Annotated in this window: 54 protein-coding genes and 1 pseudogene (1 of these 55 running past the window's edge); 23 read left to right on the top strand and 32 right to left on the bottom strand. The window is 66.3% G+C overall.

Annotated elements, in window-relative coordinates; translation table 11 throughout:
- Together A5663_RS16345 and A5663_RS16340 are read left to right on the top strand one after the other, a co-directional pair.
- Positions 1-146, top strand: partial view of a PaaI family thioesterase gene (locus A5663_RS16345; RefSeq protein ID WP_064403593.1) — the 3' portion only. It extends 307 nt beyond the left edge of the window; 146 of the gene's 453 nt are visible here — the last part of the coding sequence; its start codon lies off the left edge, out of view; it ends in the stop codon at positions 144-146.
- A gap of 58 nt (positions 147-204) precedes the next feature.
- Positions 205-1,095 carry an alpha/beta fold hydrolase gene (locus tag A5663_RS16340; RefSeq protein ID WP_064403592.1) on the top strand — a complete coding sequence of 297 codons (891 nt, stop codon included), beginning with the start codon at positions 205-207 and terminating at the stop codon, positions 1,093-1,095.
- Positions 1,096-1,225: 130 nt separating this feature from the next.
- Here A5663_RS16340 and A5663_RS16335 read toward each other — a convergent pair whose 3' ends face one another.
- On the bottom strand, positions 1,226-2,095 hold the full coding sequence (locus tag A5663_RS16335) for a metal-dependent hydrolase (protein ID WP_064403591.1): 870 nt from the start codon (positions 2,093-2,095) through the stop codon (positions 1,226-1,228).
- Positions 2,096-2,199: 104 nt separating this feature from the next.
- Here A5663_RS16335 and A5663_RS16330 point away from each other — a divergent pair, with 104 nt between their 5' ends.
- The 5 genes from A5663_RS16330 to tcmP all read left to right on the top strand — a co-directional run bounded on the left by A5663_RS16330 (position 2,200) and on the right by tcmP (position 13,972).
- Positions 2,200-2,835 (top strand): TetR/AcrR family transcriptional regulator, encoded by a 636-nt coding sequence (locus A5663_RS16330; protein WP_064403590.1) that lies wholly within the window; start codon positions 2,200-2,202, stop codon positions 2,833-2,835.
- A 328-nt stretch (positions 2,836-3,163) separates the two neighbouring features.
- On the top strand, positions 3,164-6,286 hold the full coding sequence (locus tag A5663_RS16325) for an RND family transporter (RefSeq protein WP_013470990.1): 3,123 nt from the start codon (positions 3,164-3,166) through the stop codon (positions 6,284-6,286).
- Between the two features lie 399 nt (positions 6,287-6,685).
- Complete coding sequence (locus A5663_RS16320; protein ID WP_068151167.1) at positions 6,686-9,946, top strand: helicase-related protein; 3,261 nt, start codon at positions 6,686-6,688, stop codon at positions 9,944-9,946.
- The gene (locus tag A5663_RS16315; protein ID WP_050597091.1) at positions 9,943-12,753 is read left to right on the top strand and encodes a DNA methyltransferase; all 2,811 of its coding nucleotides are present in this window, start codon (positions 9,943-9,945) and stop codon (positions 12,751-12,753) included. The genes A5663_RS16320 and A5663_RS16315 overlap by 4 nt, the downstream gene beginning before the upstream one ends.
- A 100-nt stretch (positions 12,754-12,853) precedes the next feature.
- Positions 12,854-13,972, top strand: a complete 1,119-nt coding sequence (tcmP, locus tag A5663_RS16310; RefSeq protein ID WP_165614105.1) for a three-Cys-motif partner protein TcmP — start codon at positions 12,854-12,856, stop codon at positions 13,970-13,972.
- Here the strand turns inward: tcmP and A5663_RS16305 are convergent.
- The 7 genes from A5663_RS16305 to A5663_RS16275 form a co-directional block, all read right to left on the bottom strand.
- Positions 13,969-14,715 carry a DUF5131 family protein gene (locus tag A5663_RS16305; protein WP_068151161.1) on the bottom strand — a complete coding sequence of 249 codons (747 nt, stop codon included), beginning with the start codon at positions 14,713-14,715 and terminating at the stop codon, positions 13,969-13,971. The genes tcmP and A5663_RS16305 overlap by 4 nt on opposite strands.
- A 176-nt stretch (positions 14,716-14,891) precedes the next feature.
- Positions 14,892-15,191, bottom strand: a complete 300-nt coding sequence (locus A5663_RS16300; protein WP_079634664.1) for a hypothetical protein — start codon at positions 15,189-15,191, stop codon at positions 14,892-14,894.
- A gap of 435 nt (positions 15,192-15,626) precedes the next feature.
- Complete coding sequence (locus A5663_RS16295; protein ID WP_032668584.1) at positions 15,627-16,715, bottom strand: protein kinase; 1,089 nt, start codon at positions 16,713-16,715, stop codon at positions 15,627-15,629.
- A gap of 14 nt (positions 16,716-16,729) precedes the next feature.
- The gene (locus tag A5663_RS16290) at positions 16,730-17,206 is read right to left on the bottom strand and encodes a hypothetical protein (protein WP_231976806.1); all 477 of its coding nucleotides are present in this window, start codon (positions 17,204-17,206) and stop codon (positions 16,730-16,732) included.
- Positions 17,207-17,344: 138 nt separating this feature from the next.
- The gene (locus tag A5663_RS22710) at positions 17,345-18,349 is read right to left on the bottom strand and encodes a DUF3039 domain-containing protein (protein ID WP_156744508.1); all 1,005 of its coding nucleotides are present in this window, start codon (positions 18,347-18,349) and stop codon (positions 17,345-17,347) included.
- A gap of 32 nt (positions 18,350-18,381) precedes the next feature.
- The gene (locus A5663_RS16280) at positions 18,382-18,777 is read right to left on the bottom strand and encodes an excisionase family DNA-binding protein (RefSeq protein WP_032668582.1); all 396 of its coding nucleotides are present in this window, start codon (positions 18,775-18,777) and stop codon (positions 18,382-18,384) included.
- Positions 18,778-19,093: 316 nt separating this feature from the next.
- Positions 19,094-19,315 (bottom strand): hypothetical protein, encoded by a 222-nt coding sequence (locus tag A5663_RS16275; protein WP_068151157.1) that lies wholly within the window; start codon positions 19,313-19,315, stop codon positions 19,094-19,096.
- Between the two features lie 140 nt (positions 19,316-19,455).
- Here A5663_RS16275 and A5663_RS16270 point away from each other — a divergent pair, with 140 nt between their 5' ends.
- Complete coding sequence (locus A5663_RS16270; protein ID WP_068151155.1) at positions 19,456-20,475, top strand: iron-containing redox enzyme family protein; 1,020 nt, start codon at positions 19,456-19,458, stop codon at positions 20,473-20,475.
- On the opposite strand, the gene A5663_RS16265 is transcribed toward A5663_RS16270, so the two are convergent.
- Both A5663_RS16265 and A5663_RS16260 read right to left on the bottom strand, forming a co-directional pair.
- Positions 20,455-20,673 (bottom strand): CDGSH iron-sulfur domain-containing protein, encoded by a 219-nt coding sequence (locus A5663_RS16265; protein WP_197503430.1) that lies wholly within the window; start codon positions 20,671-20,673, stop codon positions 20,455-20,457. The genes A5663_RS16270 and A5663_RS16265 overlap by 21 nt on opposite strands.
- On the bottom strand, positions 20,670-21,365 hold the full coding sequence (locus tag A5663_RS16260; RefSeq protein WP_068151153.1) for a HemK2/MTQ2 family protein methyltransferase: 696 nt from the start codon (positions 21,363-21,365) through the stop codon (positions 20,670-20,672). The genes A5663_RS16265 and A5663_RS16260 overlap by 4 nt, the downstream gene beginning before the upstream one ends.
- 123 nt (positions 21,366-21,488) lie before the next feature.
- On the opposite strand from A5663_RS16260, the gene A5663_RS16255 reads away from it, so the two are divergent.
- The gene (locus tag A5663_RS16255) at positions 21,489-22,160 is read left to right on the top strand and encodes a phosphodiesterase (protein ID WP_068151150.1); all 672 of its coding nucleotides are present in this window, start codon (positions 21,489-21,491) and stop codon (positions 22,158-22,160) included.
- Here the strand turns inward: A5663_RS16255 and A5663_RS23375 are convergent, their stop codons facing one another.
- Positions 22,161-22,322, bottom strand: coding sequence for a hypothetical protein (locus tag A5663_RS23375; protein WP_197503429.1), 162 nt, complete (start codon positions 22,320-22,322; stop codon positions 22,161-22,163).
- 121 nt (positions 22,323-22,443) lie between these two features.
- Between A5663_RS23375 and A5663_RS16250 the strand changes: the two genes are divergently transcribed.
- The gene (locus A5663_RS16250; RefSeq protein ID WP_068151147.1) at positions 22,444-23,022 is read left to right on the top strand and encodes a hemerythrin domain-containing protein; all 579 of its coding nucleotides are present in this window, start codon (positions 22,444-22,446) and stop codon (positions 23,020-23,022) included.
- A 28-nt stretch (positions 23,023-23,050) separates the two neighbouring features.
- Here A5663_RS16250 and A5663_RS16245 read toward each other — a convergent pair whose 3' ends face one another.
- From A5663_RS16245 to A5663_RS16235, 3 genes are all read right to left on the bottom strand, one after another.
- Positions 23,051-23,944 carry a manganese catalase family protein gene (locus A5663_RS16245; protein WP_068151144.1) on the bottom strand — a complete coding sequence of 298 codons (894 nt, stop codon included), beginning with the start codon at positions 23,942-23,944 and terminating at the stop codon, positions 23,051-23,053.
- Positions 23,945-24,016: 72 nt separating this feature from the next.
- A complete protein-coding gene (locus A5663_RS16240; protein ID WP_068151141.1) occupies positions 24,017-25,003 on the bottom strand; it encodes an LLM class F420-dependent oxidoreductase in 987 nt (328 codons plus the stop codon).
- Positions 25,004-25,040: 37 nt separating this feature from the next.
- Complete coding sequence (locus A5663_RS16235) at positions 25,041-25,505, bottom strand: GatB/YqeY domain-containing protein (protein WP_068151138.1); 465 nt, start codon at positions 25,503-25,505, stop codon at positions 25,041-25,043.
- Positions 25,506-25,586: 81 nt separating this feature from the next.
- Here A5663_RS16235 and A5663_RS16230 point away from each other — a divergent pair, with 81 nt between their 5' ends.
- From A5663_RS16230 to A5663_RS16210, 5 genes are read left to right on the top strand one after another with little or no spacing between them, the layout of a single operon-like run.
- Complete coding sequence (locus tag A5663_RS16230) at positions 25,587-26,729, top strand: hypothetical protein (RefSeq protein ID WP_369816645.1); 1,143 nt, start codon at positions 25,587-25,589, stop codon at positions 26,727-26,729.
- 1 nt (position 26,730) lies between these two features.
- On the top strand, positions 26,731-27,384 hold the full coding sequence (locus A5663_RS16225; RefSeq protein WP_068151132.1) for a DUF4129 domain-containing protein: 654 nt from the start codon (positions 26,731-26,733) through the stop codon (positions 27,382-27,384).
- Positions 27,381-28,520: a DUF4350 domain-containing protein gene (locus A5663_RS16220; protein ID WP_068151334.1), complete on the top strand. Its 1,140-nt coding sequence runs from the start codon at positions 27,381-27,383 to the stop codon at positions 28,518-28,520. Before A5663_RS16225 ends, A5663_RS16220 begins: the two co-directional genes overlap by 4 nt.
- Complete coding sequence (locus tag A5663_RS16215) at positions 28,517-29,482, top strand: MoxR family ATPase (RefSeq protein WP_068151129.1); 966 nt, start codon at positions 28,517-28,519, stop codon at positions 29,480-29,482. Before A5663_RS16220 ends, A5663_RS16215 begins: the two co-directional genes overlap by 4 nt.
- Entirely contained in the window at positions 29,479-30,801 is a 1,323-nt protein-coding gene (locus A5663_RS16210) for a DUF58 domain-containing protein (protein WP_068151124.1), read from the top strand. The genes A5663_RS16215 and A5663_RS16210 overlap by 4 nt, the downstream gene beginning before the upstream one ends.
- Here the strand turns inward: A5663_RS16210 and A5663_RS16205 are convergent.
- Positions 30,798-31,790 carry a stage II sporulation protein M gene (locus A5663_RS16205; RefSeq protein WP_068151121.1) on the bottom strand — a complete coding sequence of 331 codons (993 nt, stop codon included), beginning with the start codon at positions 31,788-31,790 and terminating at the stop codon, positions 30,798-30,800. The genes A5663_RS16210 and A5663_RS16205 overlap by 4 nt on opposite strands.
- Before the next feature lie 28 nt (positions 31,791-31,818).
- On the opposite strand from A5663_RS16205, the gene A5663_RS16200 reads away from it, so the two are divergent.
- Positions 31,819-32,658, top strand: coding sequence for an RDD family protein (locus A5663_RS16200; RefSeq protein WP_068151117.1), 840 nt, complete (start codon positions 31,819-31,821; stop codon positions 32,656-32,658).
- Here the strand turns inward: A5663_RS16200 and A5663_RS16195 are convergent.
- Positions 32,655-33,989 (bottom strand): carotenoid oxygenase family protein, encoded by a 1,335-nt coding sequence (locus tag A5663_RS16195; protein ID WP_068151115.1) that lies wholly within the window; start codon positions 33,987-33,989, stop codon positions 32,655-32,657. The genes A5663_RS16200 and A5663_RS16195 overlap by 4 nt on opposite strands.
- A 141-nt stretch (positions 33,990-34,130) precedes the next feature.
- On the opposite strand from A5663_RS16195, the gene A5663_RS16190 reads away from it, so the two are divergent.
- Together A5663_RS16190 and A5663_RS16185 are read left to right on the top strand one after the other, a co-directional pair.
- Positions 34,131-34,871, top strand: a complete 741-nt coding sequence (locus A5663_RS16190; protein WP_068151112.1) for a PadR family transcriptional regulator — start codon at positions 34,131-34,133, stop codon at positions 34,869-34,871.
- A 60-nt stretch (positions 34,872-34,931) separates the two neighbouring features.
- Positions 34,932-35,792: an oxidoreductase gene (locus A5663_RS16185; RefSeq protein WP_068151331.1), complete on the top strand. Its 861-nt coding sequence runs from the start codon at positions 34,932-34,934 to the stop codon at positions 35,790-35,792.
- On the opposite strand, the gene glpK is transcribed toward A5663_RS16185, so the two are convergent.
- Positions 35,789-37,255 carry a glycerol kinase GlpK gene (gene glpK, locus A5663_RS16180; protein WP_231976810.1) on the bottom strand — a complete coding sequence of 489 codons (1,467 nt, stop codon included), beginning with the start codon at positions 37,253-37,255 and terminating at the stop codon, positions 35,789-35,791. The two genes, A5663_RS16185 and glpK, sit on opposite strands and share 4 nt — an antisense overlap.
- A gap of 89 nt (positions 37,256-37,344) precedes the next feature.
- Here glpK and A5663_RS16175 point away from each other — a divergent pair, with 89 nt between their 5' ends.
- A complete protein-coding gene (locus A5663_RS16175) occupies positions 37,345-38,112 on the top strand; it encodes a class I SAM-dependent methyltransferase (RefSeq protein WP_068151105.1) in 768 nt (255 codons plus the stop codon).
- An 18-nt stretch (positions 38,113-38,130) separates the two neighbouring features.
- On the opposite strand, the gene A5663_RS16170 is transcribed toward A5663_RS16175, so the two are convergent.
- The gene (locus tag A5663_RS16170) at positions 38,131-38,931 is read right to left on the bottom strand and encodes an MBL fold metallo-hydrolase (protein WP_068151103.1); all 801 of its coding nucleotides are present in this window, start codon (positions 38,929-38,931) and stop codon (positions 38,131-38,133) included.
- A 30-nt stretch (positions 38,932-38,961) separates the two neighbouring features.
- Between A5663_RS16170 and A5663_RS16165 the strand changes: the two genes are divergently transcribed.
- A complete protein-coding gene (locus A5663_RS16165; protein ID WP_369816644.1) occupies positions 38,962-40,464 on the top strand; it encodes a glutamate--cysteine ligase in 1,503 nt (500 codons plus the stop codon).
- Here the strand turns inward: A5663_RS16165 and egtE are convergent.
- The 8 genes from egtE to A5663_RS22700 form a co-directional block, all read right to left on the bottom strand.
- Positions 40,461-41,585 (bottom strand): ergothioneine biosynthesis PLP-dependent enzyme EgtE, encoded by a 1,125-nt coding sequence (egtE, locus tag A5663_RS16160; protein WP_068151100.1) that lies wholly within the window; start codon positions 41,583-41,585, stop codon positions 40,461-40,463. The genes A5663_RS16165 and egtE overlap by 4 nt on opposite strands.
- On the bottom strand, positions 41,582-42,547 hold the full coding sequence (gene egtD / locus A5663_RS16155; RefSeq protein ID WP_068151097.1) for an L-histidine N(alpha)-methyltransferase: 966 nt from the start codon (positions 42,545-42,547) through the stop codon (positions 41,582-41,584). The genes egtE and egtD overlap by 4 nt, the downstream gene beginning before the upstream one ends.
- On the bottom strand, positions 42,547-43,239 hold the full coding sequence (gene egtC, locus A5663_RS16150; protein WP_068151092.1) for an ergothioneine biosynthesis protein EgtC: 693 nt from the start codon (positions 43,237-43,239) through the stop codon (positions 42,547-42,549). The genes egtD and egtC overlap by 1 nt, the downstream gene beginning before the upstream one ends.
- Positions 43,239-44,531, bottom strand: a complete 1,293-nt coding sequence (egtB, locus tag A5663_RS16145; protein WP_068151090.1) for an ergothioneine biosynthesis protein EgtB — start codon at positions 44,529-44,531, stop codon at positions 43,239-43,241. The genes egtC and egtB overlap by 1 nt, the downstream gene beginning before the upstream one ends.
- Positions 44,528-45,820, bottom strand: a complete 1,293-nt coding sequence (egtA, locus tag A5663_RS16140; RefSeq protein ID WP_068151087.1) for an ergothioneine biosynthesis glutamate--cysteine ligase EgtA — start codon at positions 45,818-45,820, stop codon at positions 44,528-44,530. Before egtA ends, egtB begins: the two co-directional genes overlap by 4 nt.
- A 124-nt stretch (positions 45,821-45,944) precedes the next feature.
- Positions 45,945-46,373, bottom strand: a complete 429-nt coding sequence (locus A5663_RS16135; protein ID WP_197503427.1) for an organic hydroperoxide resistance protein — start codon at positions 46,371-46,373, stop codon at positions 45,945-45,947.
- A 63-nt stretch (positions 46,374-46,436) separates the two neighbouring features.
- The gene (locus A5663_RS23105; RefSeq protein ID WP_068151080.1) at positions 46,437-47,021 is read right to left on the bottom strand and encodes a hypothetical protein; all 585 of its coding nucleotides are present in this window, start codon (positions 47,019-47,021) and stop codon (positions 46,437-46,439) included.
- A gap of 257 nt (positions 47,022-47,278) precedes the next feature.
- Positions 47,279-47,692 carry a hypothetical protein gene (locus A5663_RS22700; protein WP_082974188.1) on the bottom strand — a complete coding sequence of 138 codons (414 nt, stop codon included), beginning with the start codon at positions 47,690-47,692 and terminating at the stop codon, positions 47,279-47,281.
- Between the two features lie 144 nt (positions 47,693-47,836).
- Between A5663_RS22700 and A5663_RS16120 the strand changes: the two genes are divergently transcribed.
- A complete protein-coding gene (locus A5663_RS16120; protein WP_068151073.1) occupies positions 47,837-49,057 on the top strand; it encodes an oxygenase MpaB family protein in 1,221 nt (406 codons plus the stop codon).
- Positions 49,058-49,089: 32 nt separating this feature from the next.
- On the opposite strand, the pseudogene A5663_RS16115 reads toward A5663_RS16120, so the two are convergent.
- The 5 genes and pseudogenes from A5663_RS16115 to A5663_RS16095 all read right to left on the bottom strand — a co-directional run bounded on the left by A5663_RS16115 (position 49,090) and on the right by A5663_RS16095 (position 54,366).
- Positions 49,090-50,248, bottom strand: a pseudogene (locus A5663_RS16115) (IS30 family transposase).
- Between the two features lie 291 nt (positions 50,249-50,539).
- On the bottom strand, positions 50,540-51,574 hold the full coding sequence (locus A5663_RS16110; protein ID WP_068151070.1) for an aspartate-semialdehyde dehydrogenase: 1,035 nt from the start codon (positions 51,572-51,574) through the stop codon (positions 50,540-50,542).
- Entirely contained in the window at positions 51,575-52,840 is a 1,266-nt protein-coding gene (locus tag A5663_RS16105; protein WP_068151067.1) for an aspartate kinase, read from the bottom strand.
- A gap of 73 nt (positions 52,841-52,913) precedes the next feature.
- The gene (locus tag A5663_RS16100; protein WP_068151064.1) at positions 52,914-53,894 is read right to left on the bottom strand and encodes a linear amide C-N hydrolase; all 981 of its coding nucleotides are present in this window, start codon (positions 53,892-53,894) and stop codon (positions 52,914-52,916) included.
- 22 nt (positions 53,895-53,916) lie between these two features.
- Complete coding sequence (locus tag A5663_RS16095) at positions 53,917-54,366, bottom strand: hypothetical protein (RefSeq protein WP_068151062.1); 450 nt, start codon at positions 54,364-54,366, stop codon at positions 53,917-53,919.
- 215 nt (positions 54,367-54,581) lie between these two features.
- Here A5663_RS16095 and leuA point away from each other — a divergent pair, with 215 nt between their 5' ends.
- Together leuA and A5663_RS16085 are read left to right on the top strand one after the other, a co-directional pair.
- A complete protein-coding gene (leuA, locus tag A5663_RS16090) occupies positions 54,582-56,411 on the top strand; it encodes a 2-isopropylmalate synthase (RefSeq protein WP_068151059.1) in 1,830 nt (609 codons plus the stop codon).
- A gap of 73 nt (positions 56,412-56,484) precedes the next feature.
- Positions 56,485-57,285, top strand: a complete 801-nt coding sequence (locus A5663_RS16085; RefSeq protein ID WP_068151053.1) for a family 16 glycosylhydrolase — start codon at positions 56,485-56,487, stop codon at positions 57,283-57,285.
- Between the two features lie 10 nt (positions 57,286-57,295).
- On the opposite strand, the gene A5663_RS16080 is transcribed toward A5663_RS16085, so the two are convergent.
- Positions 57,296-57,671 (bottom strand): BRCT domain-containing protein (locus A5663_RS16080; RefSeq protein ID WP_304443155.1); only part of this gene is annotated, 376 nt, incomplete at its 5' end.

Here is a 57,671-nt window from a genome sequence, read left to right as displayed (position 1 = left end):
CCGGTGTGTGTGTCGCCGTCACCGACATCGTGTCGCTGGGCAATCGCAGTGGAGTAGCGCGCATCGACATTAGCAACGGCGACAAAGCCGTCTGCGTAGCCCAGGGCACGGTCACGATCGTGAACGCCGCGGGCAACGCACAATGAAGGCGCTTGTAGCCGGTCGCACGCTTCGGGCGGACTCCGATCTCGCCAGGAAGGTGTCATGACCTCCGCCGTGCAGCATCGGGTCCGAACCCAGGACGGGATCACCCTGGCCGCCGACTGCTACGACCACGATGACGCCCGTCCCGTCGTGCTGCTCCTGCACGGCGGCGGCCAGAACCGGCACGCGTGGAGCACTTCAGCGCGTCGTCTCCACGCATGCGGATACACAGTCGTCGCCTACGACACCCGCGGTCACGGCGACAGCGACTGGGACCCAGCCGGCAGGTACGACATCGAGCGACTCGCGACCGATCTCCTCGCCGTGCGTGAGCACTTCAGCGCCGATACCGCCCCTGCCGTCGTAGGTGCATCCCTTGGGGGCATGACCGTGCTCGGCACGCATCTGTTGACATCCGGGGCGTCGTGGACGGCGGTCGTCCTGGTCGACGTCACCCCGCGGCTTGAATTCCAGGGCGCTCGTCGCGTGGTGACGTTCATGGCCGCACATCCCGATGGCTTTGGCACCCTCTCCGACGCCGCCGAGGTGATCGCCGCGTACAACCCCCATCGCTCGCGCCCGGCCAACGTCGACGGCCTGCGCAAGGTGCTACGGCAGCGTCACGACGGCCGCTGGATCTGGCGGTGGGACCCGGCATTCATTCACTCCAACTTCGACTTCCTCCGCGACGAATCGACCACGGGAACGGAGCAATTCGACGCAATCAGCCGCCTGCTGATCGACGGAGCCCGACGGGTCAGCGCCCCAACACTTCTCGTAAGGGGTCTGTTGTCCGACGTGGTCTCCCAAGCCACCGTCGACGAGTTCAAGCAACTGGTTCCCCACGCCGAGACCGTCGACGTATCCGGCACCGGACACATGATCGCCGGCGACGACAACGACGCCTTCGGCTCCGCCGTCACCGAGTTCCTCGGCCGGAGCTTCCTGTAGGTCGCGACGTGATCGAGCACCATCGAGCGGCCAGTAGAAAGGACTGGGCTTGACTTCACTGCGCGCGGAGCGAAGCCCATGAATTGTTCTTCGCTTAGGCCGACTTTGACCGCGACGGGCTCTGGTCGAGCTAGACGTTACTACGCATTTGTTGGCCACCATCGGCGTCGAAGAGTTCCTTGGTCCAGCGTTCGAGGATTTCTGCGCTGTCCCAGTCGTCGGGATGAAATCCGGCGCGGGTGTAGGAACGAAAGCGCTCAATTGCTGCTGGGCTGAATAGCGGGTTATGACGGAAACCTCGAAGGCTGCGCAGCAACCGCACCGGGTTGTAGGCGGCACGGTCACCGGCCAGAGAGCGGGTGGTCTGGATGACCAACTCGCTGAACAAGAGGAGGCTGGCGATCCGCATCCCCCAGACCCTGGTGCGTTCGCTTCCACCGACCGTCTCGTAGACATCGAAAGCGACGGCCTTGTGCTCGCATTCTTCCAGTGCGTGCCAGAGCAGAATAGGCCGCACTTCGGTGTCGCCGATCAATTCTTGAGCTTCGTCGCTGGTGAGAATGATCTCGGCGAATGTCGCTGTGTAGTGCTCGAGGGCGGCCGTCACAGCCAGGCGCATCTTGGGAGAAAAACGCTTCTCAAGTCGGCCAACCAACTTCTTGATATGGCGATCGATCCCCTCGGTGGGATAGCCCATCGCTTGGAGCCGATCGTTGAGCAGCCGATGCTGGTGTCGGTGCGTGGCCTCTTGTGCAATGAATCCCTTGACCGCCTCCTTGAGGTCAGCGTCGCTGATGTGGTCCCGATACTCGCGGACTGACCGGATGAAGAAGTCTTCGCCTTCGGGGAACGTGGCCGACAAGGTGGACACAAAGTGGCTCATCACCAAGTCGCCATCGACGAAGTGCTGCCGACTGGTCCCAGCAGGCATGTCGAATCGAACACGGCGGGGCTTCGGGACGACCCTCGTGGTGGGCCGAGTGAACGAATCGTCGCTCATGTTGTTCTCCCGTTCGTCAAGGGCACGCTGGCAATCTGACTCTAAGCCTTGTCAGAATTAGATGGCAAGCTATCCACGTGGTTTCGGCGCGGGTGTATAGCGGGATGTCCGCCGAGGAGCGTCACCGGAACCGGCGCACCCGTCTCATCGAGGCCGCAACCGAGTTGATCGGCACGCGCGGTGTTGCCGCCGCCACTGTGACTGCCGTCTGCGCTGAATCAGGTGTCACGTCACGCTACTTCTACCAGCACTTCTCCGGCCGAGACGCCCTCCTGCGGGCTGTCTACCAGCAGCTCTATGCCACCTTCCAGGAGGTGATAGTCGACGCGATCCCCGATGCCGGCGAGCCACCGGAGGTGCTGGCGTACGCGCCGATCCACAGGCTGGTCAGCATGATCGACGACGACCCTCGGCTGGGTCGGATCCTGTTCGTGGAATCTGCAACCGAGCCGCTGCTCCGAGAGCTACGCAGCGAACTGATGGCCGGTTTCACCGACCTCGTATTGCGCGAGGCCAGACTCCACCTCGACATCCCCGACTCCGCCGTGGGGGTTGCCCATTTGGCTTCGACCTTGGGCGTGGGAGGGCTATTCGAAGTCTTGCGCCGCCGACTCGACGGAGAACTGGAGTTCACCACCGATGAACTCGTTCAGCACTGCGCAGGTTTCCTGGGCAGCCTAGGCAATTACGTGCTGCTGCAGAACACGGGCCAGTCGGCCACAACCGAAGCGCAAACCTAGAGCTAGCGGCCCCGCTACGCGATGTGGCCGTCCGTGCGCTCGATGTCAACGTCCGAGACCAGCAACAGCAAGACCTGAACAACATCCAAGGCCAATGCCGTCGACTGAACAACGTCGGCCTGGCTTCAGAAGCCAACTGAGTGTTCGACCATTCCCTGCCGGCTGTGACCGGCGGCCGGCGCTGGACTCGATAGCGGCCGCCTGTCCTTCCCCAGTCGCGCATTGCGCGGCCTGGCGTCCTACGACGCCGTCACCACTTGCACTACATGCGGTAGCGTAGCGATACCGACAGTATCGATCGCTACCATTCGCTATCAGTGGAGGTCCAGTGACCGACGGCACTGCAGATTCCCCAAGCCAGGCCACGCGTTCTGGTCGGCGCGCCAACGGATCCCCCGACCCGGCCGACACTCGCGAGTACAGCGAACGGTTGGCAGCGCTAGCCCGATTCACCCTCCGGCACAAAGCGCTGGTCATCGGGGTATGGCTGGGCGCCGCGGTGGTTCTCGCGCTGCTGTTTCCCCAGCTGGAAACCGTGGTGCGCCAACAGTCGGTGGACCTCATTCCTCGCGATGCGCCGTCCTTGCAGACGGTTGACCGCATGAGCGCCGCGTTCGGCGAAGAAGGCTCGAAAACCATGGTGTTTGTCGCCATGGAAGACCCCAATGGCTTGACTCCGACTGCACGGCAGCGCTACGGCGAACTCGTGAGCCGGTTGCAGACCGAAGGCGACCACGTCCTGCTGGTGCAGGACCTACTGGCCGATCCGATTACCGAAGCCCAGGCGGTCAGCGTCGACCGCAAAGCCTGGTACCTGCCCGTCGGCGTCGCCGGCACCCTCGGAGACCCCACGGCCGCAGAATCCGTCAACGCGGTGCGCGACATCGCCGCGGAGGTGTTCACCGGCTCGACCACGACCGTGCAAGTGACGGGACCACCGGCGACCTTCAGCGACATGATCGCCTCGGCCGAGCACGACCTGCTGCTGATCTCAATCGCTACCGCGGGCGTGATCGCCCTGATCCTGCTGATCGTCTACCGGTCGGTGTTCACCGCGCTGTTACCGCTGCTGGTAATCGGGTTGAGCCTGGCGGTCGGGCGCGGCGTGCTGTCCGCCCTCGGCGAGATGGGCATGCCGGTCTCCCAGTTCACCGTCGCCTTCATGACGGCGATCCTGCTCGGCGCCGGAACCGACTACACCGTGTTCCTGATCAGCCGATACCACGAGCAGCGCCGCGCCCAAGTACCCGCCGATCAGGCCATCATCCACGCCACCGCCAGCATCGGGCGTGTCATCCTCGCCTCCGCCGCCACCGTCGCACTCGCGTTCCTGGCCATGGTCTTCGCGCGGCTCAGCGTCTTCGCCGCCCTAGGCCCCGCGTGCGCCATCGCCGTGCTGTTCGGATTTCTGGCCACCGTCACCCTGCTGCCACCCGTGCTGTCGCTAGCCGCCAAACGCGGCATCGGTGAACCCAAACCCGACCGCACCCGCCGCTACTGGAACAGCGTCGCCGTCGCCGTGGTCCGCCGTCCCGTGCCACTACTGATCGTCAGCCTGGTCATCCTGCTCGCCCTATCAGCAGCCGCTGCAACCATCAAAATCAGCTACGACGACCGCAAGGGACAACCAGACACCACGGCCAGCAACCAGGGCTACCACCTGCTGGACCGCCACTTCCGCAAAGACGTCGTCATCAGCGAATTCCTCGTCGTGGAAAACCCGACCGACATGCGGACCGGGAAAGGACTGGCCGACCTCGACGAGATGGCCTCCCGCGTCTCCCAGATCCCCGGCGTCACCAAAGTTTCCGGAGTCACCCGCCCCACCGGAGAGCGCCTCGACCAAGCAGAACTGGCCTGGCAGAACGGCCAGATCGGCGACAAAATGGCCGGCGCGGTCGCCGAGGGCAACTCACGCAAAGACGACCTCGCCAAACTCACCGGCGGCGCCGACCAGCTCGCCGACGGCCTCGCCCAACTCGACAGCACCGTGCGCACCGCCCTCACACCACTGGCCGGAATCCTCACCCAAGCCCAATCCGCAGGAACTCAGGTCAACCAATTCCGGCCACTGCTGCAACAGCTTTCCGCCACTGCCCCCGCCGTCGACCAAGCCATCCAATCCGGCCCAGGACTACGACCGCTGGCCAACCAAGCCCAAAACGCAATCACCCAGCTCGACCCACTCGTCGGCGCCCTCAACACCTCACCGTGGTGTGCCACCACCCCGCAATGCGCCCAAATCCGCGACCAGGTGAAGATCCTGGTCACTCTGCGCGACAGCGGATTCTTCACCCAGATCGCCGACCTCGGGGACCGCTACGATCCCGCCACCAATGCCACAGTCGGTGGCACCCTCGCCAACGTCGAGAACGCAGTCGCCTCGCTGGACAAGGCATTCGGAGCCCTCGGTGACCCCGCCGACCTGGCCACCAACCTCCGCCGATTGCAGGACGGAATCGGACAGCTGGCCTCCGGCGCCCAAGCACTCGCCACCGGCGTCCGCACCCTCGCCGACAGCAACATCGAAATGCTGTCCGGCATGAGCCAGATTGCCACCCAACTGCAAAACTCTTCACGCGCAGCGGCCGACTCCGACTCCTCGAGCGGTTTCTACCTGCCCGCCAACGCATTCGAGAACCGGCAATTCACCGACGTCGCCGAACAATTCCTCTCACCGGACGGCAAAACAGCGCGGTTCATGATCGAAAGCAGCCACGACCCATACAGCGTTGAGGCGATGGACCTCGCCAGCCGCATCACCGACACCGCCAACACCGCACGACCCAACACGTCACTCGCCGACGCCACCGTGTCCGTCGCCGGCTTCCCCGCCGTCAACTCCGATATCCAACGACTCCTATGGGCCGACTTCGCACAACTGGCCATCGCCACCATAATCATCGTCGGCGTCATCCTGGTCCTACTGCTGCGCGCACTCCTGGCACCCCTCTACCTACTAGGCACCGTCGTGCTGAACTACCTCGCCTCGCTCGGCATCGGCGTTGTGGTCTTCCAATGGGGACTGGGCCACGAAATCGCCTGGCCCGTACCGCTGCTGGCGTTCATCATCCTCGTCGCCGTCGGCGCCGACTACAACATGCTGCTCGTCTCACGGCTCCGCGAAGAATCCGGAACCAACATCCGCGTCGGCGTCCTGCGCACCGTGGCAAACACCGGAGCCGTCATCACCTCCGCTGGCCTGATATTCGCCGCCAGCATGTTCGGCCTCATGGTCGGCTCAGTCGCCATCATGATCCAAGCCGGCCTCATCATCGGCTTCGGGCTGCTGCTCGACACCTTCCTCGTGCGCACCCTCACCGTGCCCGCCATCGCCACACTCCTACGCGAAGCCAGCTGGTGGCCCACCAAAGCAACAAACCCGCGACGTGGTCAGACCAACGCAGGAGGCATGAAGGACGCACCTCACGTGCTGGTCCAGGAGAGGTGAGAAGCGAACAGAGCAATACCCGGCGCTACATGCCGACCAGCGTGAGGGCGTATTCACCCCGAATGAATACGACCCCTGCGCCAGTACAGCAGGCCGCTTATCGACGGACGATATTGCGTCCACACCTAATCGGGCACTGCGCAAGACACTGTTCTGCGAGGATTGCGAGGGTAATCAGCGGCATCGGTCCTTGCATTTAGAAGGTGCTCGCGGCCGGCGTCGTTGTCAGGACGGTGCCGCGGGGCTCGTTATCCCAAGGGTCGCCCGCAGACATGAGCGGTGCAGCGATGCGATGGTCGCATCTGAGTCTTGAAAACTGACGTTTGCTGGGGAGACAGTCGGCGCGGTGCTGTACAAAAGGCTCTGACCTTCGGAACCATTGGGAAGCGGGCGCAGGCGTTGACGCGGATCTTCGACAACATCAAACAGGACTTGGGATCGCACCTGGAGAAGACACTCCAGGTGTCCAACACCATGGACGTCGCCGTCGGCTACTTCAACTTGCGTGGCTGGAATGTCTTCGACCAGTTGGTCACCGATAAGGCCGCAAACTGGAGCGAAGGCGATCCGCCGATCGTCCGGATCCTGATCGGCATGGTGACAGCCGGAGTGCAGCAGGAAACGCTCGACGCGCTCCAAGCGGATCTGGAAGGCGCAGACGAATCCGATGCCGACGCGAACGCCGCGCGGGAACGCAAGGCGGTCCTGATCGAGCAACTCCGCTTGCAGCTAATGCGCGGTCTTCCGACCGCGGCGGACCGTGCGGTCCTGCAATCGCTGCGCGAACTGCTCGCCACTGGTGCCGTCGAGATCAAGGTGTTCACCCGCCGACCGCTGCACGGCAAGACCTACATCTGCCACCGCGAGGACCTCAACAATCCGATCACCGGGTTCGTCGGCTCGTCGAATCTCACCCGCCCCGGCCTCACGGTCAACTACGAGCTCAACGTCGATGTCCTCGACACCACGGCCGCCGAGACCCTTGCGCAGTGGTTCTTGGACCGCTGGGCCGATAAGTTCAGTCGGCCGATCACCGCAGACATCCTCGATCTCCTTGACGAGTCCTGGGCTCGCCGCGAGCCCAGGCGACCATACGAGGTGTTCCTGAAGGTCTGCTACGACTTGTCCCGCGACGTGCGCGAGGGATTGGCCGAGTACTCGGTGCCGAGTGCGATCCGAGAGCAGCTCCTGGGCTATCAAGCCACCGCGGTGCAGACCCTGGCCCGGCGGATCATGACCCGCAACGGGACCATGCTCGGCGACGTTGTCGGTCTCGGTAAGACACTGACCGCCATTGCGGTCGCGTTGATGCTCCGCGACGAGCACGGCTACATGCCGCTGGTGGTGTGCCCGAAGAACCTCGTGAAGATGTGGGAAGAACACTTCGAGGCGTACGACCTACACGGCCGCGTAGTGCCGTACTCGATGGCCCACGCGGTCCTGCCGACGCTGCGCCGGTACCAACTGGTCATCGTTGACGAATCCCACACCCTGCGCAACGACGCCCGCCGGGACTACCAGGCGATCCAGAGCTACATTCACGCCAACGACAGCAAAGCGCTGCTGCTGACGGCCACTCCGTACAACATCCGTTTCCAGGACGTGGCCAACCAGCTCGGCCTATACATCGATGACGATGACGACCTGGGCATCGCCCCGGTCAATGCAATCGCCGCCGACCCCCGGCTCGTCGACAAGGTCGACGGGAAGACAACCACGATGGCTGCGTTCCGACGGTCCGAGGATCCGGACGACTGGAAACGCCTGATGAGCGAGCACCTGGTGCGCCGAACTCGCACGTTCATCAAGAACAACTTCGCGCAGACCGACGCTGACGGGCAGTATCTCGAATTCGTCGACGGCAGCAGATTCCGCTTCCCGCAGCGCATCCCGAAGCCAGTCGACCACTCCTTCGGCGACGACGACCCCGCCGCGTTGATGGCCGGCAACGCCACCCTGGACACCATCACCGCGCTGCGGCTGCCCCGCTACGAGCTCGGCAACTACCTATCGCCCACCGCGGCACCGACCGAGGCGGAGCAGGAGTTCATCGACAACCTGGCTCGTGGCCGCGGACACGTCGCCGGGTTTGTCCGCACCACCTTCTACAAGCGGCTTTCATCCTGCGGGCACTCATTCACCCTGTCGCTCAAGCGACACGTCGCCCGCAACGACTTGTTCCTGTACGCCATCGCCAACGGGTTGGCGATCCCCGCCGGCACGATCACTGAGAACCAGTTCGGTGAGGATGACGACCCAAACGACGAGAACAACGAGGACACAGCGGCCAGCGCCGAGGCGCGGTACACGCAACTGCAGGAGACCAACCCGGCAGGCCTGACGTGGATCCGTCCGGAGCTGTTCACCCCCGCTCTGCGTGAGGCTTTGGTCGAGGACACCACCGCGCTTCGGGCGTTGCTCAACCTGTACGGCGATTGGAAACCGGAGACCGATTCCAAGCTCGACGCCCTCATCCACCTGCTGCAGTCCGACCACCTGGACGAGAAGGTCCTCGTTTTCACCGAGTACAAGGACACCGCCGAGTACATCGGAGCCGCGCTGCGGGCTGCGGGCATCGACAAGGTCGACGTTGCCACCGGTGACAGCGAGAACCCGACGCGCATCGCGCAGCGGTTCTCGCCGCAGTCGAACACTCTGCCCGGCCACGAACCCGACGTCACACCCGACGGGGAGCTGCGGGTCCTCATTGCGACTGACGTGCTCAGCGAGGGGCAGAACCTGCAGGACGCGCACATTGTCGTCAACTACGACCTGCCGTGGGCGATCATACGACTCATTCAGCGCGCAGGGCGCGTCGACCGCGTCGGGCAGAAAGCGGACAACGTCCTTCTCTACTCGTTCTTCCACGAGTCGGTGGACAACGTGATCGACCTACGCCGCCGCATCAGCGCACGCCTGCACGCCAACGCGGAGGCCTTCGGCTCCGACGAACTCTTCTTCGGCTCGGACGGCGAAATCCAGACCATCGCCGACCTGTACAACGGGACCCTCGACGACAACGATTCCGGGGACGATGTCGATGCGTCGAGCCTCGCCTACCAGCACTGGATACAGGCGGCCGAAGGGCATGACGATCTCGCGGCGAAGATCGCCGGGATGCCCGACATGATCTCCGCTACGCGCCGAAAGCGCATGACCGACGACGACACCGGGGTGGTGTGCTACGTCCGCACCGACTCCGGAGTCGACGGGTTCGGCCGCGCGACCCCGGACGGCACCACCTCACTGCTCACCGGGCATGAAGTGCTCAAGACCTTCGAAGCTGCCCCCGAGGAGCCCGGCCTGGAGCCAGCTGAGGACCACGACTCTCTCATCGAGACACTGGTCCGCGGCCCGCTATCCACCCCGACCCTGGCAGCTGGACGACTCCGAGGGGTTCGTCGAACCCTATGGAACCGCCTGGGCGCCACGCTGTACAGCCACAACGCCGACACATCGGCGGCTCTCGACGACCTGTATCAGCACCCGCTCACCAAGGACGCCGAAAACCGACTCCGACGCGCCGTCCGCAACCAGGCGAATAACGACGAACTCGCCACGCTGATCACCGCGTTGCACCGCGACGGAGACCTCACCGTCACCGCCCGCAGCGGCAAGGACCCGATCCGCATCGTCTCCAGCATGGGAATCCGCGAATGACCGACAACCGATTCCTCGACCTCGTCGACGCCCACGAATTCCGCACCTTGTTCATCGACGAGCTCGGCTGGGACAACCCCGACCGCCCGCCGCTGACGCTCGAGATCGACGGAACCGACTACACCCTCAACCAGGTGGCTGGGTACAAGGGCCTACGCATCTGGCACTGCCCGGTACTGCCACCCCGGCCCGTGCAGCGGCAGATCGACGTCCTCGTCGGCAAGGACAACTTGGAGCGGCTCGTCATCTTCACCGATGAGCACCGGCAGGAGTGGCGGTGGCCGCGCCGGCAGCAGCTGGGGTCAACCAACGCAAAACTCGTTGTCCACCAGTACCACAACGGTGACCGCACCACTCATCTGGCCGATCGACTCAAAGCGATCGAACTCGACTTCGACGAAGATCTCCCGCTCGTCATGCTGCTGGATCGGATGCGTGATGCGTTCGATCGGGAAGCCGAAACGGCGTCGGTCGCAGCCGCACGCCTCATGGGCACGCTGTACACCCACCTCGAATCCGCCGGTGTCGGTGAGGACGAGGCCACTCTGCTGCTCGCCCGGCTCCTGTTCCTGTTCTTTGGCGATGACGCCGACATGTGGCGCCCGCCTGCCCTATTCGAGAATCACCTGCGCAACCACACCACCCCGGAGACTCTTCACACCGATCTGATCGAACTGTTCGAGGTGCTCAATGCTCCGGCTGATCGCCGGACTGTGGACGCAGGTAGCCCGCTCAGCTTTTTCCGTTACATCAACGGTGGGCTGTTCGAGGACCCGATGCGGTTGCCACACCTGCCGACGGACTTCCGCGGTGCGTTGCTGGAAGCTTGCAGCTTCAACTGGTCGGTGATCTCGCCAGCGGTCTTCGGATCCATGTTCCAGACGGTCAAGAGTAGGGAGGCCCGGCGTCACGGCGGTGAGCACTACACCACCGAAGCGAATATTCTGAAGACGATCCAGCCCTTGTTCCTCGATGAGTACCGCGATCGGCTCGATCGGGCCTGGAATGACAAGGGCCAACTCACCAAGTTGCACAACGACCTTGGGCAGCTTCGAGTCCTCGACCCGGCTTGCGGATGTGGAAACTTCCTCGTAGTGGCATACCGGGAGTTACGTGCTCTCGAGCTGGACGTACTAAAGCGCCGTCGAGACCTCGACATGGAGGCGATCGCCGCCGGTAAGAAGGTCGAGCGTGCCCAACTTTCGCTGGACGTCACGGCGAACATCAAAGTCACACTCGACCACTTCTTCGGCATCGAGATCGAGGAGTGGCCAGCGCGTATCGCAGAGACCGCGATGCTGCTGGTGGACCACCTCGCTAACCAGCAGATGGCCGAGGAGTTCGGCGTCGCGCCTGACCGCCTGCCGATCAGGATTGCACCGGAGATCAGACACGCGAACTCGCTTGAAATTGAATGGAGTGCCGTTTGCGCCGCCGATTCGGGACTACTTGTGATTGGCAACCCGCCCTATCTAGGGCCACGCCTGCAATCTGCTCGGCAGAAGGCCAATCAAAAGTCCATCTGGGGTGACGTCTCCGGATCGGGCACACTCGACTACGTAACTAACTGGTTTCTGAAGGCTGCGCGCTTCATCAGTGGAACTGAAGCGCGGGTCGCATTCGTCTCGACCAATTCAATTACTCAGGGCGGTCAGCCAGCCATTATTTGGAGCCAGCTTCACAAACTAGGTATGCGCATTGACTTTGCACATCGCACGTTCGTGTGGGGTAACGATATTCGTGACTCCGCGGCTGTCCACTGCGTGATTATTGGTTTCAGCTATGGGGGTAGCCGGGGTCCGAGAATCATTTGGACAGAAGATTACTTGGGATCTGAGCCTGTGCGTGCGGGCAATATCAATCCGTTTCTCCTGGACGCCCCCGATATGTATGTGTGGAGTATCAGTAAGCCGATCGTGGCCGGCGTTCCACCGATGTCGGTAGGTAATGAGCCGCGAGACGGCGGTCACCTATCGAAGATTTCTGCGGAGGACGCAGAGCTGATCCGACGGGCGGATCCCTTAGCAGCGAAGTATCTCCGTCGTCTCGTTGGAGCTCGGGAGCACCTCAATTCGCAGTGGCGTTACTGCCTCTGGTTGCTGGATGCATCCCCGTCCGACATCGAATCGTCACCGGTACTGCGTGAGCGGGTCGCATTGGTTGCCGCTGAACGGAACGGTGCGAAAGGCGCGAAAGGACGAGCGGCCGACCGGCCGTGGCGATTCGGTGCGATCTTCCAACCCGCCGACGACTTCTTGCTTGTGCCCAGTGTCTCGTCAAAGGATCGCATGTATATCCCTGTCGCGATGTACGGCAGAGATGTCATTGTGAACAACTCCGTATTCTTTGTTAGCCCGGCCGATCTCGTAACCTTCGCATTTCTGCAGAGCAAGCTCTTCACGAACTGGGTGAGTGTTGTCTCAAGTCGGATGAAGTCGGATTTCCAAATTTCCGTAGGATCGGTCTACAACACCTTCCCCTTCCTCGCTGTAGACGCTACACAGCGTGAATTACTCACTGACAAGGCGACCGCCATCCTGACGGAGCGCGAGAAACACCCCAGCTTGTCTCTGGCGCAGATGTACGACCCCGACGCAATGCCGCGGAGGTTGCGAGAACTGCACGCTGAATTGGATATCGCCCTGCTACGGATGTATGGGCTCACCCCAGAGGTAAACGACTACGAAATCTCTGCCGCGCTATTCGAGAGATACGCAGCGCTGGTAAGTGACTCGACGAGCACTAGGTACGACGCGGGGTTCGACTCGGCGGAAGCAGTAGACCAGCGGAAGTCACCGCGGCGATGAGCGCGTCTACCCCCGTAATTACGCTGCATTTGACGGGGGAGGAACACCGGGATGGCGCACGTCAATCCACCGAAAGTTCTTGATGTACGGGGAACGCCTGGTGACGCGTAAGGAAGAACTGCGCATGCAGGTGGACTACCCGTCGGACCCGCACACCCGCCTCAAGCACGCCTTCTACCGCCGGTACATCGCGTGCTGGATGGGTAAGGTTCTGCAGGGCAGGTGGGCGAAGCCGGGGACGATCATCGACGGATTCGCCGGTTCCGGGATGTACTCCGATGGCCTCGACGGCAGCGCGATCATGATCGCGAAGTTGTTCCGCGACCACCTCTGCCGCCCGAACTTCCAGCCGCTCACCTACGTAACGAACGACCTCGACCCGCGCCGCTGCGACGCGCTGGACAGGCGCATGAAAGCTCTTCCGGCAGACGACCGAATCCATCACATACCGGTCGGCCCGAAGAAGTTCGAGGACATCGTCGCCGAGGTGCGAAAGCAACACGCGCCGCCGGGAACACAGACAATGTGGATCATCGACCCGTACGGACTCAAGCAGATCCCTTGGTCCACCGTCTCGGAGATCGTGAAGGTCCCCAAAAACGACGCGGTGATCACGTTCATGGCCGACGAAGCTCACCGATACCGCACTAATCCGGCGATGGTCTCTGTGATGAACGGCCTCTACGGCGACCGCTCCTGGCAGAGCATTCCCGACGGTCTCAGCACAGCGCAGTCCAAGGCCGCGCTCGTCAAGCTTTACTGCGACAAGCTAGAAGCGCTCGGGTGCCACACCTCATCGTTCGACGTCGACGTCGCACGCCGGTACACCCGGTACTCGCTGATCTTCGCAACGCACCATCAGGCAGGGCTCGAATGCTGGAACTCCGCTAAATGGTCTGCGGACCCCACCAGCGGCCGCGGGGCCAGCGCCGTCACAGCGTTTCAGCCGAGTTTGCTCGAACCCGACATTCAGCCCCTGATCGATGACTTCCGGAAGCGTGTCGGTATTCACGATTTCGCCGAGCTGGTCAACCAAGCGCAGATCCTCGGTCACACGGAACCACATGTTCGCACCACGCTCGACGAGCTGTTTCGCGAGGGGGTCGTGGTCCGGTTGTCTCCATCCACCGCGCCGAAGAATGCACCCTGGCCGGCTACGAGCCGCATCCGAATATTCGAGGCGGCACCGGACGATGAAGGGGACGACAGCGAGGCTTAGGCTGTTGCCGCACAGGGCATTTCGTCCCACAGCTGCCCGTCGAGCTCACGGCCGGCGGCCTTCGGGGTGCGACCGCCCCACTGCTTGAAGAAGAAGGGCACCTCGGCCTCGGTGCACGCATCGCGGATGCCGCGGGCCCAGGACAGCTGCATCGGCCGGTACCGCGGCCCGCTCTCGCCACCGGCGATCACCCAACCGATGCCAGTCAGGTCAATCCCGTCGAGCGGCCCGAGCAGCGGTTCACACGACAGGAACCGGACGGCGGCTGGCACCTCGCGGAGATGGTCGACTCGACTGAGGACATCCGAGCTCTCCACCGAAACTCCCATCCAGAGGTTGTCCGGCCAGTCCAGCTTGTCGGCCACGCGCCGGAGCCGCAGACTCCGCTTCGTCAGTACCTGGTAGGTGTGCTGCGGGGTGTCACGGCAGACGTCGAACACGTCGCGGATGAAGTCGAGTGGCACCTTCACGTGGAACAGGTCGCTCATCGAGTTCACGAACACCACGCGGGAGTTACGCCAGCGCCGCGGCTCGTCGAGGGCTTGCGGGTGGATTGTGACGCCGAAGCCGGGACCTGAGGTGCGAGGGTCGCCATCCTGCTGGTACTTCGCCGAGCCCATCGCCTTCAGGCGTTTCGCCAGAGTCATCGCGTAGCAGTGGTCGCAGCCTGCGGACACGCGGTCGCAGCCGGTGACGGGGTTCCAGGTCGCCTCGGTCCACTCGATCGCTGACCGGTCCGCCATCGCACACTCCCCTCAGCTAAGGCTTCTTGCTGTTGCGGTCACTCTATGGTCAGGTACCGACGACGTCGCACAGAGCCATTGTTGCCGGTGTGTCGGGAGTGGCTCGCGCGCGCGTGTCGGCACTGTATTCGGTGGGGTTCGAACCAAAAGGTGTGACGGGCACGTCCGTGTCTCAATCATTCCTCGGGGTACCGGGACGCGAGCTCCTTGGCCCATGTCCAGGCATAGCTCTTGTTTCTGCGGAATCGAACCTTGTTGGCTACTTTCGGCATCCGCGTGATTAACTCCGCGGCTTCAAGATCCCTGATCGGGTCTTGAATGCTGCTCAGATTCTCGAATCCCAGTTCGTCAGCCAGTTTCGAGAGTGCGAATTCCCTCCCTCCGCGGGCAATTCCCACCATCACCGACAGGCGATGCGCCTGGCCGAACAGCACGCGCGACAGCTCACGCAATTCATTGCTTTCAGCCAGAGACACGACTAAATCCTAACTGCAACAAGTGTTACGCGTTACGCGTAACGCGTTGTATCCTGGACGCGTGGACCGGCCGCTTCTGACTCCCAATGCGGTCGTACTGGTTGCGATCGACGCTCTGGGACGGCACGCGGAACAGATCGGTGCTGAACTAGGTCGCGATTCTTGGATTCGTCAAGCACTCATCGAGGAAGCGCTGCAGGCGCTTCCGTGCGGCCTTGCGCAACGGGCATTACGGCGGTTGAGGACTGGCAGGCGAAGGGTAAGCGAAACGGCCGCCGACGCAGTCTTCTACGACTTGACATTGAATGGTTGGCTCATCCCACGGGGCGTGCACTCAGAAGCAACGTGGGAAATCGACACCGGTCGGCAGGATGAGATCGATGGACTGTGGGCGGCACTCACCGATTTAGAGCGACGCGCAGTAGAGCGAGCAGCTCAGCGGACGATGGCACTATCTGTCGCCTGGTCGAACAAGCTGCGGGCGCGGGATGAATCTAGAACATCCACGTCGAGGTCGTCCAAGCCGTAACGGCGCCATCCATTGCCGCGGTTCATCTGCGTCGATAGACGGAATCCGCCCTTGCGCAGCCGAACGGCCTCAACTCGGACGCGGCGGTCTCGATGGTGGCGGAACGGCGCCTCCCATCGAAGCGAGTCGGTCTCCGCCCAGTCGATGACACGGGCCCTTGATAGGGCGTTGTCCATCTCGCTCGCAGTCTGAAAGCGTTGGCCCGGAACAGAATGCACGGACTTGGTCAGGGCACGACGCAAGGATCGCGATGCCCAGATGGGGTGGCTGCGCTCGGCCATTGACAGCGGAGAAACGCCTCGCAGCAGTCGGCGCACTACGTGTGTCTTAGGGTACGCGTCATAGTCGAATCCGCCTTTGAGCAACTCCAGCAGCACGAGTCCCATCGGGTACAAGTCGCTCGCTCGGGTGAGAACGCCAGTTCCGACCAGTTCGGGTGGGCTGTACAGCGTGGGGATGTCCAGCGCCGGGGTGCGCCCGTCCTCGCCGATGCGGCCGGCGCAACCCAAGTCTCCTACCCTGGCGAGGAATTCGTCACCGGTCAGCAGAATGTTGGGGCTCTTGATGTCACGGTGCAGGATGCCGTGCACCTCATGGAGGTGTCCCAACCCACGTAATGCAGCCTGCACGATGCGTACGGCTTCTGTAGGGACGAATCGCTCGCCGCGGAGGAATGCGTCGGTCAGGCTACCCCGTTCGTAGTACGGGGTGACGATCTCAATCACCCGCATCGGTTTCGGAAAGCCGTCAACAACCGGTGCAGCCAGGATCGGCACCACGTGGTCGTGTCGAATCTGTCGCAGGATTGCTGGCTCCGGCAGCACGTCATCGAGATTCGAGAGGTCGACCCGCTTTCCGACCTGCTCGCACTGCAGATTCTCATCCCACCAGACGCGCACCGGGTTGGAGCCCTCGGGCAGCGTCTGCAGGCACTCGAAGGCCAGGCGGAGTGGACGGGAGCGCTCGAGGCCGGGGATCCTGGGTTCACTCGGCATCTGAGCAGGCACCGTCACGTCGTGCCCCCGACCAATGTGTAGGCAGCGGCGTACGCCTCGGCTAATCCTGTCGTCCAGAACGTCGGTCGTTGCGCGAAACCCAGTACAGCGAAGTCGAATGTATCGAGCGACTTCGGTAAGCAGCTGATCGCCGTTCCAATCGTCTCCGTAGTTAGGGTTTCGTAGGCGACGTTGAGTTCGGCGGCCGCGAACATGACCGCGCATATAGCTGTGACGCGGGCGTAGACCTGGTTGTACTGCAGATTCCTGAAAGCGCGCGTCTGGACGAGCCCCACCGCGTCTACCCGGGCGGCCTCGAGCTCCTGCTTCACGCGCTTGGCGAGGTCGCGGAGACTCTGCGCTTCGGGCAAGTCGGCAGGTGTCAGCTTTGGGCTCGTAACGGGCACTGGGGTCGCTGGTCCTTCATCGCGGCGTTCCACGACGGCCAGCAACAGCGTCCCTGCCTCGACGTTGAACCCCGCAGCCCGCATAGGTCTATTGTCCATGCCGTCAACCGCGCCGTGTTCCGACGGGCTAACGACGCCATGCTTCGTGTTCGGGACGGCTATGCCGGATGGCCAACCCGATTCCGATCTCACCAACATTCCGCAGGAGCTGCAGTGCGGCGCTCACCGCGGGAGATCGTTGTAGTGCTGCTGGCATTCCGGACATACAGGCATGTCCGTGTGGTCTCGGCACGGCACGAAGTAGACACCGCAAAGTGCACGTACGGCCGAGCCCTCGATGGTGCTGCCGGCAATGTGCTTGCGGTGGGTGTAGTGGCAGTGTTGACCCGGTTCGGATTCAACGAGTTCGTGCCGTTCAACATAGGTCTCCAACTCAGCGAGCCTGGCTGTCCAACTCCCCGGTTCAGCGATGTTGGAGTAGGTGTCTCCGTATCGGTCCCAACCTTCCTGGGGCGGATTCAACGCCGCGAGGACGCGGACCGTGAGCTGCCATAAAAGGTGTTGTCCGGCGTACTGGGCGACGGGATCGATCTCGACCACGATGTCGTCGGATTCGTAGTCCGGTTCACGGACCGGGTTGACCGTCACCGTCAAGGTGGCCAGGGGTACCTTTCCGGGTAGTGGGTGGTCGATGGTGAAGCGGTCGGTTCCGCCTGCGTGAACCCTGCGCAGTGCCTCTAACACCCGGACTTGCACCGTCAGCTCCCACTCTGTGATGAGTCGAGCTGCCGTCTCTCGCTTGAGGAGTCGTCGATCCGGTTCGGTGGGCAACCATCGCTGCGGTGCGTTGCCTGCGTTGTCGGCCGCGACGCGCATGTAGAAGTCGTCATGATCCTCGTGACCGCCCTTGGCCAAGCCCGCGACGACCAGCCAATGCACGCCCGTTTCCGGATCGACCCACACGCCACCTCGCCACTGCGCAACCTTGACCTCCATGAGTCGCAGCTGCGTGCTGCTGGCGATCGGCCCGACCGGGTTGTCGTCGGCGGCAACCATGCCGAAGGTTTCCGTCGCCTTGGCGATGATCGGGTGCGGTAGTTCGCTCAGGGGGTGAAGCGCGTCGTAATCACCGGCGTCCAACATCCGGCGCGGATACGGTGACGACCAGCCGTCGCGAAGGTCTTCGACCAGCAGGCGGATGGTTGGTCGGGTGCGTCGGCTGTGCATGCACAGCTCGACGCACCCGACCGTCCATCGATTCACAACAGGTCGGCGACCTCGTCGATGGCTCCATCGCGCGTCTTCGGCTGGGAGGCGAATCGCTGCGCAAGTTCGCGGCGGTCACGCTCGCGACGGGACTCGAATTCGAGTAGATCGTGCACGCGAATGCGGCGGTCACGTCCAACGCGATCGAACGGGATCTCACCGCGATCAAGCAGCTTGTAGAAGTGAGTCCGGCTCATCCCCAGACGCTTCGCGGCTTCATTCGGGGTGAGTGTCTCGCTCTGGTCGATGACAGCGAGCTTGGCGCCCTCACGCACGCAACGTGTGACGTGAAGCAGGACGGCGCGCAGCTCGACGCCAGCGGTCTGGGCGTAAGCGTCCAGAGCGGTGAGCTGCTCTGCCGGAATGTTCGAGGTTTCGATGGTCTCCATGCCAACCGTCCACAGATGTCATAAAAGTTCTAGATGTCACAGATGACAGTACTCGGCGGTGGCGACACGGTCAATCCCGATGTCGTCGAGGTAACACTGATTGTGGATAACCGGGCCAATCATGCGGCCGCCAGTCCGCAGTCAGTCCGCAGCACATCCGCATGCCGTCCGTGACACCCAACCCAACCAACAACTGCTGACCTGCAGTTTCTCACGCTGTCCAACGACGCCAACTCAATCAAACTCCCTGGTGTCGTGGTTCGGGACGAAGAGGTCGTGGGTTCGAATCCCGCCACCCCGACGCGTGTGTTTCGCCTCAGCGGTGGCTGTGCATCTTCGCATAGAGGGCGACGGATCCCAGCTCGGCGACCCCGAGCAGAAGCAGTGGCCACACCGCGCCCCCGACGAACGCGACCCGCAACGGATGCTGTGCGGGGAAAGCGACGTCCGCGAACTGCGTGCCGGCGACGAACAATCCGAGCGTGACCAGAACCCAGCCGCAGAGATACACCTCGAGCAGCATCTGCACGTCGAACATTGCGATCTCCCGCCTGAGCCCACGACGTTGTAGGCGACGTACCCGGCAGCATAAATGCAAAACCACAGCTCGCGCTCGACGACCTGCGGAGCCGTTACCGAAACGAGTTTGACCGGCGACGACGCGGGTATTGGGAGACCGTGACTCAACCGTCGACGCTGATCGAACCTGCCCTGCCGAAGGCCGTCGGGCCGCTGTCGGCAACCATCATCGATCTGCTGCAGCGGGGTCGGCCCGCGTCGCATCTGCGTCCGATCGACGTGCCGATGTATGAGGCCGACCCGTACGGCCTCGACCTCCAGCTGGCGCTCTACGTCTGCTACGAGTTGCACTACCGCGGCTTCGCCGGCGTGAACCCCCGGTGGGAGTGGAACCCCTCGCTGCTTCAGCTTCGGAGCAGGCTCGAGGACGTGTTCCTGTCGGCGGTCCGCCACGACGTCGGCGAGATCGCCGAGGGCGAGACTGCCGACGCAGAAATGGACAAGCTGTCGATCGAACCGGTCGACGGCGAGGGCCCGTCGTATTACCTGCGCGACAAGGGCACCTGGGAGCAGATGCTCGAATACTTCGTGCACCGCTCGGTGTACCACCTCAAAGAGGGCGACCCGCACGCCTGGACCATTCCCCGGCTGGCCGGCCACGCCAAGGCCTCGTTCGTCGCGGTCGAGTTCGACGAGTTCGGCGGCGGCCGCGGTGAGCATGTGCATCAGCATCTGTACGCCGAGCTGATGGACGCGGCCGGCCTGGACTCGACGTATCTGCGCTACCTCGACAACGTGCCCGCCGACGCGCTGGCGTCGGTGAACCTCATGTCGCTGTTCGGCTTGCACCGCGAGTGGCGCGGGGCGTCGATCGGCCACTTCGCGTCGACGGAGATCACGTCGTCGCCCGGCTCACGACGGCTGGTGGAGGGATTGCGCCGGCTGGGCGCCCCGGAAGCCTGCGTCGCGTTCTATCAGGAACATGTGGTGGCTGACGCCGTCCACGAGCAGGTGGTTCGCACCGACGTGGTGGGCGACCTCGTCGCCCGGGAACCGCAGCTGGACCGCGATGTCGTGTTCGGTATCCGCGCGCGCGACGTGGTCGAGGAGCGGCTGGCCCGCCACCTGATGGACTGCTGGGCCGAGGACCGCTCCTCGCTACGCCGACCGCTTGGCTGACGGTTCGCCACGCCGCCGACAGCGGTGGCTCGTGTCGCACAACGGGTAATCCTTGCTGCGCCGGCACGTGCAGACCGCGACCATGAACCGGTCCGATTCCACGACCTCACCGTCGGGCATCTCGATACGCACCGGGCCCTGCACCATCAGCGGGCCGTTCGGCACGACCCGCACGATGCGAGGCTCGGCGTCGCTCACGGCTTGTCCGCCCGGATGACCAACAGTTCCTCTTCCCGACGGCCGGGTTCCAGGCGGCCGGTCTCCTCGAGCCACCCGGCCCGCGATGTCAGCACGGGGCCGAACGGAATCCACTGCCGTGCAACGACTTCAGCGTCGAGTCCAACACTGGCCAGCGCCCCGAGGGTCTGTCGCGGGTCCGCGAACTCCGACTGCACCAGCAACAGGCTGCCGCCGTGGTCGAGGATCTCGGGCACCGCCGCGCACAGCGGGTCGAGCACCATCCGACCGTTGCTGCCGGCGTCCCAGGCACGCGCCGGGCCGACGTACGCCGGCAGCGGGTCGCAGTCGGCGGCCGGATCGTGCGGAACATACGGCGGATTGCAGACGACCAAGTCGAAGGGTCCGAATTCGGCCGCCCGAGCCCACGATCCGAGCCGCACGTCGACGTCGACACCGGAGGCCAGTGCATTGGCCCGCGCACAGCGCACCGCGCGGGCACAGATGTCGAGCGCGGTGACCGATGCGGCGCCCTGTTCGGCGGCCCCGACCGCGACGACCCCACTGCCGGTACACAGATCAACGACGTGCCGCCCGCGCGCGAGCGCGGCTCCGTCCATTACCTCGATGAGCAGTCGCGAATCTTCCTGTGGCGCGTAGACGCCCTCGTCCGCGACCAACGGGTCGCGGACATCGGTGTATGCGGTTGTCACATCGGCCTTTCGACAGGGTCCTCAGCTGCGGCTATGCAGCGCTGGGATTTAATGCCCCGCATCCGGGGGCTTGAAACGTCTATGAATCGTTTTACCCAGCCCCCGCGTGGGCACCCGACCTGCGTGCAAGCCTCCGACATCGCCGCTCTGCCCATCCGCTTCGGCGCCGCCCTGCGGCACCGGCGGCTGTTCCATCCGTCGGGGGTGATGGCCGCGGGCACCCTCGAGCGCATCGCGCCGGAAGGTGAGGGCCTGCCGATGTACTCGTGTGAAGTGATCGCGCGGGTGTCCAAGGGCGTGGGCCTCCCCGGGGCCACTCCGGACGTCGCCGGGTTGGCGTGGCGGATACCGCCGACACCCGACCTTCGGTCGTGCAGCCCCTGGGATGTGTTGCTGGCGTCGACTTTCGCCGGCACTCGCGTCGGGCTGGCGCCGACCGCGTCCTGGTCCGGTGCGACGTTCTCCAGCCTGATGCCGCTGCGCTACCACGACGAGTTGTGGTGGGTGCGCGCCCGACTGGCCACCCGGGTCGACGGATCCGGTTTGTCGCTTGACGCCGTCGACAAGCAAATCAGTTCGACCGGAATCACTTTCACCATCGACCAGGCGCACGGCACCGGCGGGTTCCGCCCACTGGCCCGCCTGACCCTTCATCACGTCGACCCGAGCTGTGACGACATCGCGTTCGACCCCACCATGCACAGCGACCGAGAGGTGGAACTGGCGCCGCGCTGGCTCGGCAACTTCCGGCGCTCGGCCTACAAGCGCAGCCGCGAAGGCCGAGACGCCCAGTGATCAGGCGGTAGGCTCTCCGCCGGACTCCGCGACGTCGGGCGCATTCTCCCGAGTCGCCATGCCACCCTCGCGACCCTCGTCCTTCGGCCCGGTACGTTGCGCCTTCTGCTTGTCGCGCTCGACGGCGTCGTCGTCGTCATAGATCCCTTTACCGGTAGGCATATCGGTCCTTTCGTCTCCACGTGAGCTACCCGGCGCTCTGGCGTTTCAACCGCGAGGCCCCGGGTATGCGCTGCGGGCTGTCCAACCCGAACCGCCCAAAAGGCACCGAAAGGTATTTGAAATGGATGCGTTGACATTTCTGCGTGAGGATCACAAGAGCGTGCTCGGCATGCTGGAGGTTCTCGACGGCGCACCGTCCGGGACCGGTGCCCAGACGAGCGGCCTGGGAACGATGGTGACGAACTTGATCATCGCCGAGTCTCAGCACGAGGCGATCGAGGAGCAGTTCTTCTGGCCCGCAGTCAGAGACGCCATCGGCGACGGGCTCGCCGACGAAGCCATCGCCCAGGAGCAGGCCGGAAAGAAACTGCTGCAGACCCTCGAGGACAAGGAGCCGGGCGATCCGGAGTACCACGACGCGCTCGCCGAGTTCGTCAAGGTCGGCCGCGAGCACATCATCTTCGAACAAGACGTCGTGTGGCCGGCGTTCGAGGCCGCGGTCAGTCGCGAGGAGCGCGAGAAGATCGGCGAAAAGCTGGAAGCGGCGAAGAAGATCGCGCCGACCCGGCCGCATCCCGACACCCCGGGTAGTTCAGTCGTGCAGAAGACGTTGGGGCTCGGGGCCGCGGTGATGGACCACGTGCGCGATGCGGCCAGTGGCCGCGAAGCCGACAACCCGCCGGACCCGCAGCAGCACTGACCGCACGCTGACCGCCTCGAGCGGTGAATCAGCTTGTCGCCGTGTGCTGTTCGTGGGTGAACGGCTTTTCACCCTGCACCGCGGGCTGACCGTCCGGGCACCGCTCGGCGCCCTTGTTCTCCCGTTTCTTGGTGCCCAGCCACTGCTGGTTCGGCTTTTCGACGTACTCCCATTCCATGCCCTCGGGCCACGGCCCCTGGCCTTCGTTCCACGGCCCGCGCACTGAGCCCTGCCCGTTGGACATGTTGAACGCCACGTTCTGGAAGCGATCGTCGCCGGGCAGCTGCCCCGGCGGGAAGTTCACCGGCAGCTCGTTGAGCGCGGCGGTGAACTGCTGGAAGTGCGCCACTTCCCGGGTCATCAGGAACGTGAGGGTGTCCTGCACGCCGGGATCGTCGGTGAACTGCTTGAGATACTCGTAGACGATCTTCGCGCGCGATTCGGCGGCCAGGTTGCTGCGCAGGTCGACGGTCGGATCGCCGTTCGCGTTGACGAAGGTGCCCTGCCACGGCGTACCGGCGGAGTCCTTGACGTCCGGCCCGCCGCCGGTGAGCGCGAAGTACAGCGGGTTGACCGCGACGCTGTGGATGATGTCGTCGCGACCGTCCTTGGTGGCGACCGCGGGCATCCAGTCGCAGCGTTCGTTGGCCATCTTCAGGTCGTCGTTGAGGCCGTCGAGCAGCATGGTGATCATCGAACCCACCATCTCGAGGTGGCTGAACTCCTCGGTGGCGATGTCCATGAACAGGTCGTACATCTTCGGGTTCTTCTGGCGCAGCACGAACGCCTGCGTGAAGTACTGCATCGCGGCCTTGAGCTCGCCGTTCGCGCCGCCGAACTGCTCCTGCAGCAGGGTGGCGAACCGGGGGTCCGGCTTGTCGACGCGTACCTCGAACTGAAGATCCTTGTTGTGAATGAACATTGAGCCTCCCGGGCTGTGTGGTTGGCAGGTCGGCGCCGAGTACCCGGGAGTTCGCCCCCCAAACGGGGCAATCTAATCCGCTGCTGCCCGCAGCTTGTCCAACAGCGGCGCGGCCGCTTCCTCGAGGAACGCGTCCTGGCGCTCGTCGCCGATCTGGACGAGCGCGATGTCGGTGAAGCCCGCCTCCCAGTACTTGCTGACCGCTTCGACGATCGCGTCGAGATCCGGTCCGCAGGGGATGGATTCCGCGACGTCCTCGGGGCGCACGTACTGCGTCGCGCCGTCGAAGCCCGCCGTGGTCGGGAGGTCCGCGTTGACCATCCAGCCCCCGCCGAACCACCGGAACTGGTCGTGCGCCCGTCGCACAGCGGCTCCTTCGTCGGGGTCCCAGCAGATCGGGATCTGCCCGACGACGCGGACGTCGCCCGGCAGGCCGGTCCCGCGCCTGGCCTCGTGCCACGCGTCGACGAGGTCCTTGTTCGGTTCGACGGCTATCAGGTGATCGGACAGCGGCGCGAACGTCTCGACCGACCGCTCGCCGGACACCGCGGTGGCGATCGCCACCGGCGTCTCCGGGAGGTCCCACAGCCGGGCGGAGTCGACCTCGAAGTACTCGCCCTTCCAGTCGACGAGGTCGCCGGTGAACAACTCGCGGATGATCTGGATCGCTTCGCGCAACATCTCCTGGCGGCGGGCCACCGTGGGCCAGCGCTTCCCGACGACGTGCTCGTTGAGGTTCTCACCACTGCCCAGCCCGAGTGTGAACCGGCCGTCGGCGAGGATCTGCAGGGTTGCGGCCTTCTGCGCGACGACCGCGGGGTGGTACCGAATGGTCGGACAGGTCACGTAGGTGAACAGTTCGACCCGCTCGGTGGCATGAGCGACGGCGCCCAGCACCGACCACGCGTACGGGGCATGGCCCTGCGCAGCCAGCCACGGGAAGTAGTGGTCAGAGGAAACCTCGAAGTCGAAGCCCACGCGTTCCGCCGAAACCGCATAGCGGACAAGCTCTTTTGGGCCACTCTGCTCGGTCATCAACGTGTAGCCGAAGCGCGTCATGATCCCGGCATACCCGGGGCCAGCGCGACGAAAACGGCTACAGCCTGGCCTTCACCGCCGCCGAAAGCCGCGCGCCGTCGGCCTTGCCGGCGGCGATCGCAGTGGCGGCCTTCATCACCAGTCCCAGCTGTCTGGTTCCGGGCCGCTCGCCGATCTCCTCGGCGATCTGGGCGATCGCCGTGTCGGCGACGTCGGCCAGTTCGGCTTCGGTCAGCGGCGTCGGCAGGTACTCGTCGATGACGCGCGCTTCCGCGTGCTCGTTGGCGGCCAGTTCTCCCCGCCCGTTCTGGGTGTAGATTTCGGCGGCCTCACCGCGCTTCTTGGACTCTCTGGTGAGGATCTTGAGCACGTCGGCGTCGGTCAACTCGCGCGACTGCTTACCGGCGACCTCCTCGTTGCCGATCGCGGCGAGCAGCATCCGCAACGTAGCCGTGCGCAGCTTGTCCTGAGACTTCATCGCCGCTGTCAGATCGGCCCGCAACCGGTCCTTGAGTTCCGCCATAGGCCAAAGCTACGCCGGGCAAGCCGGCCGGCGCCGCCCGTCGCGTTGTCAATTCACACCGCCATCGACAGGATGGTGGCCATGAGCACCGACGCCGGCTGGTACGGCCCGCCGCCGGGCTACGCCCCACCGGGGTACCCGCAGGCCGGCTACGGACCGCCCCCGGGGTACTACCCGCCGCCGGGGTACGCACCTTTTGGATTCGCGCCCCCTGGCTACGGCCCGCCACCGGGATACCGTCCCCCCGCGCTGAAGGCCGGCGTCATCCCGCTGCGCCCACTGACCCTGTCCGACATCTTCAACGGTGCGGTCGGCTACATCCGCACGAACCCGAAAGCCACGCTCGGCCTCACGACGATCGTGGTCGTCGCCACCCAGCTGCTCGCGTTGCTGCTTTCTGTCGGCCCGCTGGCCGTCGGCGGGCAGTTGGCGCCGGCGCTCAGTGGCGAAGATGAGGTCTCGACGGGCGCGCTGCTGGGCTCCATGGTGTCGGGGCTTGCCGGATCGGTCGCGACCGGGCTGGCGTCGATCCTGCTGAGCGGGATGCTCACTGTCGTCGTCGGCAGGGCCGTTTTCGGTTCCGGAATCACCATCGGTGAAGCTTGGCAACGACTTCGGGGGCGGCTGTGGGCGCTGATCGGGTTCTCGGTTCTCGAGGTGACCGGGGCGCTGGTCCTGGTCGCCGTGGTCGTGGGTCTCGTCGCCTGGATCGCGGTCGCCGCGGGTGGTGCTGCCGCGGCGGTGATCGGAATCCCCTTGGTCCTGGCGCTTTTCGCTGCGCTCGTGTACCTGGCCACGATGCTGACCTACACGCCCGTCATCATCGTGCTCGAGCGGCTCGGCATCGTCGTGGCCGTGCAACGGTCGTTCGCGTTGATCAAACGAGACTTCTGGCGGGTGTTGGGAATCCGGCTGCTCGCGGTGATCGTCGCCCAACTCGTCGCTGGCGCTGTCGCGTTCCCGTTCAGCCTCGGCGGCCAGCTCGTGCTGATGGCGGCGACGACGACGGCTGCCGCGCTGCTGGCGCTGATCCTGCTCACCGTCGGGGGTGCGATCGGCCAGATCATCACCGCACCCTTCAGCGCGGGCGTGGTGGCACTGCAGTACACCGATGGCCGAATCCGCAGGGAGGCTTTCGATCTGGTGCTGCAGACCGGTGCCGGGTACGGCCCGGCCGTGCCGTCCGAGTCGACCGACCAGCTGTGGCTGACCCGTCACAACTGACGTGCCGACGATAGACATCGACAGCGATGCCGCACACGAGGCAGCGCAACACGAACTCGCAAAGCCGATATACCCCAAGGGCTCCCTCATCGAGCGGGTCATCGACTGGGCCGAGGACCTGCTGTACCGACTCTCGGTGCAGGGTGCGTCCGTGCCGGGTGGTTGGCTGACGGTCACGGTGCTGGCGATCCTGCTCGCCGTGGCGGTGGTCGTGGCGGTTCGAGTCGCGCGACGGACCATGCGAACCGGTCGCGGCCGAAGTGTGGGGTTGTTCGGCGACCAGATGCTCACCGCGGCGCAACATCGTGGGTTGGCGGAACGAGCCGCCGCGGCCGGGGACTGGGCCGCGGCGATTCGGCACCGGCTGCGAGCCGTCGCACGGCACCTGGAAGAGCTCGGTGTGCTCGATCCCGTCCCAGGGCGCACCGCCACCGAGCTGGCGCGAGACGCCGGCAGTCGGATACCCGCGCTGAGCGACGAGTTGTCCTGTGCAGCAACGGCTTTCAACGACGTGTCCTATGGTCAACGACCGGGTACCGAGGGCGCCTACCGGATCATTGCGGGCGTCGACGACCGCATCGGCTCGCACGCGCCAGTGGTGGCCTCTGCGGTGGCCGGCCCGCCTACGCCCGACGGGTGGGCGGAGATCCGATGACCGCCGTGGCGCCGACGATCCGCCAACGCTGGCGTGGAGCCAAGTGGGTGTTGCTGGCGCTGGCTGCCGTCATCGCTTTCGCGACGCTGAGCGCCTATCTCACCGCGCCGCGCCCGGGCGGGCGGATGGATCCGGAGTCGACGTCGCCGGACGGGACACGGGCGCTGATGACGCTGGTGCGGGAGCACGGCGTCGACGTGGTCGAGGCGCGCGATGTGGCCGCGGTCGAGGCGGCAGCCCGGCCCGACGCCCTGTTGATCGTGGTACAGACCTACCACCTCGTCGACGACGCGTTGCTCCAGCGGCTAGCGGCGCTCCCGGGCGATCGCCTACTGGTGGAGCCGATCTCACGCACCCGGGAAGCTCTGGCGCCAGAGATCAGGTTGAGCGGCGCCACCACGTTCGGCGGCGGTGAGCGGCCGGGCTGCGACCTTCGCGAAGCCACCCGCGCGGGGGCGGTGCAGTTCGGGCTGAGCGACGCCTACGACGCGGCAGACGAGGACACCGCCCTCACCCGCTGCTACGACGGCGCACTGGTCCGCTACACCGCCGAGGGGCGAGATGTAACCGTGGTCGGCAACTCCGATTTCATGACCAACGGCGGGCTGCTCAAGGAGGGCAACGCGGCGCTCGCCATGAATCTCGCCGGTACCGACCGGCGAATGATCTGGTATGCGCCGCAGTTCACCGAGGGCGAGTCAGAAGGGGGCGCCTCTCTCTTCGACCTGGTTCCACAGCAGGTGCGGTGGGTGCTGTGGCAGCTCGCGGCGACGGTGGTGCTGGTCGGCGCGTGGCAGAGCCGGCGCATCGGTCCGCTTGTCGCAGAACGGCTTCCGGTCGTGGTGCGAGCGTCTGAAACCGTGGAGGGCCGTGGCCGGCTGTACCGCTCCCGACGCGCGCGCGACAGGGCCGCCGATGAGTTACGCACTGCGGCGCTGCAACGGATGCAGCCCCGTCTCGGCCTGGGCGCCAGCCCCGATACCGTCGCGGTCGTGCAAGCGGTTTCTGCTCACTGCGATATTCCTCCGCAGGCGTTGGGTGACATCCTGTTCGGTCCGCCGCCGAGAGACGACGCCGAACTGGTCCGCCTTGCACGCGAACTCGACAACATCGAGAGGCAGGTCGCACGCTCGTGACTCAGGCAGGTGAACACGATTCCGCGCGAACCGCGTTGCTGGCGTTGCGCTCGGAGATAGCGAAGGCGGTGGTCGGTCAGGACGCGGTCGTCAGCGGACTGGTGATCGCGCTGCTGTGCCGCGGCCACGTACTGCTCGAAGGCGTTCCCGGGGTCGCCAAGACGCTGCTGGTGCGCACGCTGGCCGCTGCCTTGCAACTGGACTTCAAGCGCGTGCAGTTCACTCCCGACCTGATGCCCGGCGACGTCACCGGCTCGCTGGTGTACGACGCGCGCACAGCGGAATTCGAGTTCCGGTCCGGGCCGGTGTTCACGAACCTGCTGCTGGCCGACGAGATCAACCGGACGCCACCCAAGACTCAGGCCGCGCTGCTGGAAGCCATGGAGGAGCGCCAGGTCAGCGTCGAGGGCGAAGCCCGTGCACTGCCGGATCCGTTCATCGTCGCCGCGACGCAGAACCCCATCGAGTACGAGGGCACCTACCAACTGCCCGAGGCGCAACTGGACCGGTTCCTGCTCAAACTCAACGTTGGGCTACCGACACGCGAACAAGAGGTCGCGATCCTGAACCGGCACGCGCACGGGTTCGACCCCCGTGACCTGTCCGATGTGCGACCCGTCGCAGGAGCCGCCGAACTGGCCGCCGGGCGCGCGGCGGTAGGGGGTGTCCTGGTCGCCGACGAGGTGCTCGGTTATGTCGTCGACATCGCCACCGCCACAAGGAATTCATCTTCTCTGCAGCTGGGAGTGTCGCCGCGCGGCGCGACCGCACTCTTGGCGACCGCCCGGTCGTGGGCCTGGTTGTCGGGGCGCAACTACGTGACGCCTGACGACGTGAAGGCGATGGCGCGGCCGACATTGCGCCACCGGGTGCAGTTGCGCCCGGAAGCCGAACTGGAAGGTGCCACTCCCGACGGGGTGCTGGACGGCATACTCGCGACAGTGCCGGTGCCACGCTGGTGATCCTCACCGGGCGTGCGGGGCTGGTCGCGCTGATCCTCGTCGCACCGATCGCGGTCTCACCGCGGCCGGGATGGACGTTCGCCGTGCTGATCGTCGCGCTGCTCACGCTGATCGTGTTCGACGCGGCGCTGGCGGGCAGCACTCGCAGGGTGCGTTTCACCCGGTCGGGCGAACCCACAGCACGGCTCGGCCAGTCGGTGGAGGCCGTGCTGCACGTCGATAACACCGGTGCGGGCCGTGTCAGGGGACTCGTCCGCGACGCCTGGCCGCCGAGCGCGCGCGCCGCGCCGCGCGTTCACCGTGTGAATGTGCCCGCCGGGCAACAGCTTCGGCTTGTGACGACGCTGCGGCCGGTGCGCCGCGGCGACCAGGAGTCGGCGTGGGTGACGGTTCGCGCGACCGGGCCGCTCGGGCTGGCGGGCCGCCAGAGCTCGCACCGCGTACCGTGGCGGGTCAGGATCCTGCCACCGTTCTTGTCGCGCAGACACCTGCCGTCGCGGCTCGCGAAACTGCTTGAGCTCGAAGGCAATACGCCGGTCCTGATCCGCGGCCGGGGTACCGAGTTCGACTCGCTGCGGGAGTATGTCATCGGCGACGACGTCCGGTCGATCGACTGGCGCGCCTCGGCGCGGCGTGCCGACGTCGTCGTCAGGACATGGCGCCCGGAACGGGATCAACGGGTGGTCATCGTGCTCGACACCGGCCGCACCTCGGCGGGTCGTGTCGGGGTGGACCCGACCGCGAACGAGCTTTCGGGCTGGCCGCGGCTGGATTGGTCGATGGACGCCGCGCTGCTTCTCGCGGCGCTCGCCTCCCGGGCGGGCGACCACGTCGACTTCCTTGCCCACGACCGAATGACCAGGGCAGCGGTGTTCAACGCCTCCCGCACGGACCTGCTCGCTCAACTGGTGGCGGCGATGGCCCCGATCGAGCCCGCGCTGATCGAATCGGACGCGGTCGCGATGGTCTCAGCGGTGCAGCGTCGTGTTCGCAGGCGCGCGTTGGTCGTGCTGCTCACCGACCTCAACGCCTCCGCGCTGGAAGAAGGCCTCATGACCGTGCTTGCGCAGCTGACGGCCAAGCACGGCGTCGTCGTCGCGGCGGTCGCCGACCCCCGGGTCGAGGTGCTCGCGGGCGGGCGCGCCGACGCCGTGCAGGTCTACGACGCCGCAGCAGCCGAACGGGCCCGCAACGAGCGGCGGGCGATCGCTTCTCGATTGCGGCGCAGCGGCGTGGGAGTCGTCGATACCCCGCCCGAGGAACTCGCTCCCGCGCTGGCCGACCACTATCTGGCGATGAAAGCCACCGGCCGGCTCTAGCTGGTCGGCACCACGTCGGGGGCGTCGTCGACGTCTCCGGTCTCGCCCGCCCGCTGCGCCCTTCGGCCGAAGTGGAATATGTACGCCAGGAACGCGAATTCGGCTGTCACGCCGATGGCGATCCGGGCCGCCGTCGGCAACGGCGAGGGCGTCACGAGTGCCTCGATGAGCCCCGACACCAGCAGAACCGCCACCAGCCCGCCCGCCACCGAGCCGATCGCGCGGCCTTGCTCGGCGAGCACCTGTCCGCGCGGACGGTCACCCGGCGCGACGACCTTCCATCCCAGCCGCATTCCTGCCGCGGCGGCCAGAAACACCGCGGTCAGCTCGAGCAGGCCATGCGGGGTGATCAGCCCGAGGAAGACGTCGCCCTTGCCCGCGCCGAACATCAGCCCCGCGTTCACGCCGAGGTTGGCGGCGTTCTGCAGCAGCACGTAGGGAATCGGGAGGCCGAGCAGAATCGCAAATGCCAAGCACTGCAACGAGATCCAGGCGTTGTTCACCCAGACCTGCAGCGCGAACGAACCCGCCGGGTGCTCGCTGTAGTAGTTCGCGAAGTTCGCGTTGACCAGTTGGTCTATCTCCTCGGGCGTGCCGATGGCCGCCCGCACTTCGGCACTGCCCGACACCCAGACCGCGATCAGAGCGGCAGTGGCCAGGAACACGACGGCCGTGCTCAGCCACCACGCCCGGGACCGGTAGGCGACGACGGGGAACGAGACGGTCCAGAACCGGACGAACTCGCGCCACAGCGGCGCGTGCGCGCCGGTCACCGCGCTGCGGCCCTGGGCAACGAGGCCCGACAGCCGGCCCACGAGCACCGAGTCCGTGGATGCAGAGCGCACCATCGACAGGTGCGTGGACACGCGCTGGTACAGATCGACCAGTTCGTCGACCTCGGCCCCGGTGAGGTGGCGGCGACGTCTGATCAACTGCTCGAAGCGGTCCCACGTCGCGCGGTGCGTCAGCACGAACGCGTCGACATCCACGCACCGAATCCTAGTAGCGTTGGGCGCTATGGTCTGGCAGCAGGAACCTGTCGTGACCGGAGACGCGGTGGTTCTCGACGTCCAGATCGCCCAGCTTCCGGTACGAGCGGTGGCGGCGCTCATCGACATCACCGTCGTGTTTCTGCTTTATCTGATCGGGTTGCTGCTCTTCGCCTTGACGCTCACGCAGTTCGATCCGGCACTGTCGGGAGCGCTGGTGATCATCTTCACCGTGCTCGCCCTGGTGGGCTATCCGCTCGTGTTCGAGACCGCGACGCGCGGCCGGTCGCTGGGAAAGATGGCGATGGGTCTGCGGGTGGTGTCAGAAGACGGTGGCCCAGAACGGTTTCGGCAGGCGTTCTTTCGAGCGCTGTCCGGGGTCGTCGAGATCTGGATGCTCGCCGGTGGTCCGGCCGTGATCTGCAGCCTGCTGTCGGCCAAAGGCAAACGGCTCGGAGACATCTTCGCCGGCACCGTGGTGATCAGCGAGCGTGCGCCCCGCATGTCTCCCCCACCGCCCATGCCGCCGCAGCTCGCATGGTGGGCGTCATCGTTGCAGCTGTCGGGGTTGCGGCCCGAGCAGGCCGAGTTGGCTCGTCAGTTCCTCAGCCGCGCAGCGCAATTGGATCCCGATGTGCGCGATCGAATGGCTCGCCGGATCACCACCGGCGTCGTCGCGCAGATCTCACCGCCGCCCCCACCGGGCACCCCGCCGCAGTTCATACTCGCGGCGGTGCTGGCCGAGCGGCACCGTCGCGAGTTGGCTCGACTGCAATCGAGCCACGCCGCGCCACCAGCCGCGCCTTGGCCCATCCCACCGCCGCCGCCGGTTCAGCCCCAGTCTGGGGGCTTCGCGCCGCCGGGCTAGCCTGCGATCCAGTTGCCGTGGAACCCGTACGGGACACGCTGCGGCAGCTGGACTCTGGCGATGGGCGGACCCGTGAAGTCCGAAGCGTCGATGATCACGAGGTCGCTGCCGTCACGCGCCGGGTCGTACACGTAACCGAGGTACCAGCCGCTGTTCTCGTCCGCAGGGCCCGACGGAGACGGAACGAACACCGCCTCACCGGGGCCGGCCGGGGCGCTCTCCATGTCGAACGCCTGCTCGGCCGCGTCTCCTGTTGCGAGGTCGTAACGCACGAGCCGGCCGTCACCGACCGCGACGGCGTATCGGGCCGGCAAGGTCGCCAACCGGTCGTCGATCCGCGGGAACTCGACCGCACGGTCGTCGAGCTGACGCTCGGCGACAGTGCCGGTGGACAGGTCGATCGTCCAGCTCCACAACACCCCGTCGGCCTCGAAACCGCTGGTGCCCCGCCACAATTCGGGATACCGGACCGCTTGCAGCACAACGGAGTTGCCGTCATCGTAGGCATTCGCGACGTGGAACACGTAACACGGGTCGATGTCCAACCACCGCACTTCGCCGAACGGGTCGTCGCGGCGCAGCAACCCGAACCGCGCGCCGTAGTTGTCGTCCCAGCGGTACGGCATGTCGCTTCCGGACTTCATCGCGATGTCGAGGTCGAACACGATGGGCAGGTCCATGAAGATCACGTGGGTCGCGGTCAGGGCGAAGTCGTGCATCATCGTCAGGGCCGGAACGTCGAGCGGCCGGTTGACGGTCAACTCGCCGTCGGCGTCGGCGCGGTGGTAGGTCACGTGCGGGGTGAAGATGTTGCCGTAGCCGAAGAAGTGCAATTCGCCTGTCGCCGGGCAGATCTTGGGATGTGCGGTCATCGAGTCGACCAGCTTGCCACCGAAGTCGTAGGCGCCCAACGTCTCCAGATCGTTGGTGATCTCGTAGGGCAGCGACGACTCGACCAGCGCCAAGGTCCTTCCCGCATGGCCGACGACGTGCGTGTTGGCGACGCTGGCCCGCAGATTGCGAGTGCCGTCGGCGTTGTAAAGCGGGAACTCGGAGATGAAGCTGTCGGTCCGCACCCACCGATTGCGGTACCACTTGGCCCGGCCGCCCTCGATGCGGACTCCGTGGATCATGCCGTCGCCGGTGAACCAGTGCGCGCTGCTCCGGCGCGGATTGGGCCCGTTGCGCAGGTACCAACCGTCCAATTCCGCCGGTATCGCGCCCTGCACCGGAAGGTCGTACTCACTCAGTTCGTCGGCGACCGGAGCGTAGTTGCCGCGCCGGAAGAAATCGTCGGCGCCGAAAAGAGTCGAGTCGGTCGTCTCGGTCATCTGCGTCTCCTGGAGTCGATAGCCGACTCTGGCACGTCCTCGGCGATGTGTCACCCAGGAGGTTGCATCGCGATAGGTTCCGATATATCGTCAACGTATCGAGATGCAATCCGCGTCTCCCCCGATCAAAGGAAAACAGCTATGACCAACCCCTTCACGCCGCCGCCCGGCGGCTTCGGCTTCACCCCGCTCGACCGGCGGGCGCTGCATCAGCAGCGGCGACAGGCCCGGCGCGAACTCCGGGACAACCTGCGCGAGCAGCTCAGGCAGCACGACGGCGGGCCCTCGTTCGGACCCGGCCGCGGCGGCCCCGGTCGCGGGTTCGAGTTCGGCTTCGACCGGCGCGGCGGCTTCGGTTTCGGTCCGGGCTTCGGCCCCGGTTTCGGTCCGGGCTTCGGTCCCGGCGGTCCGCACCGCGGCCGTCGGCACGGCCGGGGCCGTCGCGGCGATGTGCGCGCGGCGATCCTCAAGCTGCTCGCCGAGCGGCCCATGCACGGCTACGAGATGATCCAGGAGATCGGCGAACGCAGCCAGAACCTGTGGCGGCCGAGTCCCGGGTCGGTGTACCCGACGCTGCAGCTGCTGGTCGACGAGGGTCTGATCGTCGCGACCGAAACCGACGGCAGCAAGAAGCTTTTCGAGCTCACCGACGACGGCCGCGCCGCGGTCGAGAAGATCGCGACCGCGCCGTGGGAAGAGATCACCGACAGCTTCAAGGACGAGGCGCCCGGCCACGCCAACCTCCAGAGCGCCGTCGCCCAGCTGATGGGCGCCGTCGCGCAGGCGGCCTACGCCACCGGCGAGGACCAACAGCAGCGGGTCGTCGACATCGTCAACAATGCCCGCCGCGAGATCTACGGAATCCTCGGCGAAGCCGAATAGCCCCTCGACGTTCGAGGAATAAGCCCGGCGGGATGGGTGTACGCATTACGTATGCAGAGTGTGCACACCTTCCCGCTGGGCTCCTTCCATGTCAAGCGCGTCGGGTTCGGCGCGATGCAGTTGCCGGGGCCCGGGGTGTTCGGCCCGCCACGAGACCACGACCAGGCGATCGCGGTGCTGCGGCGGGCGATCGAGTTGGGCATCAACCACATCGACACGTCACAGTTCTACGGCCCCAACGTGGCCAACGAGCTGATCCGCGAGGCGCTGCATCCCTATCCGAACGACCTGGCGTTGGTCAGCAAGGTCGGCGCGCGCCGCGACGAGGCCGGCGCGTGGCTGCCCGCGCAGGAGCCCGATCAGCTGCGGGCGAGCATCGAGGAGAACCTGGAGACGCTCGGCACCGACCGGTTGGCCGCCGTGAACCTGCGGGTGCATGACGCCGGCGGCGATCCCAACCAGCCCGCCCAGGTCAACCGCGAGCTGTTCGAGCGGCAGCTCGCGACGATGATCAAGGCCCGAGACGAAGGCCTGATCGCCGGTGTCGGACTGTCCAGCGTGGTCGCCGAGCATCTGCGAATCGCGTTGGACCACACCGAGATCGTCTGCGTGCAGAACGCCTACAACGTCGTCGACCGCACCTCGCAGCCGGTGCTCGACGCGTGCATCGAACACCGAATTGCGTTCGTGCCCTTCTTTCCGCTGGGTTCCGGATTCGTGGCCGACAACCCGGTGCTCGGCCATCCGGCGGTCAGACGGGAAGCCGACAGACTCGGCCGCACACCGGCACAGATCGTGCTGGCGTGGACGCTGTCGGTGGCGCCGAACGTGTTGCTGATCCCGGGCACGTCGTCGGTGCGCCACCTCGAGGAGAACACGGCCGTCGCCGACATCGAACTCTCCGAGGATTTCCGTCTCTAGTCGACGTCGACCCAGTCGAGCGTGCGCTGCACCGCCTTCTGCCATCCGGCGTAAGCGAATTCACGCTGGTCCTCGCTCCACGACGGCGTCCAGCGCTTGTCCTCCTGCCAGTTCGACCGTAGGTCGTCGGCGTTCTCCCAGAACCCGACCGCCAAGCCGGCCGCGTATGCCGCTCCCAGCGCGGTGGTTTCGGCGACGACGGGTTTGACCACCTCCACGCCGAGGACGTCGGCCTGGATCTGCATGCACAGGTCGTTGGCGGTGATGCCGCCGTCGACCTTGAGCACGTCCATCTGCACGCCGGAGTCGGCCGCCATCGCGTCGACGACGTCGCGGCTCTGGTAGCAGATCGCCTCGAGAGTCGCGCGCGCCAGATGGGCGTTGGTGTTGTACCGCGACAGCCCGACGATCGCACCGCGCGCGTCCGAACGCCAGTACGGCGCAAACAATCCCGAGAATGCGGGCACGAAATACACACCGCCGTTGTCGTCGACCTGGCGAGCCAGCGCCTCGCTCTGTGCCGCGCCGCTGATGATGCCCAGCTGATCCCGCAGCCACTGCACGGCCGATCCGGTCACCGCGATCGAACCCTCAAGGGCGTAAACGGGTTTCGCGTCCCCGAATTGGTAGCACAGCGTGGTCAGCAGGCCGTTCTCGGAGCGCACGATCTTCTCACCGGTGTTCAGGAGCAGGAAATTGCCCGTGCCGTAGGTGTTCTTCGCTTCGCCCGCATCGAGGCAGACCTGACCGACCATCGCCGCCTGCTGGTCGCCGAGGATCCCGGTGAGCGGCACCTGACCTGCCACCGGTCCCTCGTCTCGGGTGATGCCGTAGGACTCGGGATACGACGACGGCTTGATCTCGGGCAGCATCTGGCGCGGAATGTCGAAGAACGACAGCAACTCGTCGTCCCAGTCGAGGGTCTCCAAGTTCATCAGCATGGTGCGGCTGGCATTGGTGACGTCGGTGACGTGCACGCCGCCGCGCGTTCCGCCGGTCAAGTTCCACAACACCCAGGAGTCCGGCGTACCGAAGATCGCGTCGCCGTTCTCCGCGTCGCGGCGCACCCCGTCGACGTTGTCGAGGATCCACTGCACCTTGCCGCCGGAGAAGTAGGTCGCGGGCGGCAGGCCGGCCTTGCGGCGGATCACGTCGCCACGGCCGTCGCGGTCCAGAGCCGTCGCGATCCGGTCGGTGCGGGTGTCCTGCCAGACGATCGCGTTGTAGTACGGCCTGCCGGTCCGCCTGTTCCACACCATCGCGGTTTCCCGCTGGTTGGTGACGCCGAGAGCAGCGAGGTCGGATGCGGACAGGTTCGTCTTGTTCAGTGCCGACATGATGACCGCCGCCGTGCGCTCCCAGATCTCGACGGGGTTGTGCTCGACCCAGCCGGCCTTCGGCAGGATCTGCTCGTGTTCGAGTTGATGCCTGCCGACCTCGGCACCGCCGTGGTCGAAGATCATGCACCGGGTGCTGGTGGTGCCCTGGTCGATGGCGGCGACGAATTCGGCCAACCTGCTCTTCCTCTCTCGACTGCGATCGAGAGTCCATCATGGACTACATGGGCAAGACGATCGCCGGTATCGACCGCATGCCCCGCGGGGGACCCGACGCATCGTGCCTGGACCGGATGCTGGAGACCGAGCGGCTCGAGTACCTCGACCGCGTCCCCAAGGGTCCTGCCGACGCGGCGCGCCAGCGCAGCGTCATCCGTGCGCTGGAGTGGGCAGGTGAGCGGTTCGGCACCACCGAGCGGTTCGCGGAGATCGCGCTCGCCGAGGTCGCCGACGTCGCCGATCCGAAGATCCTCGAACTCGGTGCGGGCCACGGCGCGTTGTCACGCAAGCTGCTCGACTGGCATCCCACTGCCGTGCTCACCGTCACCGACCTCGACGCCACCTCCGTCGAGGCGATGGCTCAGTCAGACCTCGGGCAGCACCCGCGCGCCGCGGTTCGGCAGCTGGACGCCACCGCGATCGACGGTGCCGACGGCCAGTTCGACCTGGCGGTGTTCGCGCTGTCGTTCCACCACCTCGCGCCGTCGGCGGCGGCGCGCGCGATCGCCGAAGGCACCCGGGTGGCCGACAAGCTGCTGATCATCGATCTGCCGCGGCCGCCGTCGCCGCTTCATCTGATGCGCATTGCAGCCATGCTGCCGTTCGCGGCGATCCTTCCGTTCGCGCACGACGGAATCATCAGTTCGTTGCGCACGTATTCACCATCGGCGCTGCGCGCGTTGGCCGCTCACGCCGACCCGGCGATCGACGTGAAGCTACGCGGCGGGCTGCTGAGTCCCCAGATCGTCGTCGCGCGCCGCTGACGGCACGGGTGAAACGCTTCAGATGGTGACCGACGCTCCGCGTTCCATTTCGATGATCCGGTCGCCCAGCCCGCGCCGCTTCATTTCCCCGACGAAGTCGGAGAGCGGCGAGGCGAACACCCCGTAATCGTCGAAGTGCACCGGGATCATCTTGGGCAGGTCGAGCAACTCGACGACGTCTGCGCCCTGGCGACCGTCCATCGTCACCGTCAGACCGAACGGCAGGTGCCTGCCGAAGGGCAGCCGGGTGCCCCCGAGATGCAGCACGCCAACGTCGATGGACTCGAATCTCACTGGGATCTCCCGTAATTCGTCGACGAGCAGGGTGTCACCGGAGACGTAGAGGCGACGCCGTGCTGTGCCGTCGGAGAACTCGATCATGCTGCCCATCACCGGCGGCAGGAATCGGTCGACCGGCGTGGGCGCATGCCGCCCGGGCAGCGAGGTGACGGTCACCGACGTGGTGCCCTTGGTGAACGTGTGGTGCTGCCAGGTGTCCAGCGCGACGGCTTCGCCGAAGCCGCGGTGAGCCAACCGTTTGGCCGCATGTGGGGTGGTCAGGATCGGCAGCCCGTGGTCGAGGCGGCGCTGCGACACCCGGTCCCAGTGGTCTCCGTGCATGTGCGAAAGCACCACCCCGTCGAGCACGGGCAACTGGTCAATGTCGAGCGCCGGTCCCTTGAGTCGCTTGGACAGCAGGCCGTAGCCCAGATAGGCGTGCTGGCCGCGGTGCAGGAAGTTCGGGTCGGTCAACAGGGTGACCTGGCCGCCGGAGATCAAGGTGGTGGCGTTGCCGATGAAGGTGACGGTGACGTCCATCGCCCCTGACTACCCGCCGCGGCAGGGGTTATGCCCGACAATGGGCGTGTGGGTGAGGAACTCAAGGGCGCCGGTTTCACCGGCGCGCAGCGCCGCGAGTACCGACGCAAGGTCCAACAGTGCCTCGACGTGTTCGAGACCATGCTCACCCAGTCGAGCTTCGACTTCGAGCGACCGCTGACGGGCATGGAGATCGAGTGCAATCTGGTCGACTCGGCCTATCAACCCGCGATGAGCAACTCCGAAGTGCTACAGGCGATCGCCGACCCGGCGTATCAGACCGAACTGGGCGCCTACAACATCGAATTCAACGTGCCGCCGCGCCGGCTGCCCGGACAGGCCGCTTTCGAACTGGAAACCGAGGTGCGCGCGAGCCTCAACGCGGCCGAGACCAAGGCCAGCCGCCATGACGCGCACATCGTGATGATCGGCATCCTGCCGACGCTGCTGCCCGAGCACCTCACGGGCCGCTGGATGAGCGAGTCGAAGCGGTATCAGGCACTCAACGATTCGATCTTCACCGCGCGCGGCGAGGACATCCTGATCGACATCGTGGGGCCGGAACGGCTGAGTCTGCAGACCGCGTCGATCGCACCGGAGTCGGCCTGCACCAGCATGCAACTGCACCTTCAGGTGTCGCCCGCCGAGTTCGCGCAGAACTGGAACGCCGCTCAGGTGCTGGCCGGTCCGCAACTCGCGCTCGGCGCGAACTCGCCGTACTTCTTCGGTCACGAACTGTGGGCCGAGACCCGCGTGGAGCTGTTCGCCCAGGCCACCGACACCCGGCCCGACGAGCTCAAGGCGCAGGGCGTGCGTCCGCGCGTCTGGTTCGGCGAGCGCTGGATCACGTCGATCTTCGATCTGTTCGAGGAGAACGTGCGCTACTTTCCGTCGCTGCTGCCGGAGCTGTCCGATGAGGATCCGGTCCGCGAACTCGCCGAGGGACGTGCCCCAAAGCTGGCCGAGCTGCGGCTGCACAACGGCACCATCTACCGGTGGAACAGGCCGGTGTACGACGTGGTGAACGGCCGCCCGCACCTAAGGGTGGAGAACCGGGTGCTGCCCGCGGGCCCCACCGTGGTCGACATGATGGCCAACGCCGCGTTCTACTACGGCACGCTGCGCGCGCTGGCCGAGGAGGACCGTCCGTTGTGGACGAAGATGAGTTTCGCTGCGGCACACCAGAATTTCATGGAAGCGGCGCAGCGCGGGATCGATGCCCGGTTGTACTGGCCCGGCCTCGGCGAGGTGACCGCCGACGAGCTGGTGCTACGCCGGCTCTTACCGATGGCCGACGAGGGACTGCGCCGGTGGGAGGTGGCGGCCGAGGTGCGCGACCGGTATCTCGGGGTGATCGAGGGCCGCGCGAAGACAGGTCGCAACGGCGCCACCTGGCAGGTCGCGACGGTGCGGGCGTTGCAGGAGCGCGGGATGGCGCGGCCCGCCGCGCTCGCCGAGATGCTGCGCCGGTACGCGACGCGGATGCACAGCAACGAGCCGGTGCACACCTGGGACGAGGGTTTCGACGACTAAGCCTGCGCAGTCGCAACGGCAAGCGCCTCCGCGAACTGTTCGAGATCGCCGGCGCTCGCGTCGACGTGGGGTGACGCGCGCAGCACCGGCGTCGTCATCTCGAACGGGGCCCGCAACGTCTCGGCATATGTGGTGACGATGCCGCGCTCGGCGATCAGCCACGCGCGCACCCGCTGCGGGTCGGCGCCGTCGGTCGGCGCGAGCGTGGTGATCGCCGTCGGCTCGTCGGCCGCTTCGACCACTCGCCAGCCGTCGACCTCGGCGAGCACCTCGCGTGTCATCCGGCCGACCTCGCCGAGACGCTCACGGACCTGCGCGGATCCGGCCGCGAGGTGTTCGCCGACCGCGACGGAAAAGCCCACGCGCGCCGCGATATTCGCCTCGCCCTGTTCGAGGCGCTGCAGGACGCTCAGGGGCAGGTCCCAGTCCGGTGGCGGTACGCGCGGGCGCAGCCGCGCAGCGAGCTCCGGTGCGATCGCCAGAAAGCCCACTCCCCGCGGGCCCGCGAGCCATTTGCGCGACGAGCCGTAGATCGCCGACGGCGCGACCGCGCAGTCGAGGTGCCCCAGCGCCTGCGCGGCGTCGATCACGAGCGGCAGCTCCAGGCTGCGGCAGACGTCGGCCAGTGCTGTCAGCGGTTGTGCGACGCCGCGATGGCTGCCCAGCGCCGTCAGGTGCACCAGGGCCAGCGGGTCGCCGGCCAGCATGCGCGCGGACGCGTCCACGTCGAGCCGACCGTCTTCGTCGGCGCGCATTGCCCGGACCTGAAAACCGTTGGCGGCCATGATCCCCAGGTTCGGTCCGTATTCTCCGGGCAGGCATGCGAGCGTGCGTGGACCCGGCCACGCCGACAGCAGAAGGTCCAGCGCGTTGTTGGCGCCGGTGGTGAAGACGACGTCGCCGGGCGTCAGGCCGGTGAGCGCCGCGAGCGCGGCCCGGCCCGCATCCAATGCGGGGGTGGCGGCGTCAGCGGCGACGTATGCGCCGACCTCGGCTTCGTGACGAGCGTGCTGGGTGGCGGCGTCGATGGTCGCGAAGCTCTGGCGTGAGCAGGCCGCGCTATCGAGGTGCAGCCCCGCCACCGCCGGCCGCGCGGACCGCCACTGTTCACCGAGACTCATTTGACCGACAAGGAAAGCCCGAAGTCGCCCGCGGCGTCGGTCCACCAGTGCGTGCGTCGCAGCCCGGCGGCGGCCAGTTCTGCGCCGACACCGTCGGGCCGGAATTTGCAGGACACCTCGGTGAGCATCTCCTCGCCGTCGGCGAAGTCGACGGTCAGATCGAGGCCGCGGATGGTGACGCTCTGAGAACCGTTGGCGCGCAACCACATCTCCATCCGCTCCTCGGCGGCGTTCCACTTCGCGACGTGTTCGAAGGCGGCAGGGTCAAAATCGGCTCGCAGCTCGCGGTTGACCACCGACAGCACGTTGCGGTTGAACCTCGCGGTGACCCCGGCGCTGTCGTCGTACGCCCGCAGCAGCCGGTCGGTTTCCTTGACGAGGTCGGTGCCCAACAGCAAGGTGTCGCCCGGCTGCATGGTGTCTGACAACGCGACAAGGAAGGCGGCGCGCGGTTGTGGCGTGAGGTTGCCGATTGTGGAGCCGAGGAACGCGAACAGCCGGCGCCCGGTTCGGGGGATCCGGTCCAGGTGATGTTCGAAATCGCCGCACACGGCATCGATTTCGATGCCGGGGTATTCCCTGCTGACCGCTTCGCCGGCGGATGTCAGCACTGAGGCGTCGACGTCGAAGGGGATGAACCGGCGCAGAGAGCCGCCGTCATGCAGCGCGTCGAGCAGCATGCGTGTCTTCTCCGACGTGCCACTGCCGAGTTCGACCAGCGTATCCGCGCCCGAGGCCGCAGCCACCTCAGTGGACCGCTCTCGCAGGATCTGCGCTTCGGTGCGTGTCGGGTAGTACTCAGGCAGCCGGGTGATCTGTTCGAACAGGTCACTTCCGACCGAATCGTAGAACCACTTCGGCGGCAACGACTTCGGGGTGCGAGCCAGCCCGTCGAGCACATCACGGCGCAGTGCCACCGCCGCCGAGTCGGCGGACAGGTAGTTCGACAGCGACAGGGTCATCACGATCCTCTCAACGGTGTCAGCTCGACATCGGACCCGGCCACGCGCACGAGATGACGGTCGGGAACGTCGCGCCAGCCCGGATCGTCGTCATAGGGTTCGCTGGCCACCACGACACCGTCGCTTCGCCGCAGCACCGCAAGGGTGTCCCCCCAGGTTGTGGCCAGTAGCTCAGAACCGTTGCCCGCCAGTATGTTGAGCCGTGCGCCGGGATCGGCGGCGCCCACCTCGGCGATGGTTTCGCCGAGCGCGTCGAGTCCCCGCTCGAAGATCATCGCGGCCAGCAGCGCGCTGTCGTTGGTCGATTCGGCGTCGGCAGAAAGCGGTAGCACGGCGCGGTCGACGAGGCCGTTGTGCGAGAGCAGCCAGTGGCCGTCGGTGAAGGGCGCACACGCCGTGGCCTCGATCGGCATGCCGACGCTGGCCGAGCGGACGGCGGCGACGACGCACCGGCTGCGCAGCGCCGGAGCGATCGAGGCGAGCGAGGCATCCCCCCACAACGGTGTCGCGCTGCGCCACCGGCGGGCGACGCCGTCGTCGTCGAAGAACCCGACGCCCCAGCCGTCGGCGTTCATCAGCCCGTGCTTCTGCTTGCGCGGCGAATACGACTGCACCAGCAGGCCGTTGGGCGGCTCGAGCACCAACGACGCCACCGACGCGGGCGCGCCGATCCACCCGATGTGCCGGCACATCAGACGTCCCACGCCAAGCGCACACCGGAGAAGATCTGCCTGCGGATCGGGTGGTCCCAGTTGCGGAAGCTGGGCCGCAGGATGCTCGCCGCGACCGCCCACGACCCGCCGCGCAGCACCTTGTAGTCCCCGTCGAAGAAGGGTTGCGAATAGCGTTCGTAGACCATCGGCGTGAAACCGGGCCACGGCCGCAACGGTGAGGTGGTCCACTCCCACACGTCACCCAACATCTGCTCGGCGCCATAGGCCGACGCGCCGGCCGGATAGGCGCCGACGGGGGCCGGTCGCAGCGCCTCACCACCGAGGTTGGCCAGCGCCGGGGTGGGTGCTGTTGTGCCCCAAGGGAAGCGACGGCGCGAACCGGCCACCGGGTCCCACGCGCAAGCCTTCTCCCATTCGATCTCGGTGGGCAAGCGGGCACCGGCCCACGTCGCGTAGGCCTCCGCCTCGTAGAACGTGACGTGTTGGACCGGTTCGTCGGCAGGGATCTCCTCGACGTGGCCGAAGCGCGTGCGGGTGCCGTCGTCGTTCCAGAACTGCGGTGCGCGCAGGCCGGCCTGCCGCCGATGCACCCAGCCGCGGTCGGACCACCACCGCGGGTTGCCGTAGCCGCCGTCGTCGATGAACTCCCGCCACTCGGCGTTGGTGACGGGAACGCGGCCGATGCGGAAGTCGGGCACATCGACCACATGGGCGGGACGTTCGTTGTCGAGGGAGTGCGGCTCGACCACCGGGTCGACGCCCAGCACTAACTCACCACCCGGGACGAGTACCGAGGTGCCCACCACGCCGGCCCGGCCGGCCGGCAGCGGCTCGCCCGCGCCGAGCAGCGGCGCACCGGCGCGCAGGTTCAGCGCCTGCAACATGGTTTCGTCGTGCTGGTTCTCGTGGCTGATCACCAGCGCGAAGCTGAATCCGGCAGCGTCGTTCAATTCGGCAGCGTCGTCGGGCAGCAGGTGGAGGGTGTCGAGGACCTTCTCGCGCACGGTGCCGCAGTAGGCGCGGGCGTCAGACGGCGGGAGCAGCGGCAGGTTGACCCGACTTGCGCGGGAGTTGACGAACGCGTCGTACAACCGCTCGACGTCGGGGGTCAGCATCCCCGGCCGGTCCGGGTTGCCGTCGCGCAGCAGCCAGAGTTCTTCCTGCTGGCCGATGTGGGCGAGGTCCCACACCAACGGGCTCATCAGCGGGCTGTACTGACACCCCAGTTCGGCGTCGTCGAAGTCGACGAGCCGCAACGTGCGCTCGCGTGCCCTGGTCAGTTCGCGCGCGATGGTCTCGCGTGGTGTCACAAGTCCCCTCGGGCCAGTTCAGTGACCGCAGGTGCAATGCCGTGGTTCACGGCGCGGTCGCTGAAGTCGTCGGCTGGGCATCGTCCCTGTTCTACCGAACGCACCAGCTGCTGCATCGATTCCTGGAGGGCGGCCGGCGCGCGTTCGGCAGCGACCTGCACACATCGCTGCGCGGCAGCGTGCAAGCGGATGTCGGCCAGGCCGATCTGGGCGGCCTGATCCCATGCGGTCGCCACAGGTTCGGTGGCTTCGGCGGCGACATCGGCGGCCACCGGATCGTCGAGCAGCGTGACGAGCGTGAACACGATCGCCGGCCAGATCGCATCCGGCACGCTGTCCAGATATCGGATCTCCAGCCACTGGCGCGGCCGCACCGGCGGGAACAGCGTGGTCAGGTGGTAGTCCAGGTCGGCTGCAGTGGGCCTGCGCCCGCCGAGTGGCACGCGGCCCTCGACCCAGTCGACGAACGGCACCCATTCGGTGAGCGGTTCGGCGCCGGTCACCGGATCGTTGACGAGCATGACCGGCGCCTTGAGCGCATAGCGTGCCCAGTCGCAGGCCGGGTCGTCGCCGCTCACACCCAAAACCGGGCCGCAGCGCGCCGAGTCGAGCTGGCTCCAGACCCGCTGCCGGGCGGAGCGCCAGCCGGAGAACCGCCCGCTCAACAGCGGCGAATTCGCCGCGATCGCGACCATCGTCGGGCCGAGCGCATGCGTCAACCGCACCCGGTCCGCCCAGCCGGCGCGCGGACCGGCATCGAGGTTGACCTGGACCGACGCCGTCGACGTCATCATCGCCGCACCCGCGGCGCCGGTGCCGCTGGCCTGGAAGAACGCCTCCATCGCGCGGTAGCGCGATCCGGGGTTGACGCGCTGCGGGGCACGCAGCGGATCGGCGCCGAGCAGAACCAATCCGAAGCCCGCGCGGGCGAAAGCATCCCGCAACACCGCACGGTCGGCGACCATCGCATCGATCGCCGCCGTCACACCCGGCAGCGGCGGGCCGGACAGCTCGACGGCGCCTCCCGGCTCGACGGTGACCCGGCTGCCACCGGGAAGCACCGGCAGTGCGGCGATGGTGTCGGTGAGCTCCTGCCACGCCGGCCGGCGCACCGGATCGGCCAGGTCGAAGCAGTGCGCCTCGATCTCCAGTCCGACCCGGCCCACGGTGCCGTCGCGCAGGCACCCGTCCGCGACGCGCAACCCGGCGGCGTGCACGCTGCTCAGCACGACGGGATCAGCTGTTCGGGGCCGCGCGTCATCCGCCTCGGACGTGATGGTGTAGGTCATCCCAACCATCCCCTTCCGGGTCGGACCGCTCGCCTACTTCAACCATCTTCCAGACGAGACCGACAAGTCTCGCCGATTCCGAATGACGGCTTCGTTACAACAAGCTGAATCCGGGCTCGGAGCGTCAGACCTTCGCCGACAACTTGACGTCGATGTTGCCGCGGGTGGCCTTGGAGTAGGGGCAGACCTGATGCGCCTTGTTCATCAGGTCCTCGGCCGCCCTCTGCTCGAGCCCAGGCAGGTAGCCGATGAGGTGCGCGTTGATGCCGAAGCCGCCCTCCGGGTCCTTGCCGAAGCCGACCTGGGCGGTGATGCCGGTCGCGTCGTCCAGCTTGACGTCGTTGTTCTTCGCGACCAGGCGCAGCGCGCCGAGGAAGCAGGCCGCGTACCCGGCGGAGAACAGCTGCTCGGGGTTGGTCCCTTCGCCGCTGCCCCCGGCTTCCTTGGGCGGGCGGGTGTCGAGGTCGATGCGGCCGTCCGAAGACTTCACGTGGCCGTCACGGCCGCCTCCGGACGCGGTGGACTCTGCGGTGAAAACGACTTCAATGCTCATGGGCTCGATCATGCCAGCCCGGCCGCTGCGGACAAGATGCCCGTCTCGCACGGACCGGCGTCGTCAGGCGGTGCCCGGTGTGGCGATCCCCGCACCGGCCATGCCGGCGCCTCCGATCGACGGGGTTGTCACCATCGGCGGCGGAGCTATCGGCGCCATGGGCGCTATCGGAGCCATCGGCGCTATCGGAGCCGTCGGCGCCATCGGCGGGGGAGCGATCGGGGCGATCGGGGCGATCGGCGCCGTCGGCGGTGGAGCAATGGGCGCGATCGGGGCAGCAGCCATCGGCGGCGGGCCGGCCGCAGCCGGCGGCGGCGGCAGGGCGTACGGACCGCCCGCGCATATCGGGTTGGCGGGCTGTGAGATACACGCGGTGTCCCCCGGGCCCGTCGGGGCCGCGCCCGGCGGCGGAGTCGCGGCCGGCGGCGCGTACGGACCTCCCGCGCATACGGGGTCGAGCGGCTGCGTCAGGCACTCGGGGTCGGCCGGACCCGTCGGCATTGCGTACGCGCCGTCTTGGCATTTGGCCAGATCGCGGTCCGCTCCGGCGCATCGGGGATCAGCCGGATTGGGCGCGGCGTTCGCCACCACGGTCGCGCCCGATGCGGTGGTTCCGATAAGTGCCAGTGCCACAACCGCTTTCGTCATCGCAGCGCTGAATCCCGAAGGCCTCGTCCAATTCATCCATCGCTCCTCACGCGCGGACTCGAACGAGCCACCCCGAGTGCGCTGCCACCGACACATCACGGCGATGGTCGCACGCCAACCAGCTCGTCGGGGGAAAACAACGATATGAGCGACGAAATCTATTCGGCCTCTTGTAATTTGACGTCAACGTCAACCGTCACTCGGGGCTGCGACAGCTCGAGGGCCCGGTGTTCACCGGGCCCTCGAGTCGGATGTGGTCAGGGACGCGTTGGCGCAGTCGTCGTCGGCGCCTCGGGTGCCTGCGGCGGTTGCGGCGACTGAGCGCCTGGGCCTTGCCCACCACCCGGCCCGCCGAACTGCGGCCGCTCCATCTGGCCACGCGGCCCCATCGGGAACTGCGGTGGCGGCCCGCGATGGAAGACGACGTCACGGTCGTGGCCGCCGGCATGGCCACCTCGGTGATGGCCGCCCGAGTGGGCACCGAGGATGAAGCCGGTGAAGAAGATCACCGCGACGATGAACACGACGCCGGCGACGATGCCGACCCACGCGGCGACGGCGCCCAGCCTAGAGTGGCGCCGTTCCTCACGCGCGGGCCTCGGTTCGACGGGGGCGTACCGGGGTGCAGTGACTACGGGTTCCGTGCCTGGTTCGGATGGTGTTTCGCTCATGACTCCCATATTGCGGCCAGTTTCGATGTAAAGGGCATGTGTGACCTATGAGCAGGCTGTGAGATGCGCCGATTGACAGCCGCAGCGACGACAACCTAGTTTCGACTACACGCGTTGTCAGCGTTGCGGGCGGAAGGAACCTCGATGACCGAGCGCCCTGTCCCCACGCGTCATCCGGACAGTCCCCGCCCAGTACCGGCCGGCATCCGGGCGATGGCCCAGCTGTTGGCCATCGCGCCGCCCACGCCGCAACAGTGGCACCAACTGGGTGAGCGATTGACCGTGGGCGATGAACCGATGGACCGCCTCGTCGAGTGGATGTCCGAGACTGGAATCAAGGACACCCGCCCGCTGTTCGACGCGGCACTCGCCCATGGGATCGACGCGGTCCCCTCGGCGCCGGAACCGTTGCGCGAGTTCTTCTCCGAAGTCGAGAACACCCCCGGATGGGTCGACCCGGCAAAAGTGCGGCGAGGGCAGCGCGCGCTGCGTCGCGGCGGTGCCGACGGGATGTACGTCGCGCGGGACGTCTCGCTGCTCGGCGGCTATCAGTTCTCGGGGTTCAACAAGACGCTGCTGCGCACCGGGGCGCTGGAGAAAGGATCGAACAAGCGCTTCGCCGAGACGATGCAGTGGGCGATGGACGTCATCTCCGAGGGCGGCCTCGAGTTCCGGGGCGCCGGCTATCGGTCGACGCTTCGGGTTCGGCTGATCCACGGGCTCGTGCGCCGGCATGTCGCCGCGATGCCGGATTGGCGTGCCGGCGACTGGGGCGTGCCGATCAACCAGACCGACATGGCCGCAACGCTGATCGGCGCGCTCGTCGCACCCGCAGTCGGCAGCGTCGGAATGGGAATCGTGTTGCGGCCGAAGGACTATGACGCGGTCGCGCACCTGACTCGCTACGTCGGATGGCTGATGGGCGTCGAGGATGAGTGGCTACCGCGCGGCTTTCGCGACAGCATCCGCGTGCTGTACCACACCCTCGGCGCGCTCGCGGCGCCCGACGAGTCGTCGAGGCAGTTGGCGGCGCCGATGGCCGACGACCCACTGATCTGGCACTACGACAGCATGCCCACGATCCGTCGTCGTATCGCACGGGCCCAACATCTTTCGCTCACCAGCGGCTTCCTGGGACCACGGACCATGCGTGCTCTCGGACTACGACCGCAGGTGCCCTGGTATCCGTTGCTGCGCCTACCGGTGAACCTGGCCCGCAGCGCGGCGGCGGTGGCGCTGCCGGGTGGGATCATCCGCGCCACCGCCCGGGGTGACCGCCAGCACCAGGCGTTGATGCGGACGATCATCGGGGACAGCGCTGCGACGATCGGCGAATCCGCGAATCACGTCAGCCACGTCGCGTGATTGCACTCACGCAGACCGTTACTCGCTTGGATTCAAGCGGTGGCTGCAACGAATGTGGACGGGTCTGACAGTAGTCGGTCGAGTTCTTCGGCGGGGGTGCGCCAGCCGAGGCGTTTGCGGGGTCGGGCGTTGAGTTCGGCGGCAACTTCGTCGAGCCATCCGGGGCCGTAGAACGACAGGTCGGTGCCCTTGGGGAAGTACTGGCGTAGTAGGCCGTTGGTGTTCTCGTTGGTGCCGCGCTGCCAGGGGCTATGGGGGTCGCAGAAGTAGATCGGCAGCCCGGTGGCTTCGGTGATCTTGGTGTGCAATGCCATTTCGCTGCCTTGGTCCCAGGTCAGTGAGCGGCGCAGGATCTCGGGGATCTCGGGGACCTTGGCCGACATCGCGTCGGCCAGGGTGGCTGCGGTGCGGTCTTCGGGCAGGTGCAATAGGACCACGAACCCGGTGGTGCGCTCGACCAGGGTGCCGATCGCCGATTGTTGGCCCGCGCCGATGATCAGGTCGCCCTCCCAGTGCCCGGGGATGGCGCGATCGTCGGCCTCCTTGGGGCGTTCGCTGATGTTGATCATGTCCTTGATCTTGCCCTGACCACTTCCCGTGCGGCCCTGCGCTTTTCGCTGGGTACGTCCGGTGCGTAGCGCGGTCTTGACCAGCCGGGCCAGCTCGCCGCGCGGTTGAACGTAGAGGGCTTGGTAGATCGTTTCGGGTGACACCCGCATCTCCGGATCGTCGGGGTAGTCGTGGCGCAGCCGCTGGGCGATCTGCTCGGGACTGTGCCGCTGCTCCAACCGTTGCACGACTTCGGCCAGCAGGACAGGGTTGTCCTCGAGCTTGCGCGCCTTAGGTCGCTTGCGGTTGGCGTCGGCCGTGTCTTGGCCGACGCGGGCGCGATACCCCGAGCCGGTCAGACCCTTGACGATCTCGCGGCAGATCGTGTCGCGATGACGGTCGAGCAGCTGCGCGGCCCGCACCGCGGTGCATCCCGACTCGAGCAGCTCCTCGAGTCGGTAGCGTTCGGTGAACGACAGCGGGGCACGCGGCCGTCGCGCCGCGGCGCTCTCCACAAGAGCAAGGGCTGGGGTTCTTGGCATGTAACCAGCCTGTTTGACCCAGTTCGTGCCCGTGTTCTCCGACACGCCGGCAATTACCGCGGCCTCGATCGGCGAGGACCCCGATCGCATCGCCGACCAGAACGCCTCCCGCACCGCTACCGGATACCGGACGCCGCGATGCCGCAGATCAGCTGACAACCCTGCAGCGCGAGCCCACTTCGAACCCGTCTGATGCGACACCTCGGCCACCGTGGCCGCTGCCGATTGCGACATTCCCGACCTCAGCGCCTCGAGAAAGACCTCACGCGCGGACTCGGGAACCTCTTTGCTGCCCTGCTTGCGAAACCCCATCGAACAACACCCCTCAACCAGTCAGGTGTTGCAGCGACCGATTGAGTCTGAGTCGCACTTTGTCTGCGCGGTTGCAATCTCAGAGTTCGGCGGCGAGCAGCTCGGCGATCTGAATCGTGTTGAGCGCCGCGCCCTTACGGAGGTTGTCCCCGGAGACGAACAACGCCAGCCCGCGGCCCTCCGGCACGCCGGGATCCTGGCGGATGCGGCCCACCAGTGAGTCGTCCGCGCCTGCGGCTGCCAGCGGGGTCGGCACATCGACGAGCGTCACGCCCGGCGCCGCCCCCAGGATCTCCGACGCACGCGCAACCGAAAGCGGCTGGCTGAACTCGAGATTCAATGAGAGCGAGTGGCCGGTGTACACCGGGACGCGCACACACGTTCCGCTGACCGCGAGGTCGGGGATGCCGAGAATCTTGCGGCTCTCGTTGCGCAGCTTCTGGTCCTCGTCGGTCTCACCGGAACCGTCGTCGACGAGCGAGCCGGCCAACGGCACGATGTTGAACGCGATCGGCGCGACATACTTCGCCGGCGCCGGAAAGTCGAGCGCGCCGCCGTCTGCCACCAACTGCCTGCTGTCCCCGACGACCGCGGTGGCCTGGCCGTACAACTCGTCCACGCCGGCGATCCCGCTGCCCGACACCGCCTGGTAGGTCGAGGCGATCATCCGCACCAGACCCGCCTCGTCGTGCAACGGCTTGAGCACCGGCATCGCGGCCATCGTGGTGCAGTTAGGGTTCGCGATGATCCCCTTGGGCCTGCGCCCGGCGTCGCGCTCGAAATTCACCTCGCTGACCACCAGCGGCACGTCGGGGTCCTTGCGCCACGCCGAGGAGTTGTCGATCACCACCGCACCGGCTGCGGCGAACCGCGGCGCCTGCACGCGCGACATGGTCGCGCCCGCGGAGAACAACGCGATGTCGAGACCGGCGGGGTCCGCGGTCTCGGCGTCCTCGACCTCGATCTCCTGGCCCCGGAACGACAGCTTCTTGCCCTGTGAGCGTGCAGAAGCGAAGAACCGCACGCCGGTGGCCGGAAAATCGCGCTCTTCCAGGAGGTTTCGCATCACCTGGCCGACCTGACCGGTCGCCCCGACTACCCCGATGTTGACCATCTATCGTCCCGTTCCCGCATAGACAACGGCCGCCTCGTCGCCGCCCAGTCCGAACGCCTCGTGCAGCGCGGCGACGGCTTTGTCCAGATCGGTGTCCCTGACCAGCACCGAGATTCGGATCTCCGACGTGGAGATCAGCTCGATGTTCACCCCGACCTCGGCCAGCGTCTCGCAGAACGTGGCCGTGACCCCGGGGTGGCTCTTCATGCCCGCGCCCACCAGGGAGACCTTGCCGATGTGATCGTCGTAGAGCACGCCGGTGAAACCGATCTCACCTTGCAGCGAGCTGAGCTTCTGCACCGCCGCCGGCCCGTTGTCACGGGGACAGGTGAACGTGATGTCGGTCTTGCCGTCCTCGATCTTGGAGATGTTCTGCAGCACCATGTCGATGTTGATGTCGGCATCGGCGACGGCGCGAAACATCTTGGCGGCGTAGCCGGGTACGTCGGGGATGCCGACGACGGTCACCTTGGCTTCGCTGCGGTCGTGCGCGACTCCGGTCAGGATGGCGTCTTCCACGGGTATGTCCTCCATCGATCCGGTCACCAGGGTGCCGGGGTTGTCCGAGTATGACGAGCGGACGCGGATCGGCACGTGGTAGCGGCGGGCGTACTCCACGCACCGCAGCATCAGCACCTTGGCGCCGCAGGCAGCCATTTCGAGCATCTCCTCGAAGCTGATCCGGTCGAGATGACGCGCGTTCGGCACGATCCGCGGGTCGGCGGTGAAGATACCGTCGACGTCGGTGTAGATCTCGCACACGTCGGCCCCGAGCGCCGCGGCCAACGCAACCGCGGTGGTGTCCGAGCCGCCCCGGCCGAGCGTGGTCACGTCCTTGCTGTCCTGGCTGACCCCCTGGAAACCGGCGACCAGCACGATGACGCCCTGGTCGAGCGCGTCGCGCAGGCGGCCCGGGGTGACGTCGATGATCTTGGCGTTGCCGTGGATACCGGTGGTGATCACACCGGCCTGCGATCCGGTGAACGACCGCGCCTGCGCACCCAGCGAATGGATGGCCATGGCGACCAGCGCGTTGGAGATCCGCTCACCCGACGTCAGCAGCATGTCCATTTCACGGGCCGGTGGCGCCGGACAGACCTGGTGCGCCAGGTCCAGCAGGTCGTCGGTGGTGTCGCCCATCGCCGAGACGACCACGACCACGTCGTTGCCCTGCTTCTTCGTCTCGACGATCCGCTCGGCGACGCGACGGATCCGCTCGGCGTCGGAGACCGAGGATCCGCCGTACTTCTGCACGACGAGCGCCACTGAACAAGCCTTTCAAGAGCCGGAGAAGGTCCCAACAAGGATAAGCGCTGCGCGCACCTCATTTATCCCGCGGTCATACGCCCAGGAAAGCGAAGGGCTCGGCCTGCTGGAACGCCGAGCTGGCGTCGCCGGCGTAGATCGTGCGCTCCCCCTCGCCGAGGTTGAGCCGCAGCGTCGGCGCGCCGGGTGAGAAGTCGATGTTTCCCAGCTCCACCCAGAAGGTGTTGGGCGAAAGCGCCGACTCGAAGAAGTAGCGCAGCGCCTTGTGGTCGACGACCGTGCGCCAGCGCGTGGTCGAGATGTTGGGTTCGTCCGACGTCGAGATGCCGTACGGGGTGGACGCGTTGCGCACCACGCTGAGCACGGCCGCCGCGGCCAGCAACGGGTCGTCGGTCTTGGGGACCGCGTCGATGTAGAACGACGCCCGAACGAAGCGGTCTGCGGCGCGGTTGGTCCCCGGCAGCATGACCGTCCCACCGATCTCCTTCCAGTACTCGTTGATCGCGAGCTGCTTGTCGAAGGTCGGCGAATTGGTCATCACCTGGTATTGCCTGCCGTGGTGGATGACCTGCCTACCGTCGATGTACTCGACGATCGCGCTGTCGCCGCCGCCGTCGGACATCGCCAGATGCAGCGTCGCCATCCGGTCCTCACCCGGGACCTGTGCGGTCGCCACCCGCAGCGGGATCGCAGTCAAGGCCTGCACCGCCTCGGCCACCGTCGCGAAGTTGTCGAGCACGTACTGGCCCCACAGCGCGAGCGAGACAGCGGGGCCGTCGGCGGTGTCGGCCGGGTACTGCGATTCGGCCAGCCACAGTAGGTTGACGGCCAGGCCGGCCTCGTTCACCCCGTCGGTGGTGCTGATGTCGTAGCCGCTCGCCACGAGACTGCCGTACTTCGATGTCCACTCGGCGGAGTTGGCGCCGCCCTGGCCGGTCCGGTGGACACCGCGGGGCAGCGCCCACAGATTCGTCCCGATCTCCGACTTCCAGTCCATCGAACGACCGGTGACGTTGCGTTCGTTGTTCCCGAGGTAGACGACGCGTGTGCACACGCTGGGTCAGCTTATGGGGTGCTCAGCCCGAGCATGCGTTCGACAGCTCGGCCAGCTTGCGCTGGATCTGGCTGTCGATCGCCGACATCTCGTAGTAGACCCGCGGCGCAGGGGCGCCCGGCGCCCGAGACTCCGTCGCCGCACGTGCCTCCGGCAGCTTGTTGACGAACTGTGTCGCGAGGTCAGCGAGGTCTGTGGCGGTGAACCGGAGTTCCGGTTTGTCGATCTTGCGGGCACGTTCGGCCAACCCGTCGGCCCACTGCTGATACGCGAGTTGCTCTGCAGCGGTCGGCGGCCCCTTGGTTCCCTCGGTCTTCTCATCGATCAACTTGCTCTGCGATTTGTTGTAGTCGAGCAGGTCGTGCACAGGGCCGCATTCGGCCGGGGGCCTCTGCAGCTGGGTGTACACCAGCGCCACGAGCGACACCACCACGACACCGATCGCCACCCACCATCGCCGGTCAAGCCTCACCGCTGGAACTCTAGCCAGCGGTTCAGTCACGGTGCACGCTCGGCGTCGTCCTGTTTTGTGACGAGGTTGGGACGGGAGTACAGTGGGGCCCGATGTTCTCGGTACAGCGGGTGCTCCTTCTCGGCAGCCGCGACGGGGTCTGACCAAGACCGGCTTCCCGTCGCGGGTGTTCGCGATGCGCCGGTCGAGTCCCTTTCAACTCCCGGAGCAATACCGTGACCACTTTCTCGAAACCATCGCCTGATTCGCCCGACGCGTATTCGTCGGTTCGCCAGATCACCAAACCGTCGGGGCCGCCCCGTCCCGGGCAGCCGACGTGGAACACCCAGCGCGCCTCGGCCATGCCGGTGAGCCGCTACCGCAGTTTTGCCGACGAAGTCGAGCCGATTCGGCTGCCCGACCGCACCTGGCCCGACAAGGTCATCGACGTCGCGCCGATGTGGTGTGCGGTCGACCTGCGCGACGGCAACCAGGCGCTGATCGACCCGATGAGCCCGGCCCGCAAGCGGCGCATGTTCGATCTGCTGGTTCGTATGGGCTACAAGGAGATCGAGGTCGGCTTCCCGTCCGCCAGCCAGACCGACTTCGACTTCGTCCGCGAGATCATCGCCGAGGGCGCGATCCCCGACGACGTCACGATTCAGGTGCTGACGCAGTGCCGCCCGGAGCTGATCGAGCGGACGTTCGAGGCCTGCCAGGGCGCACCACGCGTCATCGTGCACTTCTACAACTCCACGTCGATCCTGCAGCGCCGCGTGGTCTTCCGGGCCGACCGCGACGCGGTCAAGGCGATCGCGACGGACGGCGCGCGGATGTGCGTCGAGGAAGCCAAGAAGTATCCGGACACCGCATGGCGGTTCGAATACTCACCGGAGTCCTACACCGGCACCGAGCTGGAGTACGCCGTCGACGTGTGCAACGCCGTCGCCGAGATCGTCTCTCCGACACCGGAATCACCGTTGATCGTGAACCTGCCCGCCACCGTCGAGATGGCTACGCCGAACGTCTACGCCGACTCGATCGAGTGGATGCACCGGCAGCTGACCCCGCGCGAGTCCATCATCTTGAGCCTGCACCCGCACAACGACCGCGGAACCGCCGTTGCCGCAGCCGAACTGGGCTACCAGGCCGGCGCGGACCGGATCGAGGGCTGCCTGTTCGGCAACGGTGAGCGCACCGGCAACGTCTGCCTGGTGACGTTGGGCATGAACATGTTCTCCCGCGGCGTCGACCCGCAGATCGACTTCTCCAACATCGACGAGATCCGGCGCACGGTCGAGTACTGCAACCAGTTGCCGGTGCACGAGCGTCACCCCTACGGCGGCGACCTAGTGTACACCGCGTTCTCGGGCAGCCACCAGGACGCGATCAACAAGGGTCTGGACGCGATGAAAGTCGCTGCGGACGAAGCGGATTCGGATGTCGACGACATCCTGTGGCAGGTGCCCTACCTGCCGATCGACCCGCGCGACGTCGGTCGCACCTACGAGGCCGTCATCCGGGTCAACTCGCAGTCGGGCAAGGGCGGCGTCGCCTACATCATGAAGGCCGACCACGGCCTGGCGCTGCCGCGGCGGCTGCAGATCGAGTTCAGCCAGGCGATCCAGCAGATCACCGACGGTGAGGGCGGCGAGGTGTCGCCGAAGGAGATGTGGGACGTCTTCGCCGAGGAGTACCTGGCACCGGTTCGCCCGCTGGAGCGGATCCGCCAGAAGGTGACGGCTTCGGAGGTCGACGGCGGCACGGACACCGTCGAGGCGGTGGTGAAGGTCGACGGCGTCGAGCGCGAGATCGTCGGAGCGGGCAACGGTCCGCTGGCGGCGTTCTGCGACGCCTTGGGCGCCATCGGCTTCGACGTCTCGGTGCTGGACTACAGCGAGCACGCGATGTCGGCCGGTGAAGAGGCCCAGGCCGCGGCGTACGTCGAGGCGGCGATCGGCGGGACGACGGTGTGGGGCGTCGGGATCGCGCCGTCGATCACCACCGCATCGCTGCGCGCGGTGGTCTCGGCGGTCAACCGCGCCGCACGCACGTCCCTCCGCTAGCCACTGGCCCGCGAATCACCGTCCGGCGGCATGGGACGTTGCGCGCGGCGGGTTTTGCGGCTTACCTGTTGTGATGCCCGAGTTGAATCGTCGCCGCGTGATGCAGATGGCCGGCATCGGCGCGCTGGTCGCCAGCATGCCTGTCCCCGCCGCGAAAGCCGCGCCCGCTGGCCGTTACCTGTTCGAGGACAATTTCGACGGCCCCGCGGGGTCAGCGCCCGACTACTCGAAGTGGGAGCCTGCGCTGGCGCGGGAGGACATGAAGGATCCGACGTTCTGGGAGCTGCCCGGAAACGTCGGCCAGTACCGCGACGATCGGCGCAATCTCTTCCTCGACGGCAAATCCAACCTCGTCATCCGTGCGGCCAAGGACGGGGACACGTACTACAGCGGCAAGCTGTTCGGAAAATACCGGGGCTCCATCGGGACGACGTGGGAAGCCCGGATCAAGATGAACTGCCTCACTCCCGGCTGTTGGCCGGCCTGGTATCTGGCCAACAACGACCCGGTCACCGGCGGGGAGGTGGACATCATCGAGTGGTACGGCAACGGCAGTTGGGCCCCGGGTACCACCGTCCACGCGAAGCTCAACGGCGGGGAGCACGTCAGTCACACCATCGCGCCGGACAGCGCGTGGCACACGTGGCGGGCCCAATGGGATGAGTCGGGCATCCGCTTCTGGCAGGACTACAGTGACGGCGCGCAACCGTACTTCTCCGTTCCGTCCGGAGCATTGCCCGATTGGCCGTTCAACAACTCTGGCTACACACTTTTCCCGATCGTGAATCTCGCCGTGGCCGGCTCCGGCGGCGGCGATCCCCGTGGGGGCAGCTATCCGGCCGAGATGCTCGTCGACTGGGTTCGAGTCTGGTGACTGCACCCAGCTAGAACAACGCGAACTGGTCGCCGGCCGGCGTGCTGTCGGTGAACTCCTCGACGCCGGTGCCGCCGACGACGGCGTCGAGACATCGCATGAACTCGCTGTCGGTGACCAGCGGAACGCCGAGCTCGTGGGCCTGATACCCCTTGCCCTGCTCCGGACGCGGATCATTGCAGACGATCAGCGAAGTCTCCGGGTCGACCGCGTCGGTGTAGGCCAGGCCGGCGTGCAGGATGCGCTCGATGAGCTCTTCGTGGGTGCGTTTGACCTCGGCGGACAGCGCGACCCGCATACCCTGCACGAGCGGTCGCCCCGCGACGAACCGGCCGGGATTCAGGTGTGTGCACGGCAACCGCGACGCCACCGCCTTTAGCGGGCGC

The sequence above is a fragment of the Mycobacterium sp. E740 genome (genome assembly GCF_001672895.1).
GTDB lineage: Bacteria > Actinomycetota > Actinomycetes > Mycobacteriales > Mycobacteriaceae > Mycobacterium.
The sequence above is the reverse complement of the archived record's forward strand: the minus strand, read 5'-3'. Positions and strand labels throughout refer to the sequence as shown.

Bases quoted from the DNA above. Each gene is read 5' to 3' on its own strand.
- A5663_RS16245 (WP_068151144.1), bottom strand. From the start codon at position 23,944: ATGTTCATTCACAACAAGGATCTTCAGTTCGAGGTACGCGTCGACAAG.
- egtA (WP_068151087.1), bottom strand. From the start codon at position 45,820: ATGACCTACACCATCACGTCCGAGGCGGATGACGCGCGGCCCCGAACA.
- A5663_RS16165 (WP_369816644.1), top strand. From the start codon at position 38,962: ATGCCCGACAATGGGCGTGTGGGTGAGGAACTCAAGGGCGCCGGTTTC.
- A5663_RS16135 (WP_197503427.1), bottom strand. From the start codon at position 46,373: ATGAGCATTGAAGTCGTTTTCACCGCAGAGTCCACCGCGTCCGGAGGC.
- A5663_RS16280 (WP_032668582.1), bottom strand. From the start codon at position 18,777: ATGGAGACCATCGAAACCTCGAACATTCCGGCAGAGCAGCTCACCGCT.
- glpK (WP_231976810.1), bottom strand. From the start codon at position 37,255: ATGATCTTCGACCACGGCGGTGCCGAGGTCGGCAGGCATCAACTCGAA.
- egtE (WP_068151100.1), bottom strand. From the start codon at position 41,585: ATGAGTCTCGGTGAACAGTGGCGGTCCGCGCGGCCGGCGGTGGCGGGG.
- A5663_RS16340 (WP_064403592.1), top strand. From the start codon at position 205: ATGACCTCCGCCGTGCAGCATCGGGTCCGAACCCAGGACGGGATCACC.
- A5663_RS16230 (WP_369816645.1), top strand. From the start codon at position 25,587: ATGAGCACCGACGCCGGCTGGTACGGCCCGCCGCCGGGCTACGCCCCA.
- A5663_RS16175 (WP_068151105.1), top strand. From the start codon at position 37,345: ATGGACTACATGGGCAAGACGATCGCCGGTATCGACCGCATGCCCCGC.
- A5663_RS16200 (WP_068151117.1), top strand. From the start codon at position 31,819: ATGGTCTGGCAGCAGGAACCTGTCGTGACCGGAGACGCGGTGGTTCTC.
- A5663_RS16220 (WP_068151334.1), top strand. From the start codon at position 27,381: ATGACCGCCGTGGCGCCGACGATCCGCCAACGCTGGCGTGGAGCCAAG.
- A5663_RS16190 (WP_068151112.1), top strand. From the start codon at position 34,131: ATGACCAACCCCTTCACGCCGCCGCCCGGCGGCTTCGGCTTCACCCCG.
- A5663_RS16290 (WP_231976806.1), bottom strand. From the start codon at position 17,206: ATGCGGGCTGCGGGGTTCAACGTCGAGGCAGGGACGCTGTTGCTGGCC.
- A5663_RS16305 (WP_068151161.1), bottom strand. From the start codon at position 14,715: ATGGCGGACCGGTCAGCGATCGAGTGGACCGAGGCGACCTGGAACCCC.
- A5663_RS23375 (WP_197503429.1), bottom strand. From the start codon at position 22,322: ATGCCTACCGGTAAAGGGATCTATGACGACGACGACGCCGTCGAGCGC.
- A5663_RS16085 (WP_068151053.1), top strand. From the start codon at position 56,485: ATGCCCGAGTTGAATCGTCGCCGCGTGATGCAGATGGCCGGCATCGGC.
- A5663_RS16235 (WP_068151138.1), bottom strand. From the start codon at position 25,505: ATGGCGGAACTCAAGGACCGGTTGCGGGCCGATCTGACAGCGGCGATG.
- A5663_RS16120 (WP_068151073.1), top strand. From the start codon at position 47,837: ATGACCGAGCGCCCTGTCCCCACGCGTCATCCGGACAGTCCCCGCCCA.
- A5663_RS16195 (WP_068151115.1), bottom strand. From the start codon at position 33,989: ATGACCGAGACGACCGACTCGACTCTTTTCGGCGCCGACGATTTCTTC.
- A5663_RS16170 (WP_068151103.1), bottom strand. From the start codon at position 38,931: ATGGACGTCACCGTCACCTTCATCGGCAACGCCACCACCTTGATCTCC.
- A5663_RS16335 (WP_064403591.1), bottom strand. From the start codon at position 2,095: ATGAGCGACGATTCGTTCACTCGGCCCACCACGAGGGTCGTCCCGAAG.
- egtD (WP_068151097.1), bottom strand. From the start codon at position 42,547: ATGACCCTGTCGCTGTCGAACTACCTGTCCGCCGACTCGGCGGCGGTG.
- A5663_RS16250 (WP_068151147.1), top strand. From the start codon at position 22,444: ATGGATGCGTTGACATTTCTGCGTGAGGATCACAAGAGCGTGCTCGGC.
- A5663_RS22700 (WP_082974188.1), bottom strand. From the start codon at position 47,692: ATGAGCGAAACACCATCCGAACCAGGCACGGAACCCGTAGTCACTGCA.
- A5663_RS23105 (WP_068151080.1), bottom strand. From the start codon at position 47,021: ATGACGAAAGCGGTTGTGGCACTGGCACTTATCGGAACCACCGCATCG.
- A5663_RS16275 (WP_068151157.1), bottom strand. From the start codon at position 19,315: ATGTTCGACGTGCAGATGCTGCTCGAGGTGTATCTCTGCGGCTGGGTT.
- A5663_RS22710 (WP_156744508.1), bottom strand. From the start codon at position 18,349: ATGCACAGCCGACGCACCCGACCAACCATCCGCCTGCTGGTCGAAGAC.
- egtC (WP_068151092.1), bottom strand. From the start codon at position 43,239: ATGTGCCGGCACATCGGGTGGATCGGCGCGCCCGCGTCGGTGGCGTCG.
- A5663_RS16110 (WP_068151070.1), bottom strand. From the start codon at position 51,574: ATGGTCAACATCGGGGTAGTCGGGGCGACCGGTCAGGTCGGCCAGGTG.
- A5663_RS16315 (WP_050597091.1), top strand. From the start codon at position 9,943: ATGACCGACAACCGATTCCTCGACCTCGTCGACGCCCACGAATTCCGC.
- A5663_RS16295 (WP_032668584.1), bottom strand. From the start codon at position 16,715: ATGCCGAGTGAACCCAGGATCCCCGGCCTCGAGCGCTCCCGTCCACTC.
- A5663_RS16240 (WP_068151141.1), bottom strand. From the start codon at position 25,003: ATGACGCGCTTCGGCTACACGTTGATGACCGAGCAGAGTGGCCCAAAA.
- A5663_RS16330 (WP_064403590.1), top strand. From the start codon at position 2,200: ATGTCCGCCGAGGAGCGTCACCGGAACCGGCGCACCCGTCTCATCGAG.